Raw genomic sequence first — 57,671 nt, 5'->3', positions numbered from 1 at the left:
CGGAAGCCGAACAATAGATTGCAGCGTCGTCCCGGCCCCGGTTCGGGGCTGGGCGGCAATGCGCAGAGGTGCGTATTTGAATAGCAGTCCGTGCGGTCCTGCACGGACGCACAGAGAATGTCGTTTGCGAGTGGGCTGAAAATACCTATCTTCGAGGGTATCCAATCAGCAGGCCTCCCATGACCAGACCCCGCATCGGCATCATAACCAATCAACATCTCATCAACGACAGCTACCGGGCCCATGCCGGGGGCATCATGTGCTCCGAAGCGGTGGCCGAGGTGGCCGATTGCCTGCCTTTGCTGATCCCCGCCGATCCGCGCCTGACGCCCCTGCCGGAGTTGTTGGAAGCGTTTGACGGGTTTCTTCTGACCGGCGGGCGCCCGAATGTGCACCCGGAGGAATATGGCGAGGCCGCGACGGCCGCGCATGGGGATTTCGACCGGGCGCGCGATGCCGTGGCCCTGCCGCTGGTGCGTGCCTGCGTGGAACGGGGGCAGCCGTTCCTGGGCATTTGCCGCGGCTTTCAGGAGGTCGCGGTGGCGATGGGATCGACCCTGCACCCGGAGATCCGCGATCTGCCGGGGCGCCAGAACCACCGGATGCCCCCCGATGGCACACTGGAGGAAAAATTCGCGCTGCGTCACAAGGTGAAATTCACCGAAGGAGGTGTTTTCCACAAGGTGATGGGCGCGCCGGAAGTGATGACCAACACCTTGCACGGGCAGGGGGTGGTCAACGCAGGCGCGCGGTTCCGCATCGACGGTTGGGCGCCGGATGGCACACCGGAGGCCGCCTATGTGGAGGGCGCACCGGGCTTTACCCTGTCGGTGCAGTGGCACCCGGAATACAACGCCGCCAACGATCCGGTGTCGCGTCCGTTGTTTGAAGCCTTGGGACAGGCCGCCCGTGCATGGTCCCAACGTCAGACGGCCCCCATGCACGCCAGCGCCTGAGGCCCGGACACTGGCAACCGGCGCCGGCGTCACTGCGGGCGGACCACAAGGCGCCGACCACCGCCCACCGCGCGGCATTCCCGTGCAGTCGGGCCCGGAACCCGGAAGGATTTGGGCGGGCCAGAGCAAGACCCGCCCGTGAACCACATACTCGTTACTCATCAATCAATCGGTCGCCCGATCCCTTCCGAACATGGCGCGCAAACGTTAGCAATTCGTTACCAGCCGGGCGAAGATCGGGACGAACCGCGAATAATTCAGATCTGACCGCCAGCGATCGGGATCTCGGAACCGTTGACGCTTTGCGTGAGGGGATTGCACAGCCACAGCACGGCGGCGGCAACTTCTTCGGGCGCAATCAAACGCTTGTGTCGATTCTGGTCGACCATCATGCCTCGGGCCTCGTCCTCGCTGACACCGGCACGCTGGGAAATCGCATCGGTGTTCCGGGCCACGATGGGCGTATCGACATAGCCGGGGCAAATTGAATTGAATGTATAGGGCTGTGCCATGAAATCCTCGGACAAGGAGCGGATCATGCCGATCACCCCGTGTTTGGACGCGGCATAGGCCCCCGCGCCGGGCGCCCCGCGCAGACCGGCGATGGAGGAGATGGCGATGACCCGGCCCCAATCCGTCTCCAGCATCGAGTTCAGGCTTTCGCGGATGGTGAAGAAGGCGCCGTCCAGGTTGGTCGCCATGATCTTGCGCCACATCTCGGTTGAGGTCTTGTGCAGCTTGCGCCCCTCCGCGATGCCGGCATTGGCGACACAGATCTGGACCGGGCCCCGGGCCGCGACGGCGGCGGCGGTGGTGTCGCGTACCTTGTCCTCGTCGGTGACGTCCATGACCATCGGGTGCATCCCCGGTTCGGCGACGGCTTCCAACACTTCCAGCCGGCGGCCGGTGATCGTGACGGCGGCGCCTTCGGCCACCAGGCCGCGCGCGATGGCCAGGCCGATCCCGGTGCCGCCCCCGGTGACGATGGCGTGTTTGCCTTCCAGCATCATGTGATCTCTCCCTGTTTGAGCTGTGATCCGGGGAACCCGGTTCCATTTGCGCGGGACCATATCTGCCCGGAAGGTGGACGCAAGGCGCATGTCCGGCCGCATCTGCGCCGGGGCGGGGGAGTTTCGGTTTGACCCTCCGGGCGCCATGGCTCAACCTGTAGGCGTACGCCGGATCCGGCGGCAGATCCCGCGCCGCACACTGGATTCCGCAACGAATTCCGCGGTTGCGTAGAAAAGACACGCCGTTGGGTTTGACTTCACCCGGCGATCAGGGCAAATCGTGCGATGATGTCGCGCAACATTGTTGCGCGCTAGCGCTATCACGATTTTTGGAAATTCCAAGAGTCACACAGGCAAGAATGTCTTAAGGGGGACGAAGAAAGGTGAAGATCGGTACACCGAAAGAGGTGCTGGACGGCGAGGCCCGCGTGGCCATGACGCCGGACTCGGCGCTTCAGCTTCAGAAACTCGGCCACGAGTGCTTTATCGAAACCGGCGCGGGTGTCCGGGCAGGGTTCGCCGACGCCGCCTATGAAGAGGCAGGCGTCACGGTCGAGAAGACCGCGGCCCAGCTGTTCAAGGCCGTCGACGTGATCGCCAAGGTGCGGCCACCCACCGATACGGAAGCGAAGCGGCTGGACCAGGGGCAGACCCTGATTTCCATGTTCAACCCTGCCGGCAACACCGAGCTGCTGGAGCTGTGCCAGTCGCGCGGCGCGACTGTGATGGCGATGGACATGGTGCCGCGGATCTCGCGGGCGCAGAAGATGGACGCGCTGTCGTCCATGGCGAATATCGCAGGCTACCGCGCGGTGATCGAAGCGGGCAACAACTTCGGCCGCTTCTTCACCGGTCAGATCACGGCTGCGGGCAAGGTGCCCCCGGCCAAGGTTCTGGTGGTGGGCGCCGGCGTCGCCGGCCTGGCCGCCATCGGCACGGCGACCTCTCTGGGGGCGGTGACCTACGCGTTCGACGTGCGGCCCGAAGTGGCGGAGCAGGTCGAATCCATGGGTGCCGAATTCGTCTACCTGGATTTCGAGGAAGCGCAGCAGGACGGCGCTGCCACCGGCGGCTATGCCTCTGTGTCCTCTCCCGAATTCCGGGAAGCCCAGCTGGCCAAATTCCGCGAGCTGGCACCCGATATGGACATCGTGATCACCACCGCGCTGATCCCCAACCGCGAGGCGCCCAAGCTGTGGCTGGAGGACATGATCGCCAGCATGAAGCGCGGGTCGGTCATCGTCGACCTGGCGGCGGAACGCGGCGGCAATGCCGAAGGCACGGTGATGGACGAGAAGATCGTGACCGAAAACGGTGTCACGATCGTCGGCTACACCGATTTCCCTTCGCGCATGGCGACGCAGGCCTCCACGCTGTATGCGACCAACATCCGGCACCTGCTGACCGACCTGACACCGGAGAAGGACGGCGTCGTCAACCACGACATGGAAGACGACGTGATCCGGGGCGCGACGGTCACCCACGAGGGGGAGATCACCTTCCCGCCGCCGCCGCCGAAGGTGCAGGCCATCGCGGCCCAGAAGCCCAAGGAAAAACCCAAGGAGCTGACCGCCGAGGAGAAGCGCGCCGCCGAGGTGGCCGCCTTCAAGGCGCAGACGCGTAACCAGGTCACGCTGCTGGCCGTGGGCGCGGTGCTGCTGCTGGGCGTCGGACTGGTCGCGCCGGCCAGCTTCATGCAGCATTTCATCGTGTTCGTGCTGTCGGTCTTCATCGGGTTCCAGGTGATCTGGAACGTCAGCCATTCGCTGCACACACCGTTGATGGCGGTGACCAATGCGATCTCCTCCATCATCATCCTGGGCGCGCTGATGCAGATCGGATCGGGGTCGTTCCTTGTGATCCTGCTGGCGGGCCTGTCGGTGTTCATGGCCGGGATCAACATCTTCGGCGGCTTCCTGGTAACACGGCGGATGCTCGCCATGTTCCAGAAATCGTAAGGGGGTAGAGGACAATGGAATTCGGATTCACGACGGCGGCCTATGTGGTCGCGGCGGTCCTCTTCATCCTGTCGCTGGGCGGTCTGTCCGGACAGGAAAGCGCGAAACGCGCGGTGTGGTACGGCATCGTCGGCATGGGCCTTGCGGTTCTGGCGACGCTGATCGGCCCGGGTGCCGGGCTCTGGCTGTTGTCGGCGGTGCTGATCGCGGCTGGTGGCCTGATCGGCGTGGTCGTCGCAAAACGCGTCCAGATGACCGAGATGCCGCAGCTGGTGGCGGCGATGCACAGCCTGGTCGGGCTGGCGGCGGTCTTCGTGGGCTACAACGCCCATCTGGAACTGGTTCGCGTCATGGCCATGCCGCATGAGCAATACGAGGCGCTGAAAGGGTTCGCCGCCATCGTGTCGCACAAGACGGCGGTCGAGGTGAACATCCTGCGGGTAGAGCTCTTCCTGGGCGTGTTCATTGGCGCCGTGACCTTCACCGGATCGGTGATCGCCTATGGCAAGCTGGCGGGCAAGGTCTCCTCGGCAGCGACGAAACTGCCGGGCGGGCATATCCTGAACGCCGCGGCTGCGGGCCTGTCGGTGATCTGCCTGATCTGGTACTTCAATACCGGCGGGTTCCTGCCGCTGTTCCTGATGACGCTGTTCGCGCTGTTCATCGGCTACCACCTGATCATGGGCATCGGCGGCGCGGACATGCCGGTCGTGGTTTCCATGCTGAACAGCTATTCCGGCTGGGCGGCGGCGGCCATCGGCTTCTCGCTGGGCAATGATCTGCTGATCGTTGTGGGGGCGCTTGTCGGTTCTTCCGGGGCGATCCTGTCCTACATCATGTGCAAGGCCATGAACCGGTCCTTCATCTCGGTCATTCTGGGCGGCTTCGGCGGCGCGGCGGGTCCGGCGATGGAGGTGGAGGGCGAGCAGGTGGCGATCGACACCGATGGTGTCGCGTCGCTTCTGGACGAGGCCGACAGCGTGATCATCGTGCCGGGCTACGGCATGGCGGTGGCGCAGGCGCAGCAATCGGTCAGCGAACTGACCCGCAAGCTGCGCGCCAAGGGCAAGGAAATCCGGTTTGCCATCCACCCGGTTGCGGGCCGTCTGCCGGGGCACATGAACGTGCTGCTGGCAGAGGCCAAGGTGCCCTATGACATCGTGATGGAGATGGACGAGATCAACGACGATTTCCCCGACACCGACGTGGTGATCGTCATCGGCTCCAACGACATCGTGAACCCGGCGGCGCAGGACGATCCCAATTCGCCCATCGCCGGGATGCCGGTGCTGGAGGTCTGGAAGGCCAAGAACGTGATCGTGTCCAAGCGCGGGCAGGGCACCGGCTATTCCGGGATCGAGAACCCGCTGTTCTACAAGGACAACACGCGGATGTTCTACGGCGATGCCAAGAAATCGCTGGACGATCTGCTGACCAAGATGACCTGAACGCGATCACATGACATGACGAGGGGGCGATGGGCGACCATCGCCCCCTTTGCGTTGTATCGGGCCACGGGGCCAGGTCTGTGGGAGAGGGCCGGGCAGGTAGGCTGCCGGATCAGGTGAACAGACGGGTCAGCATCCAGACGCCCATCGCCGCCATCATCAGGTTCTCCGTGAGGGAGACAAAGCCCAACGGCACGTCGCTGCCGCCGCCCATGCAGGCGCATTTCAGTTCTCTCTTGTCGATATAGACGGCCTTGATCACCGACACGGCGCCGATGGTCCCGATGACCAGCGCCACGGGCGCGGCCAGCCAGGTGAGCGCACCGGCCAACATCAGCAGCCCGGCGCCCGTTTCGGCCCAGGGGTAAACATAGCCGTAGCCGACCTGCCGCCGCGCCAGCAGGTCGTAATTCAGGAACATGGTTGAGAAACTCTCCACGTCGCGCAGCTTTTGAAGGCCCAGCAGCACCATGGCAATGGCGGCGAAACGCGCCACCAATTCCAGGGACAGGATCGGCGCGCCGGCCCGCCAGAGCATCGCCAGCGCGAGGGCCAGGGCGACGGCAAACAGGGCGATGACCGGCCGGTAGGTCGTCTCTCCCTCCGCCTTCAGGGGGCTGCCGAAATGGGCGCGAAGGTCGTCATAGCCGCCGATGCGCGTGCCCTCGATCCAGGTCTGGGGCGTGGTGGTCACGTCATGTTTGCGCTGAAAGGCATCCGTTTCCCTCCGGTTGGTCAGCAGGTGATCATCGACTGCGTAGCCTTTGCGCCGCAGCAGCCATCGGGATTTCAAACCGAAGGGGCAAAGGTGGTCTGGCATGTCCATACGATAGAGCGTTGCGGTCCGGGGCATCGGGATCTCCTTTCGATGCGGAGCCAACGCGCGGGGTGGCGCGGAGTTCGATCCGGCCATGAAAAAGGGGCGGCCGCCCGCGCGTGCCGCCCCCTCTCAGGTGCCGGGTTTGCGGCGCCGTCAGCGGCCGCGAATGCGCGGGTCCAACGCGTCGCGCAGCCCGTCGCCCAGATAGTTCACCGACAGCACGGTCAGAGAAATCGCAACGCCCGGCAACAGCACCCGTTCCGGGTTCTGCTGCATGTAATCCACCGCATCGAACAGAAGCCGGCCCCAGGTCGGGAAATCGGGCGGAAAGCCGAGGCCCAGGAAGGACAGCGCCGATTCGGTGATGATCGCATTGGCGATGCCCAGCGTGGCCGACACCACGATGGGCGAGACGACATTGGGCAGGATGTGGCGAAAGATCATCATCCGGTTCGTCGTTCCGATGGACCGCGCGGCCAGCACGAACTCCCGCTCCTTCAGGGCCAGCACGTCTCCGCGCACGATCCGTGCGGTTGGCATCCAGGAGGTGATGCCGATGGCCGACACCATCAGCACGAAGATTCCCATCTCCGGGCCGAAGGCCTTGGACAGCGGGTCACGGAACAGCAGCACCATGACCAGCAGCAGCGGCAGCAGCGGCAGGGCCAGGAACAGATCCGTCATCCGCATCAGCAGCCCGTCCAGCCGCCGGAAATATCCCGCCAGGACGCCGATGGTCGATCCCAGGACCAGCGCCAGCAGCATCGCGGTCATGCCCACGGCGACAGAGACGCGCCCGCCCGCCATCATCCGGGCCAGCATGTCGCGACCCAGCTGATCGGTGCCGAAGGGATGGGCCAGCGTCGGCCCCTGGTTGCGGGCGCGGATGTCGATGAATCCGGCGTCATAGGGCCACAGCAGGGGGCCGACCAGCACCCCGGCCACGATCAGCAGGAAAACCACCCCTCCCACCATGGCCCCGCGATGGCGGCGGAACTGGTCCCAGACGTCGCGCCATTGGCTGCGCGGCGGGGCGGTGGGGACGGGGCCGTCCAGCACGCCACCCGCGCCGGTGGCGCCTGCGGTTGCCGGCACGACGGTCTCGGGCCCGCCGGAATCGGGGGGGAGGCGTTTGTCAGTCATAGCGGATCCTCGGGTCCAGGATGCCGTAGAGAACATCGGCAATCAGGTTGAACAGGACGATCAGCACCGCGAAGATAAAGGTCAGCGTCTGCACCATTGGGATGTCGTTGGCGTAGATCGCGGTGATCAGCAATTGCCCGATCCCGTTTACCTTGAAGATCTGTTCGGTGATGATCGCCCCGCCGAAGATCTGGGGAATGCCCAGGGCGATGACGGTGATCACCGGGATCAGGGAGTTGCGCAGTACGTGTACCAGCACGACGACCTTCTCCGACAGCCCCTTGGCGCGGGCGGTGCGCACGTAGTCCTGATGCAGGTTGTCCAGCATCGAGGCGCGCATGAAACGGCTGATCTGGCTGGTGATCTGTAGCGCCAGCACCATCACCGGCATCACCATCTGCATCAATTGCACCTTGAAGCTTTGCCAATCCACCACCTGGTGGGTGGTGTCGTAAATCGACGGGAACCAGCCCAGGTTGACGGAGAAGATGACGATCACCAGCACCCCGGAGAAGAACGGCGGCACCGAGTAGCCGACCATGGTGACGAAGGTGCCGACATTGTCGAAGACCGAATAGTGCCGGTAGGCGGAATAGATCCCGATGGGCAGGGCGATCAGCACGGCGACCACATAGGCGGTGCCCACGACCCACAGGGTCTGCGGCAGGCGCTGGACCACGATATCCATCACCGGCGACCGGGTCTGCCAGCTGAGAATGCGAAGCTTGCCCTCGGCCAGGCCGGTGCCGAAGATGTGGTCGATCAGCACCTGGGGTTCGACCCAGAAGAACTGGACCAGCCATTTCCAGAATTGCAGGTACCAGGCCTCTCCCAGTCCCAGGGCTTCGCGCATCCGCTGCTTGACCTCGGGCGGGACCGTCAGTGGCACCTGGGCCATCGGGTCGCCGGGGGCGAGTTGCAGCAGGCCGAAGATCACGACCGCGATGAACAGAAGCGTGGGAACCGAAAGGACAAGGCGGCGGAACGTGAAGGTCAGCATCTACCCGGATCACCCTTCGTGAAATATGTGGAATGTCATGTTGGCGAGGACCGCCCGCGCCGCGTTTCGCGCAGGGTCAGGTCCGGCGTTGCAACGCCCGTGCGGGGCGGTCCGAAGACCGCCCCGCCGCGTCAGGGCATCATTCCTGGATGCGGTACCAATCGGCCGCGTTCCACAGTTCGCTGTCCCAGGTGTTCAGGACCACGCCGCCCAGCGTGTTGGAATGGGCGGAGACCCGGCCACGATCGACCAGCGGGACGATGGTGTAGGTGTCCTTGGTCAGCATCTCGTTCATCTGCTTGGCGATGCGGCCGCGTTCGTCGAGCGATCCGGTCTGCGCCAGCTCGTCCGCCAGCGCGTCATAGGCGGGGTCGCAGAAGCGGTTGATGTTTTCGCCCTGCCATTGGGAGGACGGCTTCGGCTCGTTGCCGCAACGGTACATCGCCAGGTAGGATTGCGGATCGGTGCCGTCGAAGTTGTTGGCGTACATTTCCACGTCGGCATAGAACTTCTGGAACGTGTCCGGGCTGCCCGGATCACCGCCAAAGAAGACCGAGGCGTCGATGTTGCGCAGCTCGACCTCGACGCCCAGCTCTTCCCACCACTGCTTGATGATCGCCTGGAAATCCTGACGCACCGCGTTGGTAGAGGTCTGGTACAGCAGCGAAAGGGTCATGCCGTCCTTGTCGCGCACGCCGTCGCCGTCGCTGTCGGTCCAGCCGGCTTCTTCCAGCAGGGCCTTGGCGCCCTCCATGTCCTGGGTCAGGCAATCGGTGTTGGGAGAGGCATAAAGCTCCGGCGCGGGCACCAGGTTACAGGTCGGGCGACCGGCCTGGCCGTAGCCGATTTCCACCAGAAGATCGCGGTCGATGGCCATGGACAGCGCCTTGCGGACCTTCATGTCCGACAGGATCGGATGAGGTTCGGCGACCGTGGCACGGGTGTCCGCCGGCAGGTCGGGGGACGGGTTGGTCAGGTTCATCTCTATCCGTTCGACCAGAGTGCCGAAGGCCGAGACCGGAGTGCCCTTGCCGCCTTCGGCCATCTTGGCCAGCACCTCGGGCGCAAGTTGCAGGTTCCAGGCGTAGTCGAACTCGCCGGTTTCCAGCACCGCGCGCCCCGCCGCCGTCGCATCGCCGCCGCCCTTCAGCGTGGCGGTGGCAAAGGCGGGTTTCGCCGGGTCACGGTAGTTGGGATTGGCCGACAGGGAAATCACGTCGTTGGGGCGGAACTCGTCGACCACGAAGGGGCCGGTGCCGATCGGGTTGAAATTCGCCTCGGTGCATTCGGGGGCACGCGCGCCCAGGCAATCCTGGAACTGGGCCTTCTGGATGATGGGCGACTGGCCGCCCATGAACGGGCCATAAGGGTTCGGCTTGGGCGTGGCGAAGGTCACCACCACGGTCATGTCGTCCGGGGTCTCGATGCTTTCGACGCCGTCGAACTTGGCGAATTGGGCACAGCCGCCCTCGGGATGCATGCAATATTCCGCGGTAAAGGCCACGTCGGCCGAGGTCACCGGAGAGCCGTCGGACCACAGCAGGCCCTCCTTCAGCTTCCAGGTGATGGAAGTCAGATCCTCGGAGACGCCGCCATTCTCGACGGTGGGGATCTCGGCGGCCAGGTAGGGGACCAGATTGCCGTCCTGATCGTAGCGGCCCAGCGGTTCGATCACCAGCGATGCCGCCTCGATGTCCTTGGTGCCGCCGGACAGGTAGGGCGTCATGATCGACGGCGCCTGCCAGTAGATGATGTTGACGTGGCCGTCCGCGCCGCGCTCTGCCATCGCGGCGGGCGCCATGACAGAGGCCGCCGCAGCGCCCATCAGTAGCGTTTTCACTTTCATGGTTCTCTCCTTGTTGGATCCCGTACCTCTTCCGGGTCGGGGTGTTGTTCACCAGACCGGACCTCCCCGGTGCCGCTGTCCCGGCAGGGCAGTCCATGGGTCTGGCGCAATGGGCTCATCGAAAAGGGAACCGTGCAAAAAAGCAAGACTCGCTTTTCACTGACGCAAAGGTAAGCCTTGGCGGAGTTTGACAACGGCGCGCGGCCCTCGGTAGCGTTCCGGGACGCTTTGCCAGAAAGGGATGCCATGCTGGACCGTTCGCCCGACGAGGCGCAGTCGATCGCCAGGTTCGAGAACCTGCGCGTCTCCTTCCAGACCCGTGCCGGCACGGTCGAGGGGGTGAAGGACGTCTCCTTTGCCGTCAATCCGGGCGAAACGGTCTGCATCGTTGGGGAATCCGGGTCGGGAAAATCGGTGTCCTCGCTCTCGCTGATGCGTCTGGTGGAGTTCGGCGGAGGCACGATTTCCGGCGGGCGGCTGCTGTTCGACCGGCGCGATGGCGGAGAGATCGACGTCGCCAATGCCGGCCAGGACGTGATGCGCACGATCCGCGGCAACGAGATCGGGATGATCTTTCAGGAGCCGATGACGGCGCTGAACCCCGTCTTCACGGTGGGGCGACAGCTGACCGAAGGGCTGATGCTGCACAAAAAACTGACACGGAGCGCGGCACGGGCGCGGGCGCTGGATCTTTTGCGGCAGGTGCGCATCCCCGAACCGGAACGGCGGATGACGCAATATCCGCATGAGTTGTCCGGCGGCATGCGCCAGCGCGTGGTGATCGCCATCGCCATGGCCTGCGAACCGCGCCTGCTGATCGCGGATGAGCCGACCACCGCGCTGGACGTCACCATCCAGGCGGAGATCCTGGCCCTGATGGACCGCCTGAAACGCGAGACCGGCGCCGCCGTCATGTTCATCACCCATGACATGGCGGTGGTCGCCCAGATGGCCGATCGCGTCGTGGTCATGTTTCGCGGCAACAAGGTCGAGGAAGGGCCGGTCGACCAGATTTTCAACGATCCGCAGCACGATTACACCAAGGCGCTGCTGGCCGCCGTCCCCAAACTGGGCGAGATGCGCGGCAAGGCCCTGCCCGAACCGATGAAGCTGTTCGGGGTGGAGGATCAGAAGATCGCGCCCATTCCCGGAACCGAGGATGTCCTGCTGAGCGTGAAGAACCTGACCACACGCTTCGCGGTCAAGGGCGGGTTCTTCCGTCGCACCGTGGCGCAGGTCCACGCGGTGGAGGACATCTCCTTCGAGATCCGCAAGGGCCAGACCCTCAGCCTTGTGGGGGAATCCGGCTGCGGGAAATCCACCGCCGGGCGGTCGCTGCTGCGGCTGATCGAACCCGACAGCGGGCAGGTGGTGCTGGACGGGCAGGACATCATGGCCAAGGGGGCAGGCGCGCTGCGCCGGGCGCGGCTGGACATGCAGATGATCTTTCAGGATCCGTTTGCCTCGCTCAACCCGCAGATGCAGCTGTCGGACCAGGTGGCCGAACCGATGCGCAATTTCGGCACCTACAAGGGCGCCGAGATGCACAAACGTGTGGAAATGCTGTTCGACCGGGTAGAACTGCCCCGGTCCTTCCTGCGCCGCTATCCGCATGAATTGTCCGGCGGTCAGCGGCAGCGCGTCGCCATCGCGCGCGCGCTGGCCCTGAACCCCAAGCTGATCGTCGCGGACGAGGCGGTATCGGCGCTGGACGTGTCGGTGCAGGCGCAGGTTCTGAACCTGATGATGGAGCTTCAGGCCGACCTGGGCCTGTCCTTCCTTTTCATCAGCCACGACATGGCCGTGGTCGAACGGGTCAGCCATCGGGTGGGGGTGATGTACCTGGGCCGGATCGTGGAAATCGGCTCCCGCCAGGCGGTGTTCGAGAACCCCCAACATCCCTATACTCAGGCGCTGATGAAGGCGGTTCCCATTGCCGATCCGGCCCGCCGCAAAAGCGAGAAGGACCTGAATTTCAAACCCATCCCCTCGCCTATTCACCCGCTTGGGTATAAGCCTGCGGAAACCGTGTTCTCCCGCAAGGGGGAGGATCATTGGGTTCTCCTGACGGACAGCGGGTACTGATCAGCCAGTTTCAAAGGATATCCCATGGCCTCGCGCCTGACGCCGTTCCAGATCATGGAAACTCTCGTTGCCTTTCCCACCGTCAGCCGTGACAGCAACCTGCCGCTGATCGACTGGGTGCAGGATTACCTTGAGGCGCATGGCGCCACCTGCATCCGCCACCTGCATCCCGATCAGCCCAAGGCGGGGCTGTGGGCCCATGCCGGACCGATGCAGGAGGGCGGCATCGTGCTGTCGGGCCACACCGACGTGGTGCCGGTGGACGGTCAGGACTGGTCCGGCGACCCCTTCACCGTGACCGAACGGGACGGGCGCTACTACGGGCGTGGCTGTGCCGACATGAAGGGGTTCGACGCGCTGGCCATCTGGGCGGTGGCGGAGGCCTGTTCCCGCGATCTGGCCGCGCCGCTGCAAGTCGCGCTGAGCTATGACGAGGAAATCGGCGTGATCGGTGCCGACCCGCTGATCCGCGACGCCGCCCCGCAGTTGCCGCGCGCCGCCATGGCGATCATCGGCGAACCCACGACCTTGCAGGCGGTGACGGGGCACAAGGCCAGCGTGGCCTTCGACGTGCACCTGCGCGGGTTCGAGGTGCATTCCTCCCTGTCCCATACCGGCGTGTCTGCGGTGATGCAGGCGGCGCGGCTGGTCGACTGGGCGAATGGCGTGAACGCCACCAACGCCGCGCGCCATCCGCAGGGCACCGACGCGCTGTTCGACCCGCCCTGGACCAATGCCCATGTCGGCGTGATCGAGGGCGGCACCGCCCACAACATCACCGCGCGCGACTGCCGTTTTGTCATCTCCTTCCGCTGCGTGCCCGGCGAAGACCCCGAGGAGTACGCCCGCGCCTTCGAGGCGCAGGTGCGCCGGGTGGAGGCCGAGATGCAGGCGGTGCAGCCCTCGTGCTTCATCGCGCTGACCCGCGCCTTTGCCGCGCCGGGCCTGGCGCCCGAACCGGACAGCACGGCGGAGGCGCTGGTGCGCGGCCTGACCGGCGACAACGGCACCCACGTGGTCAGCTACGGCACCGAGGCGGGGCATTTCCAGAACCATGGCTATTCCGCCGTGGTCTGTGGTCCGGGCGACATCGCGCAGGCGCACCAGCCGGACGAATTCATCGAGATCTCCCAGTTCGAGGCGGGCCATGATTTCATGCGCCGCCTGCTGGATCACCAAGCCAAGAGGTAACAATGCCCATAAAGAACCGCTTCGCGGAGCTGCAATCCGACATCACCAGGTGGCGCCGTGACCTTCACGAGAACCCCGAAATCCTGTTCGAAACCCATCGCACCGCCGGCATCGTCGCCGAAAAACTGCGCGCGTTCGGCTGTGACGAGGTCGTCACCGGCATCGGCCGCACCGGGGTTGTCGGCGTGATCAAGGGCAAGACGGACACCAAGGGCAAGGTGATCGGCCTGCGCGCCGACATGGACGCCCTGCCGATCCACGAGGAAACCGGCGTCGAATATGCCTCAAGGACTCCGGGCGCGATGCATGCCTGCGGCCATGACGGGCACACCGCGATGCTGCTGGGCGCCGCGCAATATCTGGCGGAGACGCGCAATTTCGACGGCACCGCCATTGTCATCTTCCAGCCCGCCGAAGAGGGCGGCGGCGGTGGCCGGGAGATGTGCGAAGACGGCATGATGGACCGCTGGAACATCAACGAGGTCTACGGCATGCACAATTGGCCCGGCATTCCTACCGGCCAGTTCGCCATCCGCTCCGGCCCGTTCTTCGCCTCTACCGATCAGTTCGAAATCGTGGTGAAGGGCAATGGCGGCCACGCGGCCAAGCCGAACCAGACAGTGGATCCGATCGTCGCCGCCTCCCAGATGGTCACGGCCCTGCAAAGCATCGCCAGTCGCAACGCCGACCCGGTGGAACAGGTCGTCGTTTCCGTCACCTCGTTCGAAAGCTCCTCCAAGGCCTTCAACGTCATCCCCGGCAGCGTCACCCTGCGTGGCACCATCCGCACCATGAGCGCGGAATCCCGCGCCCTGGCAGAGACGCGATTGAAGGCCATCGCAAGCGGCACCGCCGCCGCGATGGGGGCAGAGGCGCAGATCCGCTGGATCCCCGGCTATCCCTGCATGGTCAATGCCGAGGAACAGACTGAATTCGCCGCCGAAGTGGCGGCCTCGGTCGCGGGCAGCTGCGAATTCGCCGACCTGACCATGGGGGGCGAGGATTTCGCCTATATGCTGGAGGAACGGCCCGGCGCCTATATCCTGGTGGGCAACGGCGACAGCGCGGATGTGCACAACCCGGCCTATAATTTCAACGACGAGGCCATCCCGGCAGGCTGCTCCTGGTGGGCGGGTATCGTGGAACAGCGGATGCCGGCGGCCTGAGCCGCGCCCGGCGCTCGGCCTGGGCCGGGTGGGTCCGGTCGCAACAGGCGCTGCGCGGGGTGCGCTCTGACGGATCAGGTCCGGATCCGGGCGGTGCCATGCTGACCGGCGCCAATCCGATTGCCTCTGCCTGATCGGGGCCGCGCGCATCCGGGATTGCGGGCAGCGCGACGGGGCAGGGCGGCGTCAGCGATGGACCGCCAGATCCTGCCCCGCCCAGAGGCGCTCATAGACGTCTGAAATCGCATCGGCCTCCCGCTCGATCGAGTGGTGGGCCACGGCGGCGTCGCGCGCGGCGCGGGCCATTGCCGCATGCCGGTCGGGGTCGTCCAGCAGGGCGCCCACAGCCTGCGCCGCCGCATCCGGATCGCCGGGGGGCACGATCAGGCCGCAGCTCTCCTGATGGGAAAATTCGCGGTAATATCCTGTGTCGGAACAGACAAAGGGGGTGCCCGCGCCCATCCCCTCCACCGGCACGATGCCGAAAGGTTCATAGCGCGCGACATTCACCACCAGAGACAGCGCCGGCATCAGCCGGGTTTGCAGGTCATGGTCGATGAAACCGAGGAAGAGGATCCGCCCCTCCAGCCCGGCCTGCGTCACGCGGGACTTCAGCTCCGCCAGGAACGGCTGGTCCTTGTCCTTGGCCAGCCCGACGACCAGCGCGGTGGTTCTTTCGTCGGTTTGCATCCGGCGGATCATTGCATCGACAAAGATGTCGGTGCCCTTCTCCGGGCGCACGCGCCCGATGATCGCCACGCCGCGATCCCCACCGTAGCCCAGGGCGCGCCAGGCCGCCGCCCGGTCAGGCGCGGGGGCATAGCGCGACAGGTCAACCCCGTGGGAAGCCGTCGCCGCCACGTCAGGAAAGAACGCCGCCGCTTCGGGCGAGGTGGCGATCACCGCGTCCATGCGCGCGATCAGCCAGCGCGGAAAGGCCGAATGCCGGTGTTTCGCCGCCGAGGTGAAGACGATGCGGATCGGCAGGCGCAGCACATCCCGCGCCCAAAGCGCCGATATCATCTCGGGATCGCGGCGAACGTGCCAGATGGCAAAGGACCTGTCGCCGGAGGGACGGCGCGACAAGCGTCGCGCGCCGGCGCGGGAGATCGGATCGGGGGCGCCGGGCAGGGGGTGGCCAACCAGGGCGAGGTCATGCCGTTGCATCTGCGCCTTCAGCACATTTGCCGCCGTGGCAGAGACGCCGGTGAACTTGGGGTTGAAATTGGTGACAAAGAGCTCTGGCATCGACGCCTCCCGTTTGGGCCTAAGTCGAGGAAGCGGCGCGTGGGGTCAAGTCCGGCGCCCCTCCTGCCCTGTGCCCGGCCTGCGCGGTAGCCGTCCCGCCCGACGAGACCGCAGACGCACCAAATCGTCATCCAGATAGCGGAAATGAAGGGGTTTCAAGGCTTCTCTTGTTGGCAATTATTGGGTATCCTTCAGGTTGAGACCCCGAAAAGGGGCGGGACAGCTTGAGGCAGAGCGACCAATGACAGACATGGTCTACGGTTCCATCCCCGTGCGGGATGGAGAGCCGGTCATACCCAAATGGTGGCGGACAATCGACAAATGGTCCCTGACATTCGTGTTGGGATTGTTCGGGATCGGGATTTTGCTGGGGCTTGCGGCCTCTCCTCCGCTGGCGGCAAAGAACGGCTACGGCCCGTTCCACTACGTGCAGCGGCAGGCGGTGTTCGGCACGCTGGCGCTGATCGCGCTGTTCCTGACCTCGATGATGCCACCGAACCTGGTGCGGCGCCTCGGCGTCGTGGGGTTCGTGCTGGCGCTTGTGGGGTTGGTGCTGCTGCCCTTCTTCGGTACCGATTTCGGCAAGGGCGCGGTGCGCTGGTATTCGCTGGGCTTCGGCTCCTTCCAGCCGTCGGAATTCCTGAAGCCGATGTTCGTGGTCATCGCGGCTTGGCTGCTGGCGGCCAGCGCGGACCTGAACGGCCCGCCGGGGCGGCTCTTGTCCTTTGCGCTGGCGGTGACGGTGGTCCTGCTGCTGGCGCTGCAACCGGATTTCGGCCAAGCCAGCCTGATCCTGTTCGGCTGGGCGGTGATGTTCTTCATCGCCGGCGCTCCAATGGGGCTGCTGGTGGTCGTGGCCGGGCTGGTCGTGGCCGGCGGCAGTTTCGCCTATAATCAGTCAGAGCATTTCGCCCGCCGCATCGACGGCTTCCTGAGCGCGGATGTCGATCCGCGCACCCAGCTGGGCTATGCCACCAACGCCATTCGCGAGGGCGGCTATTTCGGCGTCGGTGTGGGCGAGGGGCAGGTGAAGATGTCGCTGCCCGATGCCCATACCGATTTCATCATCGCGGTCGCGGCCGAGGAATACGGCCTGGTGCTGGTGCTGGTGATCATCGCGCTCTATGGCGCGATCGTCGGCCGGTCCTTCCTGCGCCTGATGCGCGAGCGTGATCCCTTTATCCGGCTGGCGGGGACCGGGCTGGCGGCGATGTTCGGCATCCAGGCGATCATCAACATGGGCGTGGCCGTGCGCCTGCTGCCGGCCAAGGGGATGACCCTGCCATTCGTCAGCTACGGCGGCTCTTCGGTGATTGCCAGCGGTATTGCCGTAGGCATGTTGCTGGCCTTTACCCGATCGCGGCCGCAGGGCGAGATCGGCGATATTCTGGCGAGGCGCCCCCGATGAACACCACGCGTCCCCTTCTGGTCATCGCAGCCGGCGGCACCGGCGGTCACATGTTCCCGGCTCAGGCGCTGGCCGAACAGATGCTGCATCGCGGCTGGCGGGTGAAACTGTCCACCGATGCGCGCGGTGCCCGCTATACCGGCGGGTTCCCCCACACGGTGGAGGTTGAACAGATCGCTTCCGCCACCTTTGCGCGCGGCGGGCTGCTGGCCCGCGCCTCCGTGCCGTTCCGCATCGCGGGCGGTGTGGCGGCGGCCTTTGCCCGGATGGTGCAGGACCGCCCGGCGGCTGTCATCGGCTTTGGCGGCTATCCGGCGATCCCGGCGATGGCGGCGGCGACGCTGTTGCGGTTGCCGCGCATGATCCACGAACAGAACGGCGTGCTGGGCCGGGTGAACCAGATCTTTGCCCGCCGCGTCAGCGCCGTCGCCTGCGGCACCTGGCCAACCGACCTGCCCGACGGGGTGGAGGCCGTACACGTCGGCAATCCCGTCCGCCGCGCCATCCACGACAAGGCCGGCGCCCCCTATATCGTGCCCGGCGATTATCCGATGTCGCTGCTGGTGATGGGCGGATCGCAGGGCGCGCGGATCCTGTCGGACGTGGTGCCCGCCGCCATTGCGCAGCTGCCCGAATTGTGGCGGCGCAACATTCGCGTCAACCATCAGGCCCGGCCCGAGGATCACGACCGCGTCGCCACCGCCTATGCCGAGGCCGGAATCAATGCCGATGTGCAGCCGTTCTTTCACGACGTGCCCCGCCGCATGTCGGAGGCGCAGTTGGTGATCACCCGCTCAGGCGCGTCGACCGTGGCGGATCTGTCGGTGATCGGGCGCCCGTCGATCCTGGTCCCGCTGGCCCGCGCCATCCGAGACGAGCAATCGGCCAATGCGCGCGGTCTTGTCGGCGCCGGGGCCGCGATCCTGATGCCGGAGAAACACTTCACCCCCGAGGCATTGGCCGAGCAGATGGCGCTGGTCCTGGACAATCCCGACGGCGCGCTGGCCATGGCCCATGCCGCGCTGGCGCAGGGTCGGCCCGAGGCCGCGCAGGATCTGGCCGACATGGTGGAGACCCTCGCCCTGCCGCCCGCGCCGGATGCACCGACACACGACCAAGAGGATCCTACGTGAACGCAGCCACCAAATTGCCCGGAGACGTCGGCCCCATTCATTTCGTCGGCATCGGCGGCATCGGGATGTCCGGTATCGCGGAGGTTCTGCTGAATCACGGATATTCCGTGCAGGGGTCGGATCTGAAGGCGACCAAGATCACGGAGCGGCTGGCAGGGCTGGGCGCGCATGTGTTCGAGGGCCAGAAGGCTGAAAACCTGGCACAGGCGGAGGTCGTGGTGATCTCCACCGCGATCAAGCCGGGCAACCCCGAGCTGGACGAGGCGCGCCGCCGTGGCCTGCCCGTCGTGCGCCGGGCGGAGATGCTGGCCGAGCTGATGCGCCTGAAATCCAACATCGCTGTCGCTGGTACCCATGGCAAGACGACGACCACCACCATGGTGGCCACGCTGCTGGATGCGGGGCGCTTCGACCCCACCGTGGTGAATGGCGGGATCATCCATGCTTATGGCTCCAACGCGCGGGTGGGCCTGGGCGAATGGATGGTGGTGGAAGCCGATGAAAGCGACGGCACCTTCAATCGCCTGCCCGCCACCATCGCCATCGTCACCAATATCGATCCCGAGCATATGGACCATTGGGGCGATTTCGACGCCCTGCGCCGGGGCTTTCTGGATTTCGTGTCCAATATCCCGTTCTACGGTCTGGCCGTCTGCTGCACCGATCATGCCGAGGTTCAGAGCCTTGTGGGCAAGATCACCGACCGCCGTGTCGTCACCTATGGCTTCAACGCCCAGGCCGACGTGCGGGCGGTGAACCTGCACTACAAGGGGGGTGTCGCGCATTTCGACGTGGTGTTGCAGGCCGAAGATCGGGTGATCGAAGACTGCACCCTGCCGATGCCCGGTGATCACAATGTCTCGAACGCGCTGTCGGCCGTGGCCGTGGCGCGGCATCTGGGCATGAAGCGGAACGAGATCCGTGCCGCGCTGGCGGCCTTTGGCGGGGTCAACCGCCGCTTTACCAAGGTCGGCGAAGTCGGCGGTGTCACGGTGATCGACGATTACGGCCATCATCCGGTCGAAATCGCCGCCGTGCTGAAAGCGGCGCGCCAGGCCACCGAAGGCCGGGTGATCGCGGTGCACCAGCCGCACCGCTTTACCCGGCTGCATTCGCTGTTCGACGATTTCTGCGCCTGTTTCAACGAGGCCGATGTGGTCGCCATCGCCCCGGTCTACGCGGCGGGGGAGGATCCGATCCCCGGCGCCGGGCGCGACGATCTGGTGGCCGGGCTGATCGCCCATGGCCACCGCGCCGCCCGCGCCATCGACACCGAAGACGACCTGGAGGCGCTGGCACGCGCCGAAGCACGTCCGGGCGACATGGTGGTTTGTCTGGGCGCCGGCACGATCTCGGCCTGGGCGAACGGTTTGCCGAAACGGCTGGCGGGGTAGGGGTCCCGCGACACAACGCAAAAGACCAAGAACAAGACCAACGAAAAGGAGGCAGGGCATGAGTTTATCGGTGATCGCAGGGGCAACCTGGGTACTGGCGGCGGCGGGCACCGCCATGTTGCCAATGCAGCGCCAATACGGGCCGGGCATGACATTGCTGGTGGCGGCCCCGCTGTTGATGGGGTTCCTGACGCTGGAGCATGGGCCCTGGGCCGGGCTGGCGGCGCTGCTGGCCTTTGCCTCCATGTTCCGCAACCCATTGATCTATTTCCTGCGCCGGGCGCGCGGCCATTCTGCCGAAGAGGTTCGGCTGGCGGTGCCGGAGCACCGGGGATGAGCCTGTCGCTGATCCTGGCCGCGTGCTGGGCCGTTGCGGCCAACGTGGCGGCCATGATCCCGTCGCGCGATGACCATTGGTCGCGTGCCTATGCATTGATCGTGCTGGGCATTCCGGTGCTGGGCATGGTGGTCTGGCAGCACGGTCCCTGGGTCGGGTTGCTGATCCTGGGCGCGGCGATGTCGATGTTGCGCTGGCCGGTGATCTACCTGGCCCGCTGGCTGCGCCGCCGCCTGTCCGGTGCTGGGTCGTCCTCCTCTGCCGCGGCCAATCCGGAGCCCGGCGAATGAGCGCGCCGCAAGATATCTCTGTCCGGGGTCGCCTGACGGCGGAACGGGATCTGGCCTCCCTCACCTGGTTGCGGGTTGGCGGTCCGGCTGAATGGTTGTTTCAACCCGCGGACGAACAGGATCTTGCCGATTTCCTGGCCGCCCTGGACCCCGACGTGCCGGTCTTTCCCATGGGCGTGGGGTCGAACCTGATCGTGCGCGATGGCGGGTTGCGCGGCGTGGTGATCCGGTTGGGGCGCGGGTTCAATGGTATCGATGCCACGGGGGCGCTGGTGCGGGCCGGAGCGGCGGCGCTGGATTCCCGCGTCGCCCGCCGTGCGGCGGAGGCCGGTCGCGACCTGACCTTCCTGCGCACGATTCCCGGAACCATCGGCGGGGCGGTGCGGATGAACGCGGGCTGCTATGGCACCTACACAGCCGATGTGCTGCACACGGTGCGCGCGATCAGCCGCACGGGCGAGGTACGGACCCTGCGGCCCGCCGATCTGGAATTCAGCTATCGCCAGACCACCTTGCCAGAGGGCTGGGTGCTGGTGGAGGCCATGTTCAACGCACCCGAAGGACAGCCCGAGGCGCTGGCCGCCCGGATGGACGCTCAGCTGGCCAAGCGCGATGCGACCCAGCCCACAAAGGACCGCACCGCCGGGTCGACCTTTCGCAATCCTGCCGGGTTTTCCAGTACCGGGCGCGCCGATGACGTGCATGATCTGAAGGCGTGGAAAGTCATTGACGAGGCCGGAATGCGCGGCGCCCGGCGGGGCGGCGCCCAGATGAGCGAAAAGCATTCCAATTTCCTGATCAACACCGGCGATGCCACGGCGGCGGAGCTGGAAGGGCTGGGCGAAGAGGTCAGAAAAAGGGTTTTTAATGCGCGCGGAATAGCGTTAGAATGGGAAATCATGCGGGTCGGTGATCCGGCGTCTAATTGACGTCAGGTTTGCCCGCATGGGTTGAGGCGTAAAGCCCCGGAAAAAGGGGCCGTCTCGGAATAATCAGGGCGTGCGCGCCCGCCAACGATCGGATCAAAGATCCGGCACATTGAGGCAATGCAACGTGGGTTCGTCGGGCAGGACAACCCCCAAGGTGGCAGTCGTGATGGGTGGCCCCTCCGCAGAGCGGGAGGTCTCCCTGTCCACGGGGCGCGAATGCGCCATCGCCTTGCGGGACGAAGGATTCGAGGTCGTGGAGGTCGATGCCGGCCCCGATCTTGCTGCGCGCCTTGCCGAGATTTCCCCCGATGTCGTCTTCAACGCCCTGCATGGCCGGTGGGGGGAGGACGGATGTGTGCAGGGGCTGCTGGAATGGATGGGCCTGCCCTATACGCATTCCGGGGTGCTGGCCTCGGCCCTGGCGATGGACAAGACCCGCTCCAAGGAGGTCTTTCGCAGCGCCGGCCTGCCGGTCGCCGACAGCCTGCTGGCCCCCCGGACGGAGGTGATGGCCCGCCACGTCATGACACCGCCCTACGTGGTGAAGCCCAACAACGAAGGCTCCTCGGTCGGGGTGTACCTGGTGCATGACGGCGCCAACGCCCCGCCGCAGTTGAGCCCCGAGATGCCCGACACCGTGCTGGTGGAAACCTATCTGCCGGGGCGGGAGCTGACGGTTTCCGTGCGCGGCGACTATGCCTTTGCGGTGACCGATATCCTGTCGGAAGGATGGTACGATTACGCGGCGAAATATACGCCCGGCGGATCGCGCCACGTCTGCCCGGCGGAGATCCCGGCCGAAATTTCCGATGCCTGCCGCGACTATGCGCTGCGGGCTCACCGGGCCCTGGGGTGCCGGGGGGTGTCGCGCTCCGATTTCCGTTGGGACGAGGCGCGCGGCGTCGCGGGTATCTTCATTCTGGAGACCAACACCCAACCCGGCATGACGCCGACGTCCCTGACGCCGGAACAGGCGCAGGTCGATGGCTCGGGCTTTGGTGCGTTGTGCCGCTGGATGGTGGAGGACGCCTCATGCGGAAGGTAAGACGCGAGAGATCCGCCGATCCGGCCCCGTCCCGCTGGTCTTACCGGTTGCAGCGCATGATGCTGACGCCGGGTTATCGTCTGGCATTGCGCATCATTCTGCCCGCCGCTGTGTCGGCGGGCGCCGTCTTTGGTTACATGGCCAATGATGCGCGCCGCGACGCGGTGGTCTTGCAGATCGCCGAATGGCGCAGCGCCTTCGAAACGCGGCCGGAATTCATGGTGAACTCGATGGCAATCGAGGGCGCCACTGCCGAGACGCAGCAGGATATCCGCGAGGTGACGCAGCTGGACCTGCCGATGACCTCCTTTGACCTGGATCTGGACGGCATGCGCGCCACGATCGAGGATCTGGCCGCCGTGGCCAGCACCTCCCTTCAGCTGCGGCAGGGCGGGGTGTTGCAGGTCACGGTGCGCGAACGGATTCCCGTCGCCATCTGGCGTGGCCGCGACGGGCTGTTTCTGGTGGACGAAGAGGGCGTCGTGACCGGCGCGCTGAGTTCCCGGGGCCAGCGGCCCGATCTGCCCCTGCTGGCGGGGGAGGGCAAGCCGCACAATGTCGGCGAAGCGCTGGCCCTGCACCGCGCTGCCGGCCCGATCGGCGACCGGCTGCGCGGCATGGTGCGCATGGGTGATCGGCGGTGGGACGTGGTGCTGGACCGGGGCCAGCGCATCCTGTTGCCCGAGGACAACCCGGTGCAGGCGCTGGAGCGGGTCATCGCGATCGACGGCGTGCATGAATTGCTGGCACGCGACCTTGCGGCGGTCGATATGCGCCTGACCCGCCGCCCGACCATCCGAATGAATGAAGCGGCGGTCGAAAAGTGGTGGCAGATCAAAGACCTGGTGGTGGAGACGGACTGACAGATGACGCAGCTATATGAATCGCAACGGGCAATGCGGAACATGCGCAAGGCGGCGATCCAGCGGGGCGTCGTGGCTGTGCTGGATGTCGGGACGTCCAAGATCGCCTGCCTGGTGCTGCGTTTTGACAGCACCGACCGTCGTCCGATGAAGGCCGATGGCGTCGGATCGCTGGCCGGACAGGCCGGGTTCCGGGTGATCGGCGCCGCGACGACCCGGTCGCGCGGGGTGCGCTTTGGCGAGATCGAGGCCATGGCGGAAACGGAGCGCGCCATTCGCACTGCCCTGCAAGCCGCGCAGAAGATGGCGAACCTGCGGGTCGACCATGTGATTGCCTGTTTTTCGGGCGCCGGGCCGCGCAGCTACGGGCTGGCCGGCCAGGTGCTGGTGGAGGGCCAGCAGGTCAGCGAACAGGATGTCAGCCGCGCGCTGGCCTCCTGCGATGTGCCTGACTACGGGGAGGGGCGGGAGGTGCTGCATGCCCAGCCGGTGAATTTCGCCCTGGACCACCGCTCTGGACTGATCGATCCGCGCGGCCAGATCGGCGATGTCCTGTCTACCGATGTGCATATGCTGACCGTCGATGCCGCCGCGATCCAGAATCTGGCCCATTGCGTGAAACGCTGCGACCTTGAATTGGCCGGGGTTGCCTCCTCCGGCTATGTCTCCGGCATCTCGTCGCTGGTGGAGGACGAGCAGGAGCTGGGCGCCGCCTGCATCGACATGGGCGGCGGATCGACCGGCGTGTCGGTCTTCATGAAGAAGCACATGATCTATGCCGACGCCGTGCGCATGGGCGGGGAGCATGTGACAGGCGACATCTCCATGGCACTTCAGATCCCCTTTGCCACCGCCGAACGGATCAAGACCTTTTACGGTGGCGTTGTGGCTACCGGCATGGATGATCGCGAACGCATCGAGATCGGTGGAGAGACCGGCGATTATGAACGCGACAGCCGCACTGTCACCCGCGCTGAACTGATCGGCATCATGCGCCCGAGGGTAGAGGAAATCCTGGAAGACGTGCGCGCCCAGCTGGACGCCGCGCAATTCCAGCATCTGCCCAATCAGCAGATCGTGCTGACCGGGGCCGCCAGCCAGATTCCCGGTCTGGACGGGTTGGCCAGCCGCATTCTGGGTCAACAGGTCCGCCTGGGCCGGCCGTTGCGGGTGCATGGCCTGCCGCAAGCCGCCACCGGTCCCGGCTTTGCCAGCGCGGTGGGCATGTGCCTGTTCGCGGCCCATCCACAGGACGAATGGTGGGATTTCGACCTGCCGCTGGACACCTACCCGGCGCGTTCGTTGCAACGCGCGGTGCGTTGGTTCAAGGAGAACTGGTGACGCAAAATGCGGTGTGGTCGCGTAAATCGGGCGGAATTCCGCTATTTTTCAAGCATATTTGGTGGTGATTTGCCGATTTCAACGTGACCTGCGATTGGAAAAGCGTTAGAATTAGACGCGACAGGCAAGACAAGCCCCGGTGAACCGGGCCAGATATCAGGCGGACAGATCCATGACCTTGACCCTTTCCATGCCCGGACAGGAAGAACTGAAGCCCCGGATCACCGTGTTCGGCGTCGGCGGCGCTGGCGGCAACGCAGTGGACAACATGATCGAAAAGGCGCTGGACGGCGTCGATTTCGTGGTCGCCAACACCGATGCCCAGGCACTTCAGAATTCTTCGGCGCAATCGCGCATCCAGCTGGGCGTGAAAGTGACCGAGGGTCTGGGCGCGGGTGCCAAGGCCTCCATCGGGGCAGCCGCCGCCGAGGAAAGCATCGAACAGATCGTCGATCATCTGGCCGGCGCGCATATGTGCTTCATCACCGCGGGCATGGGCGGCGGTACGGGCACGGGCGCTGCGCCGATCATCGCGCAAGCGGCGCGGGAGCTGGGCGTACTGACCGTCGGGGTCGTGACCAAACCCTTCCAGTTCGAGGGCGCCAAGCGGATGCGCCAGGCTGAAGACGGGGTCGAAGCTCTGCAAAAGATGGTCGATACGCTGATCATCATCCCCAATCAGAACCTGTTCCGCCTCGCCAACGAGAAGACGACCTTTACCGAAGCCTTCTCCATGGCGGATGACGTGCTGTACCAGGGCGTGAAGGGCGTGACCGACCTGATGGTCCGCCCCGGCCTGATCAACCTGGACTTCGCCGATGTGCGCGCCGTGATGGACGAGATGGGCAAGGCCATGATGGGCACCGGCGAAGCCGAGGGCGAAGAACGCGCCGTCCAGGCCGCCGAGAAGGCGATCGCCAACCCGCTGCTGGACGAAATCTCCCTGCGCGGCGCGAAGGGCGTGCTGATCAACATCACCGGCGGCCACGACCTGACCCTGTTCGAATTGGACGAGGCGGCCAACCGCATCCGCGAAGAGGTCGACCCCGACGCCAACATCATTGTCGGCTCCACCCTGGATGACGGCATGGAGGGCAAGATGCGCGTGTCCGTCGTCGCCACCGGCATCGACGCCAGCGAAGTCCCGATGGATATCCCCGTGCCGCGCCGCAAGCTGTCGGAGCCGCTGCGCCCGACCCAGGCCGCTCCGGAAACCCAGCCGGAACCGCAGCAGCAGCCGGCCTACCAGCCGCAGCAGCACGTGGCCGAGGCCGCGCCGGAACAGGCAAGCTTTGACGGGTTCGAAGGCCACCGCGACAACGGTGCCCTGACCGAAGACATCTTCAGCGAGGAAGACGTCGCGCCGGCGCCGGCCCCCGCGCCGCGGGCCGCGCCCGCCCCGCGACCCGCGCCGATGCAGCGTGCCCAGCCCCCCGCCCCGGCGGAGGAGCATTACGAGGATGACGACCTGCCGCCGCCCGCCTATGTGCCGCGCAGCGTCGAACAGCGGGCCACCCGCTTCGAGGAGCCCGCACCCGAGGAAGCCTATGTCGCGCCGCAGCGTCCGCGCCCCGGCCAGCCCTCTCCCGAGGCGCTTGCCCGGCTTCAGGCTGCGGTCAACAAGGCGCCGCGCAGTGCCGGTGCTGGCGCCCCGTCGCGCCATCAGCCGCAACAACAACCTGCGGCCCAGCATCACGACACGGAGAAGTCGCGCTTTGGCGGGATCAATTCGCTGATCAACCGCATGACCGGCCAGGCGGAGGCGGACCAGCGTCCGCAGCAGGCCCAGCCCACCGCGCCGCAGCCGCAGGCACGGACCCAACCGCCGGTGCGGGGCTTCGGCGCCGCCCCCAGCCGGGTTGAGCCGGAGGAGGATCCCGACCAGGAGCGGATCGAAATTCCCGCTTTCCTGCGGCGTCAGGCCAACTGACCAGTCACGATATCCCGGGGCATCCCCCCGGCAAGGGCCGCCCGCCGGGGCGGCCTTTTTCGTTTCGGATCAACGAGATGTTGCACGATGTTTCAGTGCCATGCAGCATTTCGCCGAAGCTGCGGGCCACTATTACAATACGTTGCAAAGAGTGAGTTGAGGCCAGGCGCCGCAGGATTTAGCTAAACTTCAATCAAGGTCGCCTCTGCCCACAGGCGTGTCGACCTGCTGCTCATTTGGGGACCAATGTGCAACAGACGCTGAAATCTTCGGTCGTGTTCACCGGCCTTGGCCTGCATTCCGGACGTAGCGCGCGGATGGTGATCCGCCCGGCGGCCGCAGACCATGGCATCCGGTTCCGACGCACCGACATCGCCCTGGGCGATGCGGTGATCCCGGCCCGCTGGGATCTGGCCGAACGGACCGCGCTGTGCACCCGGCTGGCCAACGGCGCAGGGGCCAGCGTCTCTACCGTGGAACATGTCATGGCCGCGCTGGCGGGCTGCGGTGTGCACAACGCCCTGATCGAGATTGACGGCCCCGAGGTTCCGATTCTCGACGGCTCTGCCGCGCCCTTTGTGCGGGGGCTGCTGGCGTGCGGGCTGGTCCGGCAATCCGCGCCTGTGCTCGCGATCGAGGTTCTGCGCCCGGTCGAAGTCCACGACGGTGCCGCTTGGGCCCGGTTGGCACCGGGGAAGATGATGGAAATTACCTTCGACATAGATTTCGAAGACTCGGCCATCGGACATCAATCCCGCCACCTGGTGATGAAGAACGGCAGCTTCGTACGTGAACTCTGCGACGCGCGGACGTTCTGCCGGCAGGCGGATGTGGACCTGATGCGTGCAAATGGCCTGGCCCTGGGCGGGTCGATGGACAATGCCGTCGTGGTCGAGGGGGACCGGGTGATGAACCCCGAAGGGCTGCGCCACGCCGATGAACCGGTGCGCCACAAGATGCTGGACGCTCTGGGCGATCTTGCGTTGGCGGGTGGGCCGATCCTGGGACATTATACCGGCTATCGCGCCGGTCACAGCCTGACGAACACATTGCTGCGGGCGCTTTTCGCCGACAAGACGAACCTGCGCGCGATTCCCTGCAACCCCGTTCAGGCGTCCGGATTGCCCGGGGTGGGGGTGCATCTGTCCGAAATTCCCGCCGTCGCCTGACCGCATGGTGCGGCAAGTTGATCGTCGCCCCGAAATCTCTGGCGCAAAGACGTTTTGCACCGCAATTTTCTGTGCTAGACCGCTGGGACGAGTGGAGGGCTGCGGCAACATGCAGCCCGTGCAGGACGGCAGAAGAGGGTGGGAGACTACATGACACTTGGCGGTTTCGGGGCGAAGCTGGCAGGCCCGGTCCTTCTTCTGGCGCTGACGGCCTGCGGAGACGGTGGCGTGAAGCCGGGCGAAGCTCCGATGGAATCCTTCACGGCCGAACAGATCTTCGAGCGCGGTGAATTCGAGGTGAATCGCCGGCGTTTCGATGACGCCGCCGAGTATTTCGGCGAGGTCGAGCGCCTGTACCCCTATTCCGATTGGGCCAAGCGTGCGCTGATCATGACCGCCTTTGCCCAGCATCGGGGCCAGAATTACGAGGAAAGCCGCGCCGCCGCGCAGCGCTACCTTGATTTCTACCCCACCGACGAGGACGCGCCCTATGCGCAATATCTCCTCGCTCTCAGCTATTATGACCAGATCGACGAAGTCGGGCGCGACCAGGGCCTCACCTTCCAGGCGCTGCAAGCCCTGCGCGCGGTGATCGAGAAATATCCCGACAGCGAATATGCCAAATCAGCGATTCTGAAGTTCGAATTGGCCTTCGACCATCTGGCGGCCAAGGAAATGGAGATCGGGCGCTACTACCTGCGCCGCGATCATTATACCGCCGCCGTGAACAGGTTCCGCGTCGTGGTGGAGGAATTCCAGACCACGACCCATACGGCCGAGGCGCTGCATCGCCTGGTGGAGGCTTACCTTTCGCTGGGCCTGACGGAGGAAGCCCAGACCGCGGGCGCGATTCTGGGGTACAACTTCCGCTCTACCAGTTGGTACGAGGACAGTTTCAAACTGTTGTCGGGTCGCGGTCTGGAACTGAAGGCGGCGGGCGACAGCTGGCTGCGTCAGGTCTATCGCCAGATGATCAAAGGCGAGTGGTTGTAAACCACTTCCAGTAGGACCACCATATCTGGTAGGACAGGGGCGGGCGACTTTTCCGCCCGGCTTCGGGACGATACGGCGTATGCTGCGCGCTCTGGATATTCGCGACATGTTGATCATTGACCGGCTGGAGCTTGCGTTCCAGCCCGGTCTGAACGTGCTGACCGGGGAGACCGGCGCCGGGAAATCCATTCTGCTGGACTCGCTGGGTTTCGTGCTGGGCTGGCGCGGGCGGGCCGATCTGGTGCGTGCGGGGGCCGATCAGGCGGAAGTCACGGCCGTATTCGACCTGCCCCGGAACCATCCGGCCCATGCGATTCTGTCGGAGGCAGGGCTGCCGGGTGGGGCGGAATTGTTCCTACGCCGGGTCAACACGCGCGATGGTCGCAAGACGGCATGGATCAACGACCGCCGCGCCAGTGGCGAGGTGCTGCGTAACCTCTCTGACGCGCTGGTCGAATTGCATGGCCAGCATGACGATCGCGGCTTGCTGAACCCGCGCGGTCACCGCGCTATCCTGGATCAATTCGGTGCGCTGGACCCGTTGCGGCAGGCGGTGCGCGAGACCTGGCGCAGCCGCGCGCAGGCGGTGAAGGTGCTGGATGCGGCCCGCGCCGCGCTGGAGGCTGCCCAAAAGGAAGAGGATTTCCTGCGCCACGCGGTGGGTGAGCTGGAAAAGCTTGCTCCCGAACCGGGGGAGGACGCATCGCTGGACGCCCGTCGCCGCATGATGCAGGGCGCCGAGAAGGTGCGCGCCGATGTGGCCCGCGCCTCCGGCGCGCTTGGCCCCGAGGGGGCGGAAGGCGCGATGGGCGATGCGTTGCGCTGGCTGGACGGCGCCGTCGACGGCGTGGAGGGCCGGCTGGACCCGGCCATCGCGGCCCTGGGCCGGGCGTTGACTGAATTGGGAGAGGCCTCGGACGGGGTGTTGCGCTGTCTTGACGCTCTGGATTTCGATCCGCTGGAACTGGAAGCGACAGAGGAACGGCTCTTTGCCATTCGCGGCCTCGCACGCAAGCATGACGTGGCCCCCGATGACCTGGCGGCCCTGGCTGACGGGCTGTCCGCGCGGCTGGCCGCGATCGACGGCGGTACCGCCGAGATCGGTCGACTGGAACGTACCGCGCGGGAGGCCGGGGCGGCCTATGATAGCGCCGCCGCCGCCCTGACCGCCGCACGCAGCAAGGCTGCTGCCGCGCTGGATCGCGCCATGGACGCAGAGCTGGCCCCCCTGAAGATGGAGCGCGCCCGGTTCGAAACCCGGCTGAGCGAGGCGGAGCCGGGCCCCGACGGGCGCGACGACGTGACCTTTACCGTGGCGACCAATCCGGGTGCCCCGGCGGGAGCGTTGAACAAGATCGCTTCGGGCGGGGAGCTGTCGCGCTTCCTGCTGGCGCTGAAGGTCTGCCTGGCCGGGGAGGCCCCCGGCGTCACCATGATCTTCGATGAGATCGACCGCGGCGTTGGCGGGGCCACCGCCGATGCGGTCGGCCGCCGGTTGTCGCGATTGGCGGACAATGGCCAGGTGCTGGTGGTCACCCATTCCCCGCAGGTTGCCGCCCTGGGCCAGCACCACTGGCAGGTCGCCAAGCGGGTGGAGGGGGAGCGCACGCTGTCCTCCGTCACCGCGTTGTCGGAGGCGGACCGGGTGGACGAGCTGGCCCGGATGCTATCCGGCGATGCCGTGACCGAGGAAGCGCGCGCCGCAGCGCGGCGATTGATGGACGCCCGTTAGGTTTGTTCGGCTTTGCGGTGCGCGCAAGATTGGTGCGCGGGCCATAGGCTGGGAGGTTCCGTGCCATGGGGGATGTTGCGGCTTTCAGGCCGAGGGGGGGCAGGCCCTGCACCTTGCGCCAGGCGTCCCTTGTGGCCGATGGACCCGCCAGGCAACGGCGACGGCCACAAGGCGACACGCCTGCGACACATATGTGCGCAGGCGTGCAGGCCGGGAAAAACCCTGGCAGGCTGGCAAAGTCATTGGTTCTGAAAAAGACCCGGTAAGCTGGGCCGTCACTCAATATCGCTGTCCAAATGGCGCCGTTCACATCGCCGCTCCCGACCGGGATGGTCGGAATAGACCTCGCACCGGATGGTGCGGCCCTGCCGGGGGCTTCCGGTGCGGGGCGGACCCGACCGGAAGCTTGGTACCAATCAACCAACTAACACCCTCCATCATGGTCCCGATCCGGAACCCCGGTCATACCCCGAATGGGGTATGACGCTGAGGTTTTCGGTAAATGTTTGAAGAATGGAGAGAATCTCTTCCCAGCGTTCGAAGAACAGCAGCTGGCCAGAGCCTTCGAGAACCCGGAAGTCAATCCATGGATATTCCGCCCGGTGCTCTGCCTGGGTGGCGGGCGGCGTCTGGATATCCTTGTCTCCGCGTAGGAAACAGGTTGGCACCCGACCGTTAAGCGCCTGCATTTCCGCGCTCCAATCCATGCCATGCACCAGCAGCATCTCGGTGGAAAACGCGGTCGCGGCCTCTGTCCGGGGGCCCAGAACGATGTCGGAGCCGACGGCCACGGCCTCGAAAATCTCGGGGGTCTGGGTCAGAACGCGCACCGAACCGTCGGGGCCATAGATGGTTTCCAGGAACCGCCGCTTGCCCATCCGTCGCGCCATGGCAAAGGCTGCCCGGATCATGAACGGTAACAATTGCGGAGTATGCCGGGCAGAGGCGAGGGCAAAGCGGTGCCAGCGGCCCATCCGTTCGATCTGCTCCGGCAGGCTCTGCGGCAGCGTCCCGGCAGGGGCGATCAACGCGGTGATCCGGCCGGGGAAGTCCCGGTGGAACCGCGCCGCAAAGATCACGTCGTCGTCCAGCGCCAGGAACGGCGCACGTTCGGCCCCGGCATGGTCCATCAACGCGGCGATGTCGCCTGCGACCTCGCTCAGTACATCGGCGTCGCGCTGCAGCGGGGTCGAGGCGCCGTAGCCGGGCCGGATCGGCACCAGCACCGCCAGCCCCTGACGCAGGGCGTGGGTTTCGGCGGCGGCGGGCCAGCGGCAGAACCCGAAGTTGGAACACAGATACACCACCGGGCGCCCGCCGGGATCGCCCAGCACCAGGTATTCCATGATCCGCCCGCCGGGCCGGTCCAGCCGCAGGAAGGGCCTGTCCTTCAGCGTGGCGTAGCCGCGGCTGACATTGCCCGCCTCCGCCGGGGTGCCGATCACGGCGGGCTGCACGCCGGTGCCTATTTCCATCACCGACAGCACCAACCGCAGCAATTCGGCCTGGCTGTGGCATTCGGTCTTGCTTTGCAGGGTCTTGATCTGGCTGCGCACGGTTTCCAGTGAACGCCCGCGCTTGGCCGCGATGTCGCGCAAGCTGCGCGATTGCGTCAACTCCCGCAGGATATCCGTCTCGGCTCGGGTCAGGCCGAAAGCGTCGCGCAAAGTTTCCTCGGCCTCTGCGGGCCAGTGCAACTCCGAGGTGACGACCACGGCAAACGGCGCGCTGCGGGCCGGGCGGATGACCGACAATTGCACCAGGATCAGGTGCTGGTCGGCCCCTCCCCGCACTCGCAACATGCCGCTGTCCTCGCCGCTGTCGGGACGCAGCAGGCGGCGGATCTCTCCGGCTAGCCCGTCCCCGCCGTCGGGGTCCAGAGGCAGCCCGGCAACATTGCTGCCAGGGGTCGCGCCAAAGGCCTCGGCCGCGGCGGGATTGACGGCAAGGATGCGCAGGTCGGCATCGGCGGCAAAGGCCGCGTTGCGGGCAAAGCGCGACAGCTGAACCTCCTCCGCGCGGTCGGGTGCGGTATCGCGGGCCTGGTCCAGCAGGGTCGCCACGCGTTTGAAATGGGCGATGAAATCGACCCCGCCGGCCACCAGATCTTCGGGCCGGGCACCGTCACGGCGGAAGCGGCGGGTCAATTCCTCCCAATGTTCGGGAAAATCGCTGTAGGTCAGGGGGTCGACGGCCACGTCGTACAGGCACCCGATGATGCGATCCTCCAGATCCGAATGCCTGTCCGTTCCCATCGGGTTGCCTGTCCCTGCCATCCCCAAGCATGTGACCGCGCCTTGCCGAAAGCAACAGCGCTTTGGGCACACCCTCCCTTGCGGGGAGAGCTATGGCCGCCCTGTCTTTTCCCTGTCAGCGCAATCGCCTAAGACAGGGGGAGGCGATAGACAGGCAGCCCAGTGGACGACCGGGAACAACATGACAAAGGCAACCTGCTGCATCTTGCGGCCTGCTACCTGCGCGACGTCTGGCACGTGGCGCGCAGGCGCGGGCCCAACCAGGTGCAATTCTGGCTGATCGCGCTGCTGGTGGGGATCGCGGCCGGCTTCGCCGCGCTGCTGTTCCGCAAGGGGATCGATGCGATGCAATCGTTTCTCTACGGGACGGAGGACGTGCACCTGCTGCACAGTTTCGCCGGCACGTTGCCCTGGTATCTGGTTCTGGGCATTCCGGTCGCGGGCGGTCTGACCGTCGGGCTGATCCTGCACCATTTCACCCCCGATGCCCGCGTCCGGTCCGTGGCCGACGTGATCGAGGGCGCCGCCATGCAGGAGGGCCGGGTCGAGATCCGCGCCGGTCTCGCCTCTGCCGCCGCGTCGATGATCACCCTGGGCACCGGTGGCTCGTCGGGGCGGGAGGGGCCGGTGGTGCACCTGGCCGCCGTCGTCTCCACCCGGGTGCTGCACTGGCTGAAAGCCGATGGCGTCACCGGGCGCGACCTGCTGGGCTGTGCCGTGGCCGCCGCCGTGTCGGCCAGTTTCAACGCGCCGATCGCCGGGGCGCTGTTCGCGCTGGAGGTGGTGCTGCGCCACTTCGCCATCCATGCCTTCGCGCCGATTGTCATCGCCTCGGTCGCGGGAACGGTGATCAACCGGCTGGAATTCGGCGGGGTCACGGAATTCACCCTGCCCGCCGCCACGATTTTGCAATTCTACGAGGAACTGCCGGCCTTTCTGCTGCTGGGGGCGATCTGCGGGCTGGTGGCGGGGCTGCTGATGCGCGCCATGTTCGCGGCGGAGGACGTGGCGACCCATGTGCAGGCCCGCATCGGGCTGCCGCGCTGGTTGCGACCGATGATCGCCGGCGCGATGCTGGGGCTGATCGCGATCTGGTACCCGCATATCATCGGCGTCGGCTACGAGACGACATCGGCGGCGCTGACCGGCCAACTGACCCTTACGGCCGCCATCGGGTTTGCCCTGGTCAAGGCGCTGGCCGTGTCGATCACCATCGGCGGACGCATGGGCGGGGGGGTGTTCTCGCCGTCGTTGATGATGGGGGCGCTGGCGGGGCTGGCCTTCGGCCATATCGCCACGGGGTTGTTCCCGGAGAATTCCGGCTCTCTTACCCTTTATGCGCTGGCGGGGATGGGCGGCGTCGCGGCGGCGGTGCTGGGGGCGCCGATCTCGACCACGCTGATCGTGTTCGAACTGACCGGCGACTGGGCGACGGCCATGGCGGTGATGGTCACGGTGTCGATCTCCACCGCCATCGGGACGCGGCTGGTGGCCAAATCCTTCTTCCTGACCCAGCTGAAGCGGCGCGGCGTGCGACTGGCGGCAGGGCCGCAGGATTACCTGCTGACAATGATCCGGGTGCGGGCGGTCATGCGAGGCCGCGACAGCGACCGCGCCGCGCCCGAGGACGCCTGTTGGCAACTGATCGAGGCGGGCCATTACATCGACGCCGGCGCCACGTTGGAGACGGCATTCGCCGCCTTTGACCGCACCTTGAAACCCTATCTGCCGGTGGTCTCGCTGACCGGTGCGGATACGCCGCCCGAATTGCGGGGCGCGCTGTTCCAGGTCGATGCGCTGCGCGCCTATAACCGCGCTCTCGCCGCCACCGCGGCGGAGGAGCATTCCTGACGCGGCGGCGGGTGCGCACGACAGCGTGACGACGACAGCTTTGGCCCCGCCGGCAATGCGGGTCTCAGTCAGAGGGCCGGGCACCAGGTCAGCCCCCGGCAGGGCGCCCGTCGGGGCCGTGTCAGACCCGTTCGACCGTCACGAAATCCGTGGCGTAGAATGCCAGATATCCCGAGATTTCCGCCGTGGCGTCAAACGGCGACTCGTAGGACCAGGCGGCGTTTTCCAATGTCTGACTTTTCGTCACGATGGAAAAGTAGCTTGCATCGCCCTTGTGCGGGCAATGGGTCGTGTGCTGCGTCCGGTCGAGAAAGGCCATCGCGATATCGTCCCGCGGAAAATAGATGACGGCGGGATAATCTCCCTCGGCCAGTTCCAGCGCATTTCGGCTTTCGCCCAGAACGGCACCGCCCGCGCGAACGGTCCAGGTGCCTTCTGCCTTGCGGATCGTGATCTTGGTCATTCGGTCGTCTCCCACTGGTCTCGGGATGTGGTGCCCGGCCCATGTAACAAATCCATGTCCCGCCACGCCACGGCAGCGATCAGAGCGCGCGCGTCGCGCCCTCCAACCATAGCCGCGCCGCCCCGTCGAGCCGAGGCGCAATCTTGTCGCGGCAGGCCGCATGGTAGCGATCAATCCAGTCGCGTTCGCCCGCCTCCAGCAGATCGAGGTCGATCAGCCGCCGGTCGATGGGCACAAAGGTCAGAGTTTCAAATTCCAGCATGTCGCGGTCGTCGCCGCCGGGCAAGGGGCACGCATCCTGAACCACGATCAGGTTCTCGATCCGAATGCCAAAGGCGCCCTCGCGGTAGTAGCCTGGCTCGTTCGACAGGATCATTCCCGGTTCCAGAGGGACATCGCCGGCACGCGACAGGCGTTGCGGCCCCTCGTGCACCGACAGATAGGCGCCGACGCCATGGCCGGTGCCATGGTCGTAATCCAGCCCGGCCAGCCATAGCGGATACCGCGCGATTGCATCCAGATGCGCCCCCGCCACACCGCGCGGAAAGCGCAGCCGCGAGACGGCGATCATCCCCTTGAGGACACGGGTGAAGCAGGCTTTTTCCTCTGTCCCGGCCTCACCCACGACAAGGGTGCGGGTGATGTCCGTGGTGCCGTCGGGATATTGCCCGCCGCTGTCCAGCACGATCAGCGCGCCTTCGGTCAGTTGGCGGTTGGTCTGGTGGGTGACCCGGTAATGGGGCAGGGCGCCGTTGGGGCCTGCCCCGGCGATGGTGTCGAAACTGATTTCGCGCAGGGCGTTGGTCGCGCGGCGCTCTCCCTCCAGGGTGGTGGCCAGGTCGATCTCTGTCAGGGCGGTCTGGTCGGCGGCGTCGTACCAGGCCAGGAACCGGCACATGGCGGCGGCGTCGCGCAGATGCGCCTCCCGGCTGCCGGCGATCTCGGCCGGGTTCTTGCGCGCCTTGGGCAGGGCCACGGGATCGGGCCCCCAACTGACGCGATCGCCCAGCAGATCCGCCACCGCACAGGGGACAGAGGCGCGGTGCGCCCGCACCGGGCCGGGCTGGGTTTGCAGGTCGCGGACGAAGGCATCGGGCGTTCTGACCGTGACACTGGCGCCCAGGTGACTGCGCAAAGCTTCGTCCAGCTTGGCCGGATCGACATACAGCGTGACAGCGCCGTCGGCGTGCAGCAGCGCAAAGGCATGGGGCACCGGGTTGCGCGCGATGTCGCTGCCGCGAATGTTCAGCAACCAGGCGATGCTGTCGGGCAGGGTCAGGACGGCGGCGGTTTCCCCGGCGCTGGCCAGTTCGGCCCCCAGGCGCCGGGCCTTGGCCTCGTGTGCTTCTCCTGCGAATTCCAACGGATGAGCGATGATCCGGCCCTGAGGCGCGGCGGGCTGGTCGGTCCAGATGCGGTCCAGCAGATTGTCGCCGGGCACCGGCACGATGCCGCTGCCGTTCAGGGCCTGCTCCAGCCGCTCCATTTCGGCCGGGGTGTGCAGCCAGGGATCGAACCCGATGCGCCCGCCCTGTGGCAGGGCGCCGCGCAGCCAGTCCGCGAGCCCTGTCGCGGGCCAGTCGACGGGGGTGAAGGCCGTGGTGTCCAGCTGCGCCCGCGCCTGGACGGTGTAGCGCCCATCGACAAAGACACCCGCCCGGTCCAGCAGCGCACAGCAGAAGCCCGCCGATCCGGTGAACCCGGTCAGCCAGGCCAGCCGGTCATCGCGCGGGGCGACATATTCGCCCTGATGCGCGTCGGCGCGGGGCACCAGGACCCCGTCCAGCCCCGCAGCAGCCAATTCGCCGCGCAGGGCGGCCAGCCGGGGCGGGCCTTGTTCGGGGCGCGTGCTCTGCTCGAAATCCTGGAACATCACGAGGCGCGCCGGATGCCCGAGAATCGGGCCCGCGCGCGCGGATCGTTGTCGAACAGCGCGGCCAGCTGTTCGGTCATCGCCCCGGCCAGCTGATCGACGTCCGTAATCGTCACCGCGCGATCGTAATATCGGGTGACGTCATGGCCGATCCCGATGGCCAGCAATTCCACGGCACGGCGTTTTTCCACCATGGCGATCACGTCGCGCAGGTGTTTTTCCAGGAAATTGGCCGGGTTCACCGAAAGGGAGCTGTCATCGACCGGCGCGCCGTCGGAGATCACCATCATGATCTTGCGCGCCTCCCGCCGGTTCACCAGCCGGCGATGCGCCCATTCCAGCGCCTCGCCGTCGATGTTTTCCTTCAGCAGCCCTTCCTTCATCATCAGCCCCAGATTGGCGCGGGCGCGGCGCCAGGGCGCATCGGCGCCCTTGTAGACGATATGGCGCAGATCGTTCAGGCGGCCGGGCTGTTGCGGGCGGCCGTCGTTCAGCCACCGCTCCCGGCTTTGCCCGCCTTTCCACGCGCGGGTGGTAAAGCCGAGGATTTCCACCTTGACGGAGCAGCGTTCCAGCGTGCGCGCCAGCACGTCGGCACAGATCGCCGCGATGGAGATCGGCCGCCCCCGCATGGAGCCGGAATTGTCCAGCAGCAGCGTCACGACCGTATCGCGGAACTCGGTGTCCTTCTCGACCTTGAAAGACAGGGGCGTCGTCGGGTTGGCAACCACGCGGGCCAGGCGCCCGGCGTCCAGGATGCCTTCTTCCTTGTCGAAATCCCAGCTGCGGTTCTGCTGCGCCTGAAGGCGGCGCTGCAACTTGTTGGCCAGCCGCCCGACCGCGCCTTTCAGCGGGTCGAGCTGCTGGTCCAGATAGGCGCGCAGTCGCTCCAACTCGGCCGCGTCAGCAAGGTCTTCGGCCGCGATTTCCTCGTCGAAATCTGCGGTGTAGATGACATAATTGGGATCGGCGTCACTGACCGGTGGCGGCGGCGGATCCAGCGGGGCCTCGCCCTCCGGCATCTCGACCTCCTCGCCCATGTCGTCTTCGGACATGTCGTCCGAGGTGACCTGCGCCTCGCTGGGATCCTGCTGTTCGTCCTGGCTCTGCTCCGGGGAGGCGTCGGGCTGATCCTCGCTGTCGTCGTCGCCGGTGCTGTCGGGCTCTTGCTCCTCCGGGTCGCCGTCCTCGGCCTGGTCTTCCATGTCCTCGTCGGATTGATCGGGATCGTCGCCCAGCTGATCGCCGAAGCCCAGATCCTCGATCATGCGGCGGGCAAAGCGGGCGAATTCGGTCTGGTCCGAGAGCTTGTCGTTCAGATCTTCCAGCGTGGTGCCGGCGTGGCCCTCGATGTGATCGCGCCACAGCTCCATCACGTTCTGCGCGCCCTCGGGCATCGGACGGCCGGTGGCCAGGTGGCGGATCAGGTATCCGGCGGCGACGGGCAGGGGCGCGTCCTGGGCATTCGTGATGCCGTCATAACCGGCGCGCTTGGCCTCCACCCCGATCTTGTGGTCGATATTGCCGGCGGTGCCGGGCATGTCGCGGGCGCCCATCGCCTCGCAACGGGCGGTTTCCATCGCTTCGTACAGGTCCCGCGCCATGTCGCCGGGGGGCGAATATTTCGCGTGGGTGCCCGCGTCGTGATAGCGGTGGTGCAGGGCCAGCGCGTCGGCGGTGCCACGGGCCAGCAGAACCTCGTCGCGGGTCATGCGGCGGCTGACCTGCGGCAGGCGGACGCTGTCCACCGTCTTCCCCGAGGGGTCGACGGAATAATGGACCGACAGTTCGGAATCGTCTGCCATGACCTTGGTCGCCTCGGCCAGGGCTTTCTTGAACGGATCGGCGGGATTGTCGTTCTGGATGCTCATGGGGAAGGTAAAGCACTCCGCAGGGGCAACGGCAAGCACCTCGCGGCGCGGGCCAGGGGGGCGGGCGCCGGGGCGCAGGACCGGAGGGGCAATTGCGCCCCCGTGATCGTCCTGCACAGGCGTCCCGTCACGGGACCGGGCGGATCAGCGCCGCCCGGTGCCGGTCTTGGGCAATGCGCCTTACTTCGCCAAGGAGGCGGCGCTTTCCGGCAGCTCGGCGTCAAAGCAACGCTGGTAGAATTCCGCCACGGTCTGCCGCTCAAGCTCGTCGCATTTGTTGAGGAACGTCAACCGGAAGGCATAGCCCACATCGCGGAAAATCTCGGCGTTCTGGGCCCAGGTGATGACGGTCCGCGGCGACATGACCGTGGACAGATCCCCGTTCATGAAGGCGGTGCGTGTCAGCCCGGCGAGCGTCACCATCTGGTCGATGGTGCGGCGGCCCTTCTCATTGTTGTAATGCGGCGCCTTGCTGAGGATGATCGCCGCCTCGGCGTCATGTGACAGGTAGTTCAGTGTCGCCACCAGCGACCAGCGGTCCATCTGGGCCTGGTTGATCTGCTGTGTGCCGTGATAAAGGCCGGTCGTATCGCCCAGCCCCACGGTGTTGGAGGTGGCGAACAGGCGGAAATACTTGTTCGGGGTGATGATCTCGTTCTGGTCCAGCAGCGTCAGCTTGCCGTCATGCTCCAGCACCCGCTGGATCACGAACATCACGTCGGCCCGGCCCGCGTCATATTCGTCAAAGACGATTGCGGTGGGGTTGCGCAGCGCCCAGGGCAGGATGCCTTCGTGGAATTCGGTGACCTGCTTGCCGTCGCGCAGCTTGATCGCGTCCTTGCCGATCAGGTCGATCCGGGAGATGTGGCTGTCCAGGTTCACCCGCACGCAGGGCCAGTTCAACCGGGCGGCGACCTGTTCGATATGGGTCGATTTGCCCGTGCCGTGGTAGCCCTGCACCATCACCCGGCGGTTGTGGCTGAACCCGGCAAGGATCGCCAGCGTCGTGTCCGGGTCGAATTTATAGGTGTTGTCGATCTCCGGCACCCGATCCGATGGCCCGTCAAAGCCACGTACGATCATGTCGGTGTCGATACCGAAGACGTCGCGGACCGAAAATTCCTCGGTCGGTTTGGCGTTGATATCGGTCGATCCGTCAGCCATGTTCGATCTGTCCTTTATTCCGCGCGGCTTGCTGGCCGCCACTCGTGCAACATATCGAAGCATGCGGCAAGCGAAAGGGCAAAAACGTCACGATTTGCCCCGCCGCGGGGGTGCTCCGTTCGGGCAAAGACAGGAAGGTTCATGGCAACTCTGGAAGAGATCGAAGACCTGATCGCACGCGTGGCCCTCGGGGATCGGCGGGCGTTTTCCAGATTGTACGCGCTGACCTCGGCGAAACTAATGGGCGTCGCGCTGCGTATCTTGAATTCGAGGGAAGAAGCGGAGGAAACCGTTCAGGAGACCTTCGTGAAGGTCTGGCGCAACGCCGACAGGTACAAGGCCGGGGGCTACAGCCCCATGACCTGGCTGATCACCATTGCACGCAATGCGGCGATCGACAGGCTGCGCGCCCGGCGCGCGGCGGCCGAAGACCTGACGGAGGCCGAAACCCTGGCCGACGGCACCCCGGGGCCCGAGGCCCTGGCTGTGGCGTCCGCGGAACGGGCCAGGTTGATAACCTGCCTGGAGGAATTACCCGAGGATCGCGCCTCGGCCGTGCGGGGGGCCTACCTGCGGGGCGAAACCTACGCGGAGCTGGCGGCGCGCCACGATGTGCCGCTGAACACGATGAGAACCTGGCTGCGCCGCAGTCTGCTGAAGCTGAAGGATTGCCTGTCACGATGAGCGCCGAGACGCTGACACCGGAAGAAGAGGACCGCGTTCTGGCGGCCGAATTCGTGCTCGGACTTCTGAGCGCCGGTCAGCGTCGTGCCTTCGAGGACCGTTTGAACCGCGATCCCGCCCTGCGCGCCACCGTCGCCGCCTGGACGGAGGATTTCACCGCTCTCACCGATGATATGGAAGAGGTCCGCGCCCCGGCCCATGTCTGGGACGCCATCCGCGCCGAGGCATTCGGCGAGACGCGTGGCCGCACTTTTCTGCGCCGCCTGTCCCTGGGGCCGCTGGTGTTGGGCACCGCCGCCGCCTGCCTGGTGGCCTGGCTTGCGGTCGATCGCGGTTGGCTGGGCCCGGACCAGGGTGAGACGGCCCGGCCCGAGATGCAGGCCATGATCGCGGCAGAGGACGAGACGGTGCGCTATGCCGCCGCCTATGATGCCGACAGCGCGGACCTGACCGTAACCCGGCAAGGCGTCGACGCGGCGGCGGGGCGGGCGCATGAATTGTGGCTGATCGCGCCGGGCGGCGCGGCGCCGGTGTCTGTGCTGGTCTGGAACGCCGGCAGCGCGCAGGACAGCCGCACCGTGACCTTGCCCGAAGCCCTGCGCGGCGCACTGCCCGGCGCCACCCTGGCCATCTCGGACGAGCCGCAGGGCGGATCCCCCACCGGCGCCCCCACCGGCGCGGTGCTGGCCACCGGAACTGTGGTCGGGGCCTGATTGCACAGGTTTCGGGGCTGCGGGATTCCCGTTCAGGATGCCCATAGGACGTGTCGGGCCATAGCCCATCCCGCCCCCGGCGGGCTGACCGCCGCGCGTCACAGCGGCAGGGCGGTCCCGTTGCTCCAGCCGAAGGGGCCGAAATCCTGTGGTTCCATCCCCTCGATCGCGAACAGGTTCACGGCATATTCGTCGCGGGTGCGGCGCCAGTGGTGGGTGTAGATCCCGCAGATGCCGCAGAAGTAATGCCGTGCCGCCCCGGTGCCCCATTGGTATAGTTGCAAGGCCTCCGCGCCTTTCACCAGCTCGATGTCGCCGCTGACCGTGGCCGTCACCGCGCCGCGCCTGCGGCAGAACGAACAATCGCAGCGCCGAGCCGTCCCCAAGGCGTCCGGGGCCAGGGTCAGGTGCAATTCCACCGCGCCGCAATGGCAGGTCAGCCGGTGCCAGGGGGCGGGACGGCTCATCTCCGGCGCCCGACGCTGGGAACGCGGCTGCGGCTGAGGCGGTACTTGGCCTCCGGGTGCGGCGGGCGGCCCCGGGTCCGGTTCCAGAACGCCGGCCCGCCCAGACGCGCGAACACCGGCAGTGTCAGCACCAGCCCGGCGATGAACCCGCCCGCATGCGCCCAGTAGGCCACGCCTCCGGTGGTCGGATCCGCGCCCACGCCATTGACCAGTTGCAGGGCGAACCACAGACCCAGCATCAGCCAGGCGGGGACCGGGAAGACCTTGAAGAACACGATGAAAATGATCAGGATATCGACCCGCGCGCGCGGAAACAGCAGCAGGTAGCCGCCCATCACCCCCGCGATCGCCCCCGATGCGCCGACGGTCGGCACCAACGATCCCGGCCCCGCGATCAGATGCGCCACCCCTGCGACCACGCCCGAGACAAGGTAGAAGCCCAGGAATCCCCAATGCCCCATCTCGTCTTCCATGTTGTCGCCGAAAATCCACAGGAACAGCATGTTGCCGGCGATATGCATGAACCCGCCATGCAGGAACATGGAGGTCAGCAGTGTGTGGTAGCCCGATCCTTCGCTGAGCCGGGCGGGGATCATCGCGTAGCGGTCATAGAAGGCATAGAGCGCCTCGGGCTGGGACATCAGCCCGGCATAGCCCAGAAAGACGACGACGTTCACCACGATCAGGGCGTAGGTGACATAGGGCGTGCGCCCGGAGGGGTTGTGATCGCGCAGGGGAAACATGCACCGACGCTGCGGCCAAGCGTGCCCGCCGTCAAGAGCGCGCGCGCCCCTCCGGCGATTCTCCCCGCCAGCCGTGGCGCCCGCGACCGCATGTCGGGGCGGGAAGGGGGGGCGGTGTTCCGGGCGAGGGCGCAGGGCCGGGCCGCTGCGCGCTGGGGTTGGACGAGGGGGGCGGGCGATGGCGCGGGCAGGGCGCCGCCCGCGCGTTTCCGCACCGTCTCCTCACAGAAGCGGTTGCCTTCGGCGCCGCGCCACGACAGGAAGGGGCGGGGCCGCCACCCGGCCCCGGTCACGCCGTGCGGGCGTGGTGGAATGGTAGACACAAGCGACTTAAAATCGCTAGGGCCTGGCCCGTGCGGGTTCGACTCCCGCCGCCCGCACCAGCCGTGTTCGATCAAAGCGGCGACGTATGGGCTGGCTGCGGTGCGGCCAAGGCGGCGGCGTCAACCGCGCGGTGTTTTTTCCGGTCGCGCCGATGCGCTGTCGCTTTGGCGCAAAGCGTTTTCCCGGCAACCGATCCGCGCCACCCATCGGGAAACCCGATCTGCCGATGCCGCGCGCCACCTGTCCGATGGCGGTGATGTCGGCGCCGCGCAGCGCGGGCTGGCCGGTTTGCAACGCCTGTGCACAGGCTGTTCATCGCGGCTGGTCGCAAGTCCTGCCCTGCGCTAGCGTCCGTCGAAACATTGCGGAACGGGCTGGATGACGTGGCGCCTGAGACCATGACCAAGGGAGGGCGCCCGGCGGCGGGAGGCGCAGGCGGCGCGCGACTGCGCGGGGTGGCGCGGTCCGGCGCCTCGGCGCTGATGACCGGGATCGACGTGCTGGGGCGGAACGTGGCGCTGGCGGCGCTGGTGTTCTCGGGGGTGTTGCTGCCGGGGGCAGGGGCGGCGAGCCTGATGTTCATGCTGGCGACCGTGGTGTCGATCCTGCTGGTCAATCTCCGGTTGGAGCGGCCGGTGGTGCTGATCTCCTCGGTGCAGAATGCGGCGATCGCGGTGCTGATGCCGTCGGTCTTTGCCATCGCGGCACAGGTCGGGCCAGGCTTTGCCGCCGAACAGGCCGTCGCCACCACCTTTGCGCTGCTGTCGGTCACCACGCTGGCCACCGGGGTGGTGCTGCTGGCCGTGTCGGTCTTTCACCTTGGTCGGCTGGTGCGGTTGATGCCCTATCCGGTGACGGCGGGGTTCCTGGCCTCTACCGGGATATTGCTGATCCTGTCGGCGGGCCGGATGCTGCATCCCGGCCCCGTGGACAGCGCAGCCGGGCTGCTGGCCGACCTGCGCGCCAACCCGATGCAACTGGTGAATTTCGCTCTCGCGGTGACGCTGGCCCTGGCACTGGGGATGGCCACGCGGTGGCGCCGCGACCTGGGGCCGCTGCTCGCGCTGGTCGCGGCCATCGGCGGGGTGTTCGCGGCCCTCGCCATGATCGGAGCCGAGCCGCGCACCTGGGAGGAACTTGGGATCACCGCCTATGCGCGGCTGCCCGAAACCTCGGCCCTGCCCGGCCACCTGGCCGATCCGGGATCGATCGACTGGGCGCGGATCGCGCAGGCCGCGCCGGTGATCGCGGCGGCGGTCTTCATCAGTGTTTTCGGGGCGATGATGAACATCACCGGCATCGAACTGGCGCAACAGACGGATCTGAACCCGCGTGGATCGCTGTGGCGCGCCGGTCTGGGCAACCTGCTGACGGGCGGGGCGGGGGCCGCGGTCAGTTTCCAGTCCTCCACCGTGTCGATGACGGCGGCCGCGTTGGGCGGGTCGCCCCGGCTGACGCCTGTGCTGGTGGCGGGGGTCGTGCTGGTGGGCGCGGCCCAGGCCGGGCCGTTGCTGGCCTGGGCGCCGCGCTTCGTCACGGCGGGTATCCTGTTCTACGTTGGGGCGATCACCCTGTCGGGCTGGTTCCTGTCACAGCGTCGGCGCCAGCCGCTGGTGGATTGGCTGCTGACCGGCGCCATCGTCGGCATCGCCTTCGGGTTTGGCATGCTGACTGCCATCGGTTTCGGCATCGTCGCGGCTTCGATCATCTTTGCCGTCACCTATGCCCGGTTGCCGGTCATCGCGCAGGAAACCGACCTGGCCGCCCTGCGCAGCACCGTGGATCGCGGACCGCGCGACATCGCTGAGCTGGAGCGGGCCGGCGGTCGGGTCGTCGTCTTCCGGCTGGAAGGGTTCCTGTTCTTCGGCTCGGTAGAGCAGCTGATCGCACGGGTGCGGCGGGCCCTGGCGCGGCGGGATCCGCAGCCCGATCACGTCATTCTGGATTTTCGCCGGGTCAGCGGCATCGACACCGCCGCCATCGCCGCGATCCGCAAGCTGGACAACCTGGCCCGGTTGGAGGGGGTGGTGGTGACATTGGCCGGGATGCCCGACCGGATCGACGCGGCGATCCGGCAACAGCGGGTCAGGACGCAGGAGCCCGGATCGCTGCGCCGGGCAGAGACGCTGGATGGCGCGCTGGAAACGGCGGAGGAAACGCTGCTGGCCGCCGCCACCCGCGCCGACGGCCCGGACGACGCCCTGACCACCCTGCGCGCCCTGACCGGCGATGTGGAGACCGCCCGCCGGCTGCTGGCGCTGATGACCCGCCGCACCATGCCCGCCGGCACGCGGCTGATCGCGCGCGGAGAGCGCACCGGAGAGGTCTACCTGCTGGACAAGGGGCGCCTGTCGGTGCGTGCCGATGGGCCGGACGGACGGCCGATGCGGCTGCGCAGTTTCCAGGGCGGTGCCTTCGTGGGGGAAATCGCCACCTATGCCGGTTTACCACGGACGGCGGATGTCGTTGCGGAAACCGAGGCCTCAGTCTATTGTATCGCGCCGGCTGACATCGACAGGATGGTGCAGACTGATCCCGCGTTGGCTGCCGTCTGGCACCGCGCCATCGCCGCCACCCTGGCGGAGCGCATCTCGCGCACGAACCGCCTGCTGGAGGAGCACGCCAAATGACGATCGAACAGGTTCTGCTCTCCATGGCGTTGTTCCAGGTCAAGCACCTGCTGGCCGATTACATCCTTCAGACCGGTGATATGGTCGCGAAGAAGGGGATCTACGGCAATCTGGTCGGTATTTCCCACAGCGTGATCCATGCCGTTCTGACGATTCCGGTGCTGTTGCTGGTGGGCCAGCCGGTGCTGGTGGTCGCGGTGGTGGTGCTGGTGGAATTCGTCGTGCATTACCACATCGACTGGGCCAAGAACCAACTGAGCGGACGCTTGCGCCTGGGCACCACGGATCGCGAATACTGGTTCCTGACCGGGATCGACCAGGCGCTGCACCAGATGACCTATGTGGGGATTCTCTACGTTCTGGCGCGGTGAGCGTCGGGATATCCGCCCCTTTTGTCCCGGCCGGACCCCCGGGTCAGGCGTGGCGGTCCCCGATGCGGTGCCGGTATCGCGGCAAAGTGCGGCAGGAATGCCCGCCTGAGGGATTTTTCCATCCTGACAGGGCGTGCGCGGTCGAACTGTGGGCGATCTTGCGCTAACGGTGAACCGTTGATGCATTTATTCCGATCCTCGCGGAGAATTTGATTTTGTCCCTGCGCGCCTGCTTTGTTCCGCTGACCGTTCTGGCCATCCTGACCGGCCCCGTCCCGCTGGCCCAAACCTCTGTCGCGCGGGCCGAAAGCCTGGGCGCGGCGGTACGCTCGGCCCTCACGGCCCATCCCGAGGTCAAGGCCCGTGACGCCGAAGTCCGGGCCACCATCCATGACCTGGCGCGGCTGCGCGGCGAATACCAGCCGACCGTGACCCTGCGCGGCGGGCTGGGTGCCGAATATGTCGACGATCCGACATCGCTGTCCGCCGCCGACAACGCGGAGACGAAGCTGACCTCCAACATCGGCGTGGAGGCCGAGGTGGTGCTGTTCGACGGGCTGCGCCGCGCCAACCGCGTCTATGCCAATGCGGCAAGGGTGGATGGCACCTATTTCCAGATGCTCGACGCGTCTGAATCCATGGCCCTGAACGCGGTGGAAGCTTACATCGACGTGCTGCGCCACGGGCAGTTGCTGGACGTGGCACAGCGCAACCTGCGCCGCCACCGGGAAATCCGTCGCCAGGTCGGAGAGCTGGTCGATGGCGGCCGCATCCCGGCCAGTGACGCGCTTCAGGTGGATGACCGCCTGATCGCGGCGGAAATGGCCGTGATCGACGTCCGCGAAGCGCGGGAGATCGCCGCCGCGCGCTATGCCGCCGTCATCGGTCACGCGCCGGCGGCGCCGATGTCCTATGGCGCGGCGCCGGGCCTGCCGGGTCAGGTAGGGACGCTGGTACGGAACGCGGTGCAGAATTCGTTTCGCGTGGGCTATTACAACAGCCTGATCGACCAGCGCGCCTTTGAACGCGAGGCGGCGGATGCGGATTACAAGCCGCGCCTGTCGCTGAATGCCGGCGCCTCGGTCGGGTCCAACCTGGGCGGATCGCGGGGCGAGGAAACGGAGGCCCGGATCGGCCTCAACCTGCGCTGGAATCTCTATAACGGCGGCCGCTCTGCCCAGGTTGCCGCCGCGGGGGAGCGGCGGAACAAGGCCCTGTACCAGCGCATGGCCGCGATCCGCGACGTCGAAGAACTGTCGCGCCGCGCCTGGGCCGAATACCGGTCTGCGGTGGAGATGAACCTGCTGCTGGACCGCCAACTGCGCACCAACCGCCAGATCGTGCGTCAATATGACGAGGAATTCCAGGCCTCCAAGCGCACCCTTCTGGATGTGCTGGAGGCAGAGCGCGTCTTTCACAACACCTTGTTCCAGCAGGTCGGCGCCGAAGCCTCGCGCCGGTTCGCCGAATACCGGCTGATCGGTGTGCAAAGCCGCCTGGCGGCGCATTTCGGAGTGAAACCCAGCCTGACCGCGCTGGACGCGCCCCGCGACGTTGTCAGCGAACGTGGCGCCAAAAGCCTGCTCAACCAGGCGATCCCACCACTGCGGAGCCGTGACTGACCGGCCCGCCAGCGCCGACCCGCTGGCCCCCACCGGCGGCACACCGCCCACCGCCCAGGACGTGCCCGCGCCCGGCATGGCCACGGGGCGGAGCTCCGAAGGAGCCGCCGCCCGTGACCCCGATGCGCTGCCCCCCGGACTGGCCGTGGCGGATTGGCTGGCGCGCCACCACGACATGGGATTTTCCCGCGCCCGGGTAGAGGCCGCATTACCTGCCGGGCTGGATGGTCGCGATCCTGCCGCGCTGGCGCGAATCCTGGGGGCGGCGGGGTTCGCCACCCGGCTGGTGCGCCGCACGCCGCGCCAGATCGACCCGGCGGTGCTGCCCTGCGTTTTGTTTCCCCGCGACGGCAGTGCCCCGATCCTGCTGAGCGAGATCGCCGCCGAGGCCCGTACCGCCACCCTGCGCCGTCTCGACAACCCCACTCTGGCCGAAGAGATCCGCCTGCGCGATCTGGCCCGCCTCTGCGACAGGCAGGTGCTGCTGGTGACGCCCGACGACCCGGCCGCGGCCCGCCGCCTGTCCCCCGCCACCCGCGCCGAAGGGCGTGCGCAGGGGCATTGGTTCTGGGGCGCGGTGCGCGCCAATTCCGGTGCATTCGTGCAGGTGATCGTGGCGGCGTTCTTCCTGAACCTGCTGAACCTGGCGCTGCCGCTGTTCGTGATGAATGTCTATGACCGGGTGATCCCGAACCTGGCCTATGTCACCCTTTGGACGCTGGCCGCCGGGGTCGGCATCGCGCTGGCGCTGGACCTGGCGTTGCGTCTTCTGCGCGGCAATATCCTGGACGCGCTGGCGCGGCGCGTGGACCTGCGGGTCGGCGCCGATCTGTTCCGCCAGGCGATGCAGGTGCAACTGCTGACCCGCCCCGGCGGGGCGGCGGGCATCGCCAACCGGATCCGAGATTTCGAAACGGTGCGCGAATTCTTCGCCTCCGCCACTTTTGTCTCGCTGATCGACCTGGCCTTCATCGGTATCTTCATCGCGGCGCTGTTCTGGATCGTCGGGCCGGTGGCCTGGGTCCCACTGCTGGCGGTGCCGCTGGTCATCGTGCTGGCGCTGGTGGCGCAGGTGCCGATCGCGCGCAATGCCGGGCAGGCGGTGCAATTGGCCACCAAGCGGCACGTGGTTCTGATGGAAACCCTGTCGGGGATCGAGGCGGTCAAAAGCCTGAATGCCCAGCCCGTCATGCAGCGCGAATGGGAGGGGGCCGTCGCCGCCTCGGCCCGGTTGAACGCGCGGGCGCGATTCTGGTCCGCCTTCGCCACCCATACCGCCATGCTGACCACCCAGGTCGTCAGCGTCGGCATCATCGTCTGGGGCGTCTTTCTGGTCGCGGCGGGAGAGATCACCATCGGCGGCCTGATCGCCGCCAATATCCTGGCGGGCCGGGTGCTGGCGCCGCTGACGGCGATTTCCCAGACGATCTTTCGGGCGCAATACGCGGTGAAATCCATGGCCGCCCTGACCGATTTCATGCGCCTCCCGGTCGAGGGCGCGACGCCGCCGCGCGTGCCGCAGCGGCTGACCCGTGGGGCGGTGGAGCTGCGCGACGTCAGCTACACCTATCCCGGATCGCCGGTGAAGGCGCTGGATCGGGTTTCCCTGCATATCCCGCCGGGGGAGGTCGTGGCCCTTCTGGGCCGGGTCGGTTCCGGCAAATCCACGCTGGGGCGGCTGCTGGCGGGGCTCGTCACCCCGCAGGAGGGGTTGGTCCTCGCCGATGGCACCGGGCTGGGGCAATATCACCCGGCGGATCTGCGCGACGGCATCGGCTACCTGCCGCAGGAACCGCAATTGTTCTCGGGCACGTTGCTGGAAAACCTGGTGATGGGCCGCCCCGGCGCCACGTCGGAGGAGATCGCCCATGCGTTGCACCATGCCGGGCTGGACGGCTTCGTCGCCGCCACGCCCGAGGGGCTGAACCTGGATCTGGGCGAGCGCGGCGGGCGGTTGTCGGGCGGGCAACGGCAGGCGCTGGCGCTGGCCCGGCTGATCCTGCGCCGCCCCCGCGTGCTGTTCCTGGATGAACCCACCTCGGCCATGGATCAGCAGATGGAGGCCCAGGTGATCGCCCGGCTGCGCGCGCTGGGGCAGGGGGACATGACGCTGATCCTGTGCACGCATCGCCAGTCGCTGGCCGCGCTGGCCGACCGGTTCGTGGTGATGGAAGCCGGACGCAAGGTGCTGGACGGTCCGCGCGCGCAGATCCTGGCCCGGCTGAACGGCGCGTCTGCGGGCAAGGGGGGCGCGGATGCTGGGCAATAGGATCGACGAGGCCTTCGTCAACGATGTCACCCGGCTGGGCGCCGCGCGCACCGGATCCGCGCCCTGGCGGCTGCTGCTGCTGGTCGCGGGTGGGTTGGGGGCGTTTCTTGCCTGGGCCGCGCTTTATGAGATCGAGGAGACGACCCACGGCACCGGCCGGGTCATCCCCTCTCGCCAGGTGCAGGTGGTGCAAAGCCTTGAGGGCGGCATCGTTTCCGACATATTCGTGGCGGAGGGGGACCGGGTGGAGGCAGGCGCCCCCTTGATGCAGATCGACGACACCGGATTTGCCGCCCAGGCCGGCGAATTGCGCGAGACGGAGGCCGCGTTGCTGGCCGAAAAGGCCCGGCTGGAAGCCGAGGCGGCAGAGGCGGAGGTGCCGACTTTCCCCGCCGGCCTGACCGAACGTGCCCCCCATGCGGTACAGGCGGAACAGGCGGTTTTCTTTTCGCGACGCGATCAGTACCAGCGGGAGTTGGCGGTGCTGGAACAGCAGCGCCTGCAACGCGAAAGCGAGCTGGCAGAGCTGCGCGCCACCCGTGAGAAATGGGCTGCCATGCTGGACCCGCTGCGGGCGGAGCTGCGGCTGACCGAAGACCTGGCCGCCCGGGGGGTGGTGCCGGAAATCGAATTGCTGCGCCTGCGCACCCGCGTCGCGGAGATGGAGGGCGACAGCAATGCCGCCGCCGCCACCCAGGCCCGGATCCAGGCCGCCATGGATCAGGCCACGACCGAGATCGCGGCGGCGCGATCGGCCTACCGCTTGACCGCGCGGCAGCGGCTGGCCCGGCTTCAGGTCGAATTGGCGGTGGCCGGTCAGGGGCTGCGCGCCGCTGCCGACCGGGTTCGCCGTACCCTGCTTCGCGCGCCCGTGCGTGGCACGATCAACACGTTGAACACCACCACCACCGGCGCCGTGGTCCAGCCCGGCGCGCCATTGATCGACATCGTGCCCGCCGATGACGGCCTGCTGATCGAGGCCCGGATCCAGCCCCGCGACGTCGCCTTCATCCGCCCGGGGGAGCGCGCCTCCGTCAAGATCACCGCCTATGATTACACGATCTACGGCGCGCTGGAGGGGGAAGTGCTGCGCATCGGCTCGGATGCGGTTGAGGACCGGGAGGGGCGGACCTATTTCAAGGTCGTCATCCGCACCGAGACCACCAGCCTGGGCGGGGGCGATGGGGCAAGGGGCAACGTAGCGGCCCTGCCGATCATTCCCGGGATGGTGGCCAGCGTCGATATCCAGACCGGCCGCAAATCGGTCCTTACCTACCTGGCGAAACCGATCCTTCGCGCGCGGGGGGAGGCCCTGCGCGAGCGGTAACTCCCCCGCACAACCGCCGTCAAAGCCGCACGCGCCTTTCGACGGCACCGGCCCCGGCCAGTACGCGCGCCGATGCGTAAGCCAGCACGATCCAATCCCGACGCCTACCGATGTGCCACGCATCTTTCATCTGTCCCAAAAAGCGCCGCCCGGCACGCGGCCCCGCCTTCCGCCGCTATTTCGTCAGCGCATCATAGGCGCCGTCCCAATCCGGCGCAGGGGGCGTCAGGCGCAGGGTGTCCAGCCGGTCGCGATACATCGCGACATATCCCTCCAGCCCCAGCCCGGCGTCTGCGGCGGCTTGCTCCAGCCGGTCGGCGGCCTTCTCCGCGCTGGTCCAATCGTGGTTGCGATAGGCCTCCAACAACGTGCGGTTCTCCTTCTGGACGCGGGAAAATCCGGGAGTGACGGCCAGATCCGCCCCGCCCAGCAGGGCAAAGATCCGCTCCGGCTCCGTCTTGCCCTTTACCCGGATCAGGTCCAGCTCAAGCGTGGCGAAACGGTCGCTTACGGCGGCATTGGTGGTGGCCCCGATCACAACCTTCATGCCGTAGGATTTGGTCTGCCCCTCCAGCCGGGAGGCCAGGTTCACCGCGTCGCCCATCGCCGTGTAGTCGAACCGCAGGTCGCTGCCCATGTTGCCCACCGTGCACAGGCCCGAATTCAGGCCGACGCCGATGTCGATGCGGTGCGGCGTGGCTGTGCCGTCGCGGGCGGCTTCCTCCGCCAGGTGGGTGTTCAGCCGTGCCACCCGGTCCAGCATGTCCAACGCGGCGCGGCAGGCAGCGGCCTGGTGGTCGGGGCAATCCATCGGTGCGTTCCAGAACGCCATGACCGCGTCGCCCATGAATTTGTCGATCGTGCCGTCCTGGTCGAGGATTGCGTTGGATTGCTCGGTCAGGAACCTGTTCATCAGGCGGGTCAGCCCCTGGGGGTCGTCCTTGTAGGCCTCTGAAATGGTGGTGAAACCCCGGATATCGCTGAACAGAAGGGTGATCTGCCGGGTCTCTCCGCCCAGGCGCAGGCCCTGCGGATCGGCCTGCAATTGCTCCACCAGACGGGGAGAGACATATTGCCCGAAGGCGCCACGGATCTGTTCGCGCCGCGCTTCCTCCCGCAGGTAATTGGCCGAGGCCATCAGCATCACCGTCAGCACAGTGCCCAGCATCGGAAAGGTCGGATCCAGCAACAGGCGCTGCGACTGGAACTGCCAGAACGACACTCCTCCATAGCCCGCCACCAGCAGCAGCGTCAGCGCGATCAGCCAGCGCGCTTGCAACAGAGGGGTCAGCCCGATGACGATCGCTCCCAAGGCCAGCAGCATCACGATTTCCACAGCCACCGCGTAGTTGGGCCGCACCAGCAGCGTCTTCTGCAACACGTTTTCCAACAGTTGGGCGTGGATCTCCACCCCGGCCATGGGCCGGCCCAGCGGGGTGGGCCTGAAATCCTGCAATCCGATGGCGGAGGTGCCAACCAGCACCAGGTGCCCGGCCAGTCGGCCCGGCGCCATGCGGCCGTTCAGCAGGTCGGCGGCCGGGACAAAGCGACGGTCGCTGGTGGGCGAGAACCATGGCCAGACGGTACCATCGGGGGCGGTGCGGATCAGCTGCCGGGCCACGACGATGCCGTCGATCCCGGCTTCGTTGCTGCGCAGGGCAAAGGCCTGGCCGCCCGTCGCGATGCGCAGCAATTCCATCGACAGGCCCAGCCGCAGCTGGTCCTGCACCTGCATCACCACCGGCACCCGGCGATAGATCCCGTCGGCATCCGGCAGCACCGAGAAGACGCCACGCCCGGCGGCACGGTCCTCCAGCCGGTCCAGGTTGGCGACGATATCGGGGAATTTCAGCAGGAAGGGCGCCGGATCGGCCCCCAGGATGGCGTGTGGTGCCGGGCGGACCTGGCGTTTCTCGGCGCGGTTGGCAGTGGCGCTGCGCAGGCTGGTCTGGCCCAGAACCACCCGCGAACGCCCGATCGCCTCTGCCAGCACGTCGTCGTTGGAGGGCAAGGCGGTCAGCGCCGCTGCCGTGTCGGCGGGCAAAGCGGGATTGTCGCGGGCAATGGCGCCGGGTGACAGGCGGTCGGGTTCGGCAAAGACGATGTCAAAGGCCACCGCAACGGCGCCGGCGGCAGTGGCTGCGTCGATCAGGTCGGCCAGCCGGGTCCGGGGCCAGGGCCATTGGCCCAGCTCCTCGATGCTGGCGTCGTCGATGTCCAGGATCGCCACCGGCAGGTCGGGCACCGGGCGGGGGTGCCAGCGCTGGTAGGCATCGAAGGACAGGTTGCGCAGCGTCTGCACCGGCAGCGGATCCACCACTCGCAGCGCCAGCAGTGCGAGCAGCAGGGCCAGCCCCACCAGCCGGGCCGCATATCTTTTCAGAAACCGGCCCAGCATCGCGGCCTCCCCCTTTGACTGTTGCGGGGCCTGGGCCCGGGCCTTCCCCCGGCCTGTCCAGCCACCATCATGACCGGTTTGGCCGGAATGTGAAGCGCCGCGCGCCTGCCGCGCCGCCCTGACGGGTGTTTTCGGGCCGGCCGGAGCGCGTCACAATTGTAAACGTGCAGGTGCGCGGCTATGGTCATGAGATATTTCATGCCTTTTTTGCAGGAATTCCATCATGCGTTCCTTTGTCGACGGCCCCGAGTTTTCCGATGCGCCCGCGATCTACCTGTTTCGTCCCGAAACCGAGCGCGGCAGCAGCACCCAGGGCGACCCGGACGGCACGGGCGCGATGCAGGTCGCGGTGCCCGATGCCGGACGCCTGTTCTCGGCCACGTTCGAGCGTGACGGCTCGGACCTGATCCTGTCCAATCCGGGCCAGACCGACATCCGCATCGTCGAATATTTCGATGCTGGCCCCGCGCCTGACCTGCTGGCGCCCAATGGCGCAGTGCTGTCCGGCGCGGCGGTCAGCCGGCTGGCCCTGCCCGAGGCGCCCGGCGCCTACGCCCAGGCGGGTGGGGCGCTGTCGGGCGCGGCCTCGCCCATCGGGCAGGTTGAGGCGGTGACGGGTACCGCCCGCGTCCAGCGCAGCGACGGCACGGTTGAAGACCTGGCCCTTGGCGGTCGGATCTTTGCCAATGACGTCGTGATGACCGAAGGCGACGGCACCGTCTCCATCACCTTTGCCGATGGCACGATCTTCTCCCTTGCGGCCGGGTCGCGGATGATCATCGACGACCTGATCTACGACCCCGAGGGGACGGAGAATTCCGGCGCCTTCAACCTGGTGCAGGGCGGATTTGTCTTCATCGCCGGGCAGGTGGCCAAGACGGGGGGGATGGATGTCACCACCCCCACCGCCACCATGGGCATCCGGGGCACCACCGTATCGGTGGACATCCAGACCAGCGGCGGCGTCTCCACCGTGGAAATCGCGCTGAACCGCGATCCCGATGGCGGGCTGGGCCGCATCCAGATTTTCGATTTGTCGGGCAACCCGTTGGCCGATATCACCGGCACGCAGACGAAATGGATCATCTCCTCGGTCGATGGTGAAACGCGGGAGGTCGATCGCAGCGCCACCGACCAGGCGGAGGATGCGATCCTGCTGGCCGATGCGGTGGCCGCGTTCCAATCCGCCGTGGCCCGTGTCCAGTCGGGCGAGACCTTCGTGGACCTGTCCAACAGCGTGCGCCCCGGCAGCGGCAGCCAGGACCCCGGCCTGCCGGGGGGCGATCCTTTTGATACCGGCACCGGTGCGGGGTCGGGCGGGGACACCGGGCCGGAGGACGATGACGGCATCTTCGGCGGGGATGGCGCAGTGGCGGAGGATGGCAGCCAGGGCGAGGATCAGTTGACCGGCCCGGAGGAGAGCGAGGGCAACGTGCCCCCCGTGGTTCAGGATGGCGAAGTCACCGGGGTCGAGGACGGCGGAGAGGACGCGCCGATCACCGGCAGCGCCACGGCCACCGATGCGGATGGCGATACGCTGAGCTACCAGGTGGAGACCCCGCCGACCCATGGCGCCGTGCAGATGCAGCCCGACGGCAGCTTCACCTACACGCCGGAGGCCGATTTTCACGGCCAGGACAGCTTTACATACATCGTCACGGATCCCACTGGCGCGACGGATACCGGCACCATCACCGTCACTGTGGCGCCCACGAACGACGCGCCCGTTCTGGGCGCGGACAGTGTCACCGCGACTGAGGATACCGCCCTGGCCGGCAGCATCGCCGGCAGCGATATCGACGGCGATGCCCTAAGCTACCAGCTGGCCAGCGGCGCGGCCCATGGGCAAGTCGTGCTGTTGGGCGACGGCAGCTATGTCTATACGCCCGATGCGGATTTCGCCGGGACCGACAGTTTCGCCGTCCGCGTGCTGGACCCCGAGGGGGCCAGCGATACCGCCACCGTGACCGTGGTCGTGGAGGGCGTGAACGATGCACCCGTCTGGCAGCCGGGCACCGCCGTGGTGGCGGAGGACGGGCCCGCCCTGACCATCGATCTGGCCGATTACGCCGATGATGCCGACGCGGGGGAGGACGGGACCAGCCTGTCCTACACCCTGGTGTCGGCCATGGTGGTCGGTGCTGTCGGCGGCGAAGCCGCGGCTGGCGGGTTGCCGGAGGGGGTGATCACCCTTGACGGGCGGATGCTGCATGTCGATCCCGCTGGGGTCTTTGACGCGCTGGCGGCGGGGGAGACGGCGCAGATCACGGTTACCCTGCGCGCCACCGACGCGGCCGAGGCCAGTGGCACCGGCACTTTGACCCTGACTGTGACCGGCCAGAACGACGCGCCGGTCCTTGCCGATGCCACATTCACCACCGCCGAGGATACGGCGCTGACCGGCACTCTGATCGGCGCCGACGTGGACGGCGATCCGCTGGTCCATGCGCTGGCCGGACAGGCGAGCCACGGCATCGTGACGCTGGATGCGGCCGGCAGGTTCACCTATGACCCCGACGCCGATTTCAACGGCACGGACAGTTTCACTGTCACGCTCAGCGATGGACGGGGCGGCATCGATACCGCCACCGTGACGATTCAGGTTGCCGCGCGCAACGATCCCCCTGCGATGAACGACGGCACCCTGGCCGTGACCGAGGATGGCGGGCCGGCCAGCCTGGAGCTGTCCGAACTGGCCAGCGACGTGGATGCGGGGGATACGCTCAGCTACAGCTTTGCCCCGGATAGTGGCGACGCGGAGGGGCTGGCCACGCTGGAGGGCGATCGGCTGACCTTTGATCCCGGCTCCGCCTTTGACGGCCTCGCCTCGGGGGAGACGGCGCAGATCACCCTGACCCTGCGCGCCACCGATGCATCCGGTGCCAGCGCCGATGCCGATGTCACCGTCACGATCACCGGGGCCAATGATGCGCCGGTCCTCGACGATCTTGCCCTGACCCTGGCGGAGGACGGCAGCACCTCCGGCACCCTGATGGCCAGCGACGTGGATGCGGGCGCGGCGCTGGAATACGCGGTAATCAGCCAGACGGCGCACGGAGCGCTGAACCTGGGCGCCGACGGCAGCTACAGCTACACCCCCGATGCGGATTTCCACGGCACCGACAGCTTTGTCGTGCAGGTCAGCGACGGGCAGGGCGGCAGTGATACCGCCACGATCACGCTGAATGTCACGCCGGTGAACGACCCGCCGGTGCTGGACGATGGCGCCGACACGTTGGGGGAGGACGCTGCCCCCCTGGTCATCGACCTGGTCGCACGCGATGCCGACGCCGGCGATGGTGCTACCTACCAGTTGATCACCGCGCCTGCGCTGGGCCAGGCGACGCTGGAGGGCAATACCTTGCGGTTCGATCCGGGGGCGGATTTCCAGTTCCTCGGCGCGGGGGAAACGCAGCAGATTACCATCGGCCTGAGGGTGACCGACAGCGCCGGGGCCACGGATGATGCCGTGTTCACCCTGATGGTGACAGGGACCAACGATGCCCCGGTGGTCACCGGCGGCCAGACCGCCGCCACCCTCTCGGAGGACGCCACCACCCCCGCCACCGGAACTCTGACCGCCAGCGACGCCGAAGGCGCGGTCACCTGGTCCGGCACCGCCATGGGCGCCTACGGCAGTTTTGCCATCACCGCCGACGGCAACTGGAGCTACACGCCCGACACCCGCGCCCAGGCCCTGGGCGATGCCACCACGCAGGAGGTGTTCTCCGTCACCGTTGCGGACAGCGCCGGCGTCACGGCGAGCGAAACCGTGACAATCACCCTGAATGGCACCAATGACGCGGCGGTGATCACCGGCCAGATCACCGGCGCGGTGACGGAGGATACTTCGCTGAACGCGACCGGCAACCTGAACCACACCGATGTCGACGGGACCAATGACCTTTGGCAGAGCGCCAGCGGGCAGGCGACCCATGGCAGCTACCAGATCGGGACGGATGGCAACTGGAGCTATGTCCTCGGCAACAGCGCGACGGTCAATGCGCTGGGGCAGGGCGAAACCCTTTCCGACAGCTTCACCGCGACGACGGCGGACGGGACCACGCGAGCCGTGACAATCACGATCACCGGCACCAATGACGCGGCGGTGATCACCGGCCAGATCACCGGCGCGGTGACGGAGGATACTTCGCTGAACGCGACCGGCAACCTGAACCACACCGATGTCGACGGGACCAATGACCTTTGGC

At 66.8% G+C, this 57,671-nt stretch carries 43 protein-coding genes and 1 tRNA gene (1 of these 44 running past the window's edge); 30 read left to right on the top strand and 14 right to left on the bottom strand.

Going from position 1 to position 57,671, the window contains the following annotated elements:
• Positions 1–17 carry the end of a hypothetical protein gene (locus tag G5A46_RS00220; RefSeq protein ID WP_163846194.1) on the top strand. 163 nt of this gene lie to the left of the window's left edge, so only the last 17 of its 180 coding nucleotides appear in the window; the start codon falls outside the window, past its left edge; its stop codon occupies positions 15–17.
• A gap of 162 nt (positions 18–179) precedes the next feature.
• Positions 180–956, top strand: coding sequence for a gamma-glutamyl-gamma-aminobutyrate hydrolase family protein (locus tag G5A46_RS00215; protein WP_163846192.1), 777 nt, complete (start codon positions 180–182; stop codon positions 954–956).
• Positions 957–1,213: 257 nt separating this feature from the next.
• Here the strand turns inward: G5A46_RS00215 and G5A46_RS00210 are convergent, their stop codons facing one another.
• The gene (locus tag G5A46_RS00210; protein ID WP_163846190.1) at positions 1,214–1,966 is read right to left on the bottom strand and encodes an SDR family NAD(P)-dependent oxidoreductase; all 753 of its coding nucleotides are present in this window, start codon (positions 1,964–1,966) and stop codon (positions 1,214–1,216) included.
• Positions 1,967–2,349: 383 nt separating this feature from the next.
• Here G5A46_RS00210 and G5A46_RS00205 point away from each other — a divergent pair, with 383 nt between their 5' ends.
• Positions 2,350–3,924: a Re/Si-specific NAD(P)(+) transhydrogenase subunit alpha gene (locus G5A46_RS00205; RefSeq protein ID WP_163846187.1), complete on the top strand. Its 1,575-nt coding sequence runs from the start codon at positions 2,350–2,352 to the stop codon at positions 3,922–3,924.
• A 14-nt stretch (positions 3,925–3,938) separates the two neighbouring features.
• Positions 3,939–5,372 carry an NAD(P)(+) transhydrogenase (Re/Si-specific) subunit beta gene (locus tag G5A46_RS00200; RefSeq protein ID WP_163846185.1) on the top strand — a complete coding sequence of 478 codons (1,434 nt, stop codon included), beginning with the start codon at positions 3,939–3,941 and terminating at the stop codon, positions 5,370–5,372.
• Between the two features lie 112 nt (positions 5,373–5,484).
• Here the strand turns inward: G5A46_RS00200 and G5A46_RS00195 are convergent, their stop codons facing one another.
• The 4 genes from G5A46_RS00195 to G5A46_RS00180 form a co-directional block, all read right to left on the bottom strand.
• Entirely contained in the window at positions 5,485–6,225 is a 741-nt protein-coding gene (locus G5A46_RS00195) for a glutaredoxin family protein (RefSeq protein WP_163846183.1), read from the bottom strand.
• A gap of 120 nt (positions 6,226–6,345) precedes the next feature.
• Positions 6,346–7,335, bottom strand: a complete 990-nt coding sequence (locus G5A46_RS00190; RefSeq protein WP_163846181.1) for an ABC transporter permease — start codon at positions 7,333–7,335, stop codon at positions 6,346–6,348.
• Positions 7,328–8,335 (bottom strand): ABC transporter permease, encoded by a 1,008-nt coding sequence (locus G5A46_RS00185; protein ID WP_163846179.1) that lies wholly within the window; start codon positions 8,333–8,335, stop codon positions 7,328–7,330. The genes G5A46_RS00190 and G5A46_RS00185 overlap by 8 nt, the downstream gene beginning before the upstream one ends.
• A 139-nt stretch (positions 8,336–8,474) precedes the next feature.
• A complete protein-coding gene (locus tag G5A46_RS00180; RefSeq protein WP_163846177.1) occupies positions 8,475–10,181 on the bottom strand; it encodes a peptide ABC transporter substrate-binding protein in 1,707 nt (568 codons plus the stop codon).
• Between the two features lie 246 nt (positions 10,182–10,427).
• On the opposite strand from G5A46_RS00180, the gene G5A46_RS00175 reads away from it, so the two are divergent.
• Genes G5A46_RS00175 through G5A46_RS00165 form a run of 3 tightly spaced genes read left to right on the top strand, consistent with a single transcriptional unit; the run spans position 10,428 to position 14,623 of the window.
• Complete coding sequence (locus G5A46_RS00175) at positions 10,428–12,266, top strand: ABC transporter ATP-binding protein (protein WP_163846176.1); 1,839 nt, start codon at positions 10,428–10,430, stop codon at positions 12,264–12,266.
• Between the two features lie 24 nt (positions 12,267–12,290).
• Positions 12,291–13,457, top strand: coding sequence for an acetylornithine deacetylase (gene argE / locus G5A46_RS00170; protein ID WP_163846175.1), 1,167 nt, complete (start codon positions 12,291–12,293; stop codon positions 13,455–13,457).
• Between the two features lie 2 nt (positions 13,458–13,459).
• Entirely contained in the window at positions 13,460–14,623 is a 1,164-nt protein-coding gene (locus G5A46_RS00165) for a M20 aminoacylase family protein (protein WP_163846173.1), read from the top strand.
• Positions 14,624–14,809: 186 nt separating this feature from the next.
• Here G5A46_RS00165 and G5A46_RS00160 read toward each other — a convergent pair whose 3' ends face one another.
• On the bottom strand, positions 14,810–15,871 hold the full coding sequence (locus G5A46_RS00160; RefSeq protein WP_163846171.1) for a glycosyltransferase family 4 protein: 1,062 nt from the start codon (positions 15,869–15,871) through the stop codon (positions 14,810–14,812).
• 241 nt (positions 15,872–16,112) lie between these two features.
• Here G5A46_RS00160 and G5A46_RS00155 point away from each other — a divergent pair, with 241 nt between their 5' ends.
• The 13 genes from G5A46_RS00155 (at position 16,113) to recN (ending at position 30,435) form a co-directional block, all read left to right on the top strand.
• The gene (locus G5A46_RS00155; protein ID WP_163846169.1) at positions 16,113–17,279 is read left to right on the top strand and encodes a peptidoglycan glycosyltransferase FtsW; all 1,167 of its coding nucleotides are present in this window, start codon (positions 16,113–16,115) and stop codon (positions 17,277–17,279) included.
• Positions 17,276–18,412 carry a UDP-N-acetylglucosamine--N-acetylmuramyl-(pentapeptide) pyrophosphoryl-undecaprenol N-acetylglucosamine transferase gene (locus G5A46_RS00150; RefSeq protein WP_163846167.1) on the top strand — a complete coding sequence of 379 codons (1,137 nt, stop codon included), beginning with the start codon at positions 17,276–17,278 and terminating at the stop codon, positions 18,410–18,412. The genes G5A46_RS00155 and G5A46_RS00150 overlap by 4 nt, the downstream gene beginning before the upstream one ends.
• The gene (gene murC, locus G5A46_RS00145; RefSeq protein WP_163846165.1) at positions 18,409–19,806 is read left to right on the top strand and encodes a UDP-N-acetylmuramate--L-alanine ligase; all 1,398 of its coding nucleotides are present in this window, start codon (positions 18,409–18,411) and stop codon (positions 19,804–19,806) included. The genes G5A46_RS00150 and murC overlap by 4 nt, the downstream gene beginning before the upstream one ends.
• 58 nt (positions 19,807–19,864) lie before the next feature.
• On the top strand, positions 19,865–20,143 hold the full coding sequence (locus G5A46_RS00140) for a DUF2484 family protein (protein ID WP_163846163.1): 279 nt from the start codon (positions 19,865–19,867) through the stop codon (positions 20,141–20,143).
• Positions 20,140–20,433, top strand: coding sequence for a DUF2484 family protein (locus G5A46_RS00135; RefSeq protein WP_163846161.1), 294 nt, complete (start codon positions 20,140–20,142; stop codon positions 20,431–20,433). Before G5A46_RS00140 ends, G5A46_RS00135 begins: the two co-directional genes overlap by 4 nt.
• Complete coding sequence (murB, locus tag G5A46_RS00130; RefSeq protein WP_163846159.1) at positions 20,430–21,362, top strand: UDP-N-acetylmuramate dehydrogenase; 933 nt, start codon at positions 20,430–20,432, stop codon at positions 21,360–21,362. The genes G5A46_RS00135 and murB overlap by 4 nt, the downstream gene beginning before the upstream one ends.
• Positions 21,363–21,528: 166 nt before the next feature.
• A complete protein-coding gene (locus G5A46_RS00125; protein ID WP_239520812.1) occupies positions 21,529–22,407 on the top strand; it encodes a D-alanine--D-alanine ligase in 879 nt (292 codons plus the stop codon).
• On the top strand, positions 22,395–23,270 hold the full coding sequence (locus G5A46_RS00120) for a cell division protein FtsQ/DivIB (RefSeq protein WP_163846157.1): 876 nt from the start codon (positions 22,395–22,397) through the stop codon (positions 23,268–23,270). The genes G5A46_RS00125 and G5A46_RS00120 overlap by 13 nt, the downstream gene beginning before the upstream one ends.
• A gap of 3 nt (positions 23,271–23,273) precedes the next feature.
• The gene (ftsA, locus tag G5A46_RS00115) at positions 23,274–24,611 is read left to right on the top strand and encodes a cell division protein FtsA (RefSeq protein ID WP_163846155.1); all 1,338 of its coding nucleotides are present in this window, start codon (positions 23,274–23,276) and stop codon (positions 24,609–24,611) included.
• Positions 24,612–24,783: 172 nt separating this feature from the next.
• Positions 24,784–26,541, top strand: coding sequence for a cell division protein FtsZ (ftsZ, locus tag G5A46_RS00110; protein WP_163846153.1), 1,758 nt, complete (start codon positions 24,784–24,786; stop codon positions 26,539–26,541).
• Positions 26,542–26,789: 248 nt separating this feature from the next.
• Positions 26,790–27,710 (top strand): UDP-3-O-acyl-N-acetylglucosamine deacetylase, encoded by a 921-nt coding sequence (gene lpxC / locus G5A46_RS00105; RefSeq protein WP_163846151.1) that lies wholly within the window; start codon positions 26,790–26,792, stop codon positions 27,708–27,710.
• A 150-nt stretch (positions 27,711–27,860) separates the two neighbouring features.
• Positions 27,861–28,703 carry an outer membrane protein assembly factor BamD gene (locus G5A46_RS00100; RefSeq protein ID WP_163846149.1) on the top strand — a complete coding sequence of 281 codons (843 nt, stop codon included), beginning with the start codon at positions 27,861–27,863 and terminating at the stop codon, positions 28,701–28,703.
• A 79-nt stretch (positions 28,704–28,782) separates the two neighbouring features.
• Positions 28,783–30,435: a DNA repair protein RecN gene (gene recN, locus G5A46_RS00095; RefSeq protein ID WP_163846147.1), complete on the top strand. Its 1,653-nt coding sequence runs from the start codon at positions 28,783–28,785 to the stop codon at positions 30,433–30,435.
• 437 nt (positions 30,436–30,872) lie between these two features.
• On the opposite strand, the gene G5A46_RS00090 is transcribed toward recN, so the two are convergent.
• Positions 30,873–32,690, bottom strand: coding sequence for a bifunctional helix-turn-helix transcriptional regulator/alpha/beta hydrolase (locus tag G5A46_RS00090; protein ID WP_163846145.1), 1,818 nt, complete (start codon positions 32,688–32,690; stop codon positions 30,873–30,875).
• Positions 32,691–32,852: 162 nt separating this feature from the next.
• Here G5A46_RS00090 and G5A46_RS00085 point away from each other — a divergent pair, with 162 nt between their 5' ends.
• Positions 32,853–34,541 carry a chloride channel protein gene (locus tag G5A46_RS00085; RefSeq protein WP_163846143.1) on the top strand — a complete coding sequence of 563 codons (1,689 nt, stop codon included), beginning with the start codon at positions 32,853–32,855 and terminating at the stop codon, positions 34,539–34,541.
• Between the two features lie 121 nt (positions 34,542–34,662).
• Here G5A46_RS00085 and G5A46_RS00080 read toward each other — a convergent pair whose 3' ends face one another.
• The 4 genes from G5A46_RS00080 to cobS form a co-directional block, all read right to left on the bottom strand.
• Complete coding sequence (locus G5A46_RS00080) at positions 34,663–35,004, bottom strand: DUF427 domain-containing protein (protein WP_163846141.1); 342 nt, start codon at positions 35,002–35,004, stop codon at positions 34,663–34,665.
• Positions 35,005–35,083: 79 nt separating this feature from the next.
• Positions 35,084–36,877 carry an aminopeptidase P family protein gene (locus tag G5A46_RS00075; protein ID WP_163846139.1) on the bottom strand — a complete coding sequence of 598 codons (1,794 nt, stop codon included), beginning with the start codon at positions 36,875–36,877 and terminating at the stop codon, positions 35,084–35,086.
• Entirely contained in the window at positions 36,877–38,748 is a 1,872-nt protein-coding gene (cobT, locus tag G5A46_RS00070; RefSeq protein ID WP_163846137.1) for a cobaltochelatase subunit CobT, read from the bottom strand. The genes G5A46_RS00075 and cobT overlap by 1 nt, the downstream gene beginning before the upstream one ends.
• A gap of 180 nt (positions 38,749–38,928) precedes the next feature.
• Positions 38,929–39,912 (bottom strand): cobaltochelatase subunit CobS, encoded by a 984-nt coding sequence (gene cobS / locus G5A46_RS00065; RefSeq protein ID WP_163846136.1) that lies wholly within the window; start codon positions 39,910–39,912, stop codon positions 38,929–38,931.
• A gap of 141 nt (positions 39,913–40,053) precedes the next feature.
• Between cobS and G5A46_RS00060 the strand changes: the two genes are divergently transcribed.
• Positions 40,054–40,596: a sigma-70 family RNA polymerase sigma factor gene (locus G5A46_RS00060; RefSeq protein ID WP_163846134.1), complete on the top strand. Its 543-nt coding sequence runs from the start codon at positions 40,054–40,056 to the stop codon at positions 40,594–40,596.
• On the top strand, positions 40,593–41,309 hold the full coding sequence (locus tag G5A46_RS00055) for an anti-sigma factor (RefSeq protein WP_163846132.1): 717 nt from the start codon (positions 40,593–40,595) through the stop codon (positions 41,307–41,309). The genes G5A46_RS00060 and G5A46_RS00055 overlap by 4 nt, the downstream gene beginning before the upstream one ends.
• A gap of 98 nt (positions 41,310–41,407) precedes the next feature.
• Here G5A46_RS00055 and G5A46_RS00050 read toward each other — a convergent pair whose 3' ends face one another.
• Both G5A46_RS00050 and G5A46_RS00045 read right to left on the bottom strand, forming a co-directional pair.
• Entirely contained in the window at positions 41,408–41,776 is a 369-nt protein-coding gene (locus tag G5A46_RS00050) for a GFA family protein (protein WP_163846130.1), read from the bottom strand.
• A complete protein-coding gene (locus G5A46_RS00045; RefSeq protein WP_163846128.1) occupies positions 41,773–42,519 on the bottom strand; it encodes a rhomboid family intramembrane serine protease in 747 nt (248 codons plus the stop codon). Before G5A46_RS00045 ends, G5A46_RS00050 begins: the two co-directional genes overlap by 4 nt.
• Positions 42,520–42,817: 298 nt before the next feature.
• Between G5A46_RS00045 and G5A46_RS00040 the strand changes: the two genes are divergently transcribed.
• From G5A46_RS00040 to G5A46_RS00015, 6 genes are all read left to right on the top strand, one after another.
• A tRNA-Leu gene (locus G5A46_RS00040) sits at positions 42,818–42,902 on the top strand.
• A 339-nt stretch (positions 42,903–43,241) separates the two neighbouring features.
• Positions 43,242–45,473, top strand: coding sequence for a cyclic nucleotide-binding domain-containing protein (locus G5A46_RS00035; protein WP_163846126.1), 2,232 nt, complete (start codon positions 43,242–43,244; stop codon positions 45,471–45,473).
• Positions 45,470–45,844 carry a DUF3307 domain-containing protein gene (locus tag G5A46_RS00030; RefSeq protein WP_163846123.1) on the top strand — a complete coding sequence of 125 codons (375 nt, stop codon included), beginning with the start codon at positions 45,470–45,472 and terminating at the stop codon, positions 45,842–45,844. The genes G5A46_RS00035 and G5A46_RS00030 overlap by 4 nt, the downstream gene beginning before the upstream one ends.
• 215 nt (positions 45,845–46,059) lie before the next feature.
• Positions 46,060–47,466 carry a TolC family protein gene (locus G5A46_RS00025; protein WP_163846121.1) on the top strand — a complete coding sequence of 469 codons (1,407 nt, stop codon included), beginning with the start codon at positions 46,060–46,062 and terminating at the stop codon, positions 47,464–47,466.
• On the top strand, positions 47,459–49,735 hold the full coding sequence (locus G5A46_RS00020; protein ID WP_163846119.1) for a type I secretion system permease/ATPase: 2,277 nt from the start codon (positions 47,459–47,461) through the stop codon (positions 49,733–49,735). Before G5A46_RS00025 ends, G5A46_RS00020 begins: the two co-directional genes overlap by 8 nt.
• Complete coding sequence (locus G5A46_RS00015) at positions 49,722–51,062, top strand: HlyD family type I secretion periplasmic adaptor subunit (RefSeq protein ID WP_163846118.1); 1,341 nt, start codon at positions 49,722–49,724, stop codon at positions 51,060–51,062. Before G5A46_RS00020 ends, G5A46_RS00015 begins: the two co-directional genes overlap by 14 nt.
• A gap of 175 nt (positions 51,063–51,237) precedes the next feature.
• On the opposite strand, the gene G5A46_RS00010 is transcribed toward G5A46_RS00015, so the two are convergent.
• A complete protein-coding gene (locus G5A46_RS00010) occupies positions 51,238–53,460 on the bottom strand; it encodes a CHASE2 domain-containing protein (protein WP_163846116.1) in 2,223 nt (740 codons plus the stop codon).
• A 223-nt stretch (positions 53,461–53,683) separates the two neighbouring features.
• Between G5A46_RS00010 and G5A46_RS00005 the strand changes: the two genes are divergently transcribed.
• The coding region (locus G5A46_RS00005; protein WP_163846115.1) for an Ig-like domain-containing protein at positions 53,684–57,671 on the top strand (3,988 nt) is incomplete at its 3' end.

Origin of the sequence: Pseudooceanicola aestuarii (assembly GCF_010614805.1) — a bacterium.
GTDB lineage: Bacteria > Pseudomonadota > Alphaproteobacteria > Rhodobacterales > Rhodobacteraceae > Pseudooceanicola > Pseudooceanicola aestuarii.
The sequence above is the reverse complement of the archived record's forward strand: the minus strand, read 5'-3'. Positions and strand labels throughout refer to the sequence as shown.

Coding starts and splice junctions, on each gene's coding strand:
- G5A46_RS00215 (WP_163846192.1), top strand. CDS start 180: ATGACCAGACCCCGCATCGGCATCATAACCAATCAACATCTCATCAAC.
- G5A46_RS00210 (WP_163846190.1), bottom strand. CDS start 1,966: ATGATGCTGGAAGGCAAACACGCCATCGTCACCGGGGGCGGCACCGGG.
- G5A46_RS00200 (WP_163846185.1), top strand. CDS start 3,939: ATGGAATTCGGATTCACGACGGCGGCCTATGTGGTCGCGGCGGTCCTC.
- G5A46_RS00195 (WP_163846183.1), bottom strand. CDS start 6,225: ATGCCCCGGACCGCAACGCTCTATCGTATGGACATGCCAGACCACCTT.
- G5A46_RS00190 (WP_163846181.1), bottom strand. CDS start 7,335: ATGACTGACAAACGCCTCCCCCCCGATTCCGGCGGGCCCGAGACCGTC.
- G5A46_RS00185 (WP_163846179.1), bottom strand. CDS start 8,335: ATGCTGACCTTCACGTTCCGCCGCCTTGTCCTTTCGGTTCCCACGCTT.
- G5A46_RS00180 (WP_163846177.1), bottom strand. CDS start 10,181: ATGAAAGTGAAAACGCTACTGATGGGCGCTGCGGCGGCCTCTGTCATG.
- G5A46_RS00175 (WP_163846176.1), top strand. CDS start 10,428: ATGCTGGACCGTTCGCCCGACGAGGCGCAGTCGATCGCCAGGTTCGAG.
- argE (WP_163846175.1), top strand. CDS start 12,291: ATGGCCTCGCGCCTGACGCCGTTCCAGATCATGGAAACTCTCGTTGCC.
- G5A46_RS00165 (WP_163846173.1), top strand. CDS start 13,460: ATGCCCATAAAGAACCGCTTCGCGGAGCTGCAATCCGACATCACCAGG.
- G5A46_RS00160 (WP_163846171.1), bottom strand. CDS start 15,871: ATGCCAGAGCTCTTTGTCACCAATTTCAACCCCAAGTTCACCGGCGTC.
- G5A46_RS00155 (WP_163846169.1), top strand. CDS start 16,113: ATGACAGACATGGTCTACGGTTCCATCCCCGTGCGGGATGGAGAGCCG.
- G5A46_RS00150 (WP_163846167.1), top strand. CDS start 17,276: ATGAACACCACGCGTCCCCTTCTGGTCATCGCAGCCGGCGGCACCGGC.
- G5A46_RS00140 (WP_163846163.1), top strand. CDS start 19,865: ATGAGTTTATCGGTGATCGCAGGGGCAACCTGGGTACTGGCGGCGGCG.
- G5A46_RS00135 (WP_163846161.1), top strand. CDS start 20,140: ATGAGCCTGTCGCTGATCCTGGCCGCGTGCTGGGCCGTTGCGGCCAAC.
- murB (WP_163846159.1), top strand. CDS start 20,430: ATGAGCGCGCCGCAAGATATCTCTGTCCGGGGTCGCCTGACGGCGGAA.
- G5A46_RS00125 (WP_239520812.1), top strand. CDS start 21,529: ATGGGTGGCCCCTCCGCAGAGCGGGAGGTCTCCCTGTCCACGGGGCGC.
- G5A46_RS00120 (WP_163846157.1), top strand. CDS start 22,395: ATGCGGAAGGTAAGACGCGAGAGATCCGCCGATCCGGCCCCGTCCCGC.
- ftsA (WP_163846155.1), top strand. CDS start 23,274: ATGACGCAGCTATATGAATCGCAACGGGCAATGCGGAACATGCGCAAG.
- ftsZ (WP_163846153.1), top strand. CDS start 24,784: ATGACCTTGACCCTTTCCATGCCCGGACAGGAAGAACTGAAGCCCCGG.
- G5A46_RS00100 (WP_163846149.1), top strand. CDS start 27,861: ATGACACTTGGCGGTTTCGGGGCGAAGCTGGCAGGCCCGGTCCTTCTT.
- recN (WP_163846147.1), top strand. CDS start 28,783: ATGCTGCGCGCTCTGGATATTCGCGACATGTTGATCATTGACCGGCTG.
- G5A46_RS00090 (WP_163846145.1), bottom strand. CDS start 32,690: ATGGGAACGGACAGGCATTCGGATCTGGAGGATCGCATCATCGGGTGC.
- G5A46_RS00080 (WP_163846141.1), bottom strand. CDS start 35,004: ATGACCAAGATCACGATCCGCAAGGCAGAAGGCACCTGGACCGTTCGC.
- G5A46_RS00075 (WP_163846139.1), bottom strand. CDS start 36,877: ATGTTCCAGGATTTCGAGCAGAGCACGCGCCCCGAACAAGGCCCGCCC.
- cobT (WP_163846137.1), bottom strand. CDS start 38,748: ATGAGCATCCAGAACGACAATCCCGCCGATCCGTTCAAGAAAGCCCTG.
- cobS (WP_163846136.1), bottom strand. CDS start 39,912: ATGGCTGACGGATCGACCGATATCAACGCCAAACCGACCGAGGAATTT.
- G5A46_RS00060 (WP_163846134.1), top strand. CDS start 40,054: ATGGCAACTCTGGAAGAGATCGAAGACCTGATCGCACGCGTGGCCCTC.
- G5A46_RS00055 (WP_163846132.1), top strand. CDS start 40,593: ATGAGCGCCGAGACGCTGACACCGGAAGAAGAGGACCGCGTTCTGGCG.
- G5A46_RS00050 (WP_163846130.1), bottom strand. CDS start 41,776: ATGAGCCGTCCCGCCCCCTGGCACCGGCTGACCTGCCATTGCGGCGCG.
- G5A46_RS00045 (WP_163846128.1), bottom strand. CDS start 42,519: ATGTTTCCCCTGCGCGATCACAACCCCTCCGGGCGCACGCCCTATGTC.
- G5A46_RS00035 (WP_163846126.1), top strand. CDS start 43,242: ATGACCAAGGGAGGGCGCCCGGCGGCGGGAGGCGCAGGCGGCGCGCGA.
- G5A46_RS00030 (WP_163846123.1), top strand. CDS start 45,470: ATGACGATCGAACAGGTTCTGCTCTCCATGGCGTTGTTCCAGGTCAAG.
- G5A46_RS00015 (WP_163846118.1), top strand. CDS start 49,722: ATGCTGGGCAATAGGATCGACGAGGCCTTCGTCAACGATGTCACCCGG.
- G5A46_RS00010 (WP_163846116.1), bottom strand. CDS start 53,460: ATGCTGGGCCGGTTTCTGAAAAGATATGCGGCCCGGCTGGTGGGGCTG.